General features: G+C 71.5%; 48 protein-coding genes, 2 pseudogenes and 1 riboswitch (1 of these 51 only partly in view). Of the genes and pseudogenes, 15 read left to right on the forward strand and 35 right to left on the reverse strand.

The features are described from left to right. The first annotated feature begins 166 nt into the window (after window positions 1-166). The gene (locus tag ACFYQA_RS15765) at window positions 167-2,179 is read left to right on the forward strand and encodes an anthranilate synthase family protein (RefSeq protein ID WP_388917121.1); all 2,013 of its coding nucleotides are present in this window, start codon (window positions 167-169) and stop codon (window positions 2,177-2,179) included. On the opposite strand, the gene ACFYQA_RS15770 is transcribed toward ACFYQA_RS15765, so the two are convergent. The 4 genes from ACFYQA_RS15770 to ACFYQA_RS15785 form a co-directional block, all read right to left on the reverse strand. Further along, entirely contained in the window at window positions 2,131-3,126 is a 996-nt protein-coding gene (locus ACFYQA_RS15770; RefSeq protein ID WP_388917124.1) for a 2-hydroxyacid dehydrogenase, read from the reverse strand. The two genes, ACFYQA_RS15765 and ACFYQA_RS15770, sit on opposite strands and share 49 nt — an antisense overlap. A 228-nt stretch (window positions 3,127-3,354) precedes the next feature. Continuing rightward, entirely contained in the window at window positions 3,355-4,083 is a 729-nt protein-coding gene (locus ACFYQA_RS15775; protein ID WP_388917127.1) for a response regulator, read from the reverse strand. Further along, window positions 4,080-5,336, reverse strand: coding sequence for a MacS family sensor histidine kinase (gene macS / locus ACFYQA_RS15780; RefSeq protein ID WP_388917130.1), 1,257 nt, complete (start codon window positions 5,334-5,336; stop codon window positions 4,080-4,082). Before macS ends, ACFYQA_RS15775 begins: the two co-directional genes overlap by 4 nt. A gap of 41 nt (window positions 5,337-5,377) precedes the next feature. Beyond that, window positions 5,378-6,211: a lysophospholipid acyltransferase family protein gene (locus ACFYQA_RS15785; RefSeq protein ID WP_388917255.1), complete on the reverse strand. Its 834-nt coding sequence runs from the start codon at window positions 6,209-6,211 to the stop codon at window positions 5,378-5,380. Window positions 6,212-6,416: 205 nt separating this feature from the next. Here ACFYQA_RS15785 and ACFYQA_RS15790 point away from each other — a divergent pair, with 205 nt between their 5' ends. Both ACFYQA_RS15790 and ACFYQA_RS15795 read left to right on the forward strand, forming a co-directional pair. Next, the gene (locus ACFYQA_RS15790; RefSeq protein WP_332426827.1) at window positions 6,417-7,214 is read left to right on the forward strand and encodes an alpha/beta fold hydrolase; all 798 of its coding nucleotides are present in this window, start codon (window positions 6,417-6,419) and stop codon (window positions 7,212-7,214) included. Further along, window positions 7,207-7,896: a hypothetical protein gene (locus ACFYQA_RS15795; protein WP_388917133.1), complete on the forward strand. Its 690-nt coding sequence runs from the start codon at window positions 7,207-7,209 to the stop codon at window positions 7,894-7,896. The genes ACFYQA_RS15790 and ACFYQA_RS15795 overlap by 8 nt, the downstream gene beginning before the upstream one ends. Before the next feature lie 12 nt (window positions 7,897-7,908). Here the strand turns inward: ACFYQA_RS15795 and ACFYQA_RS15800 are convergent, their stop codons facing one another. Together ACFYQA_RS15800 and ACFYQA_RS15805 are read right to left on the reverse strand one after the other, a co-directional pair. Continuing rightward, window positions 7,909-8,667, reverse strand: a complete 759-nt coding sequence (locus tag ACFYQA_RS15800; protein ID WP_388917136.1) for an endonuclease/exonuclease/phosphatase family protein — start codon at window positions 8,665-8,667, stop codon at window positions 7,909-7,911. 224 nt (window positions 8,668-8,891) lie between these two features. Then, window positions 8,892-9,119, reverse strand: a pseudogene (locus ACFYQA_RS15805) (FAD-dependent oxidoreductase); the annotation flags it as partial. Window positions 9,120-9,250: 131 nt separating this feature from the next. Between ACFYQA_RS15805 and ACFYQA_RS15810 the strand changes: the two are divergent. Then, on the forward strand, window positions 9,251-10,051 hold the full coding sequence (locus ACFYQA_RS15810; protein WP_388917139.1) for an SAM-dependent methyltransferase: 801 nt from the start codon (window positions 9,251-9,253) through the stop codon (window positions 10,049-10,051). Window positions 10,052-10,243: 192 nt separating this feature from the next. Here ACFYQA_RS15810 and ACFYQA_RS15815 read toward each other — a convergent pair whose 3' ends face one another. From ACFYQA_RS15815 to ACFYQA_RS15835, 5 genes are all read right to left on the reverse strand, one after another. Next, complete coding sequence (locus ACFYQA_RS15815; RefSeq protein ID WP_388917142.1) at window positions 10,244-11,197, reverse strand: ROK family glucokinase; 954 nt, start codon at window positions 11,195-11,197, stop codon at window positions 10,244-10,246. A gap of 147 nt (window positions 11,198-11,344) precedes the next feature. Beyond that, window positions 11,345-12,016, reverse strand: coding sequence for a DUF5304 domain-containing protein (locus tag ACFYQA_RS15820; protein WP_388917145.1), 672 nt, complete (start codon window positions 12,014-12,016; stop codon window positions 11,345-11,347). 57 nt (window positions 12,017-12,073) lie between these two features. Beyond that, window positions 12,074-13,321: an ArsA family ATPase gene (locus ACFYQA_RS15825; protein ID WP_388917148.1), complete on the reverse strand. Its 1,248-nt coding sequence runs from the start codon at window positions 13,319-13,321 to the stop codon at window positions 12,074-12,076. Window positions 13,322-13,381: 60 nt separating this feature from the next. Next, window positions 13,382-13,897: an SRPBCC family protein gene (locus ACFYQA_RS15830; protein ID WP_388917151.1), complete on the reverse strand. Its 516-nt coding sequence runs from the start codon at window positions 13,895-13,897 to the stop codon at window positions 13,382-13,384. 121 nt (window positions 13,898-14,018) lie between these two features. Then, a complete protein-coding gene (locus ACFYQA_RS15835) occupies window positions 14,019-14,816 on the reverse strand; it encodes a metallophosphoesterase (RefSeq protein ID WP_388917154.1) in 798 nt (265 codons plus the stop codon). A 311-nt stretch (window positions 14,817-15,127) separates the two neighbouring features. On the opposite strand from ACFYQA_RS15835, the gene ACFYQA_RS15840 reads away from it, so the two are divergent. After that, complete coding sequence (locus ACFYQA_RS15840; RefSeq protein WP_388917157.1) at window positions 15,128-16,924, forward strand: AMP-dependent synthetase/ligase; 1,797 nt, start codon at window positions 15,128-15,130, stop codon at window positions 16,922-16,924. A 215-nt stretch (window positions 16,925-17,139) separates the two neighbouring features. Here ACFYQA_RS15840 and ACFYQA_RS15845 read toward each other — a convergent pair whose 3' ends face one another. Further along, window positions 17,140-18,282 (reverse strand): glycosyltransferase family 4 protein, encoded by a 1,143-nt coding sequence (locus ACFYQA_RS15845; protein ID WP_388917160.1) that lies wholly within the window; start codon window positions 18,280-18,282, stop codon window positions 17,140-17,142. Window positions 18,283-18,424: 142 nt separating this feature from the next. On the opposite strand from ACFYQA_RS15845, the gene ACFYQA_RS15850 reads away from it, so the two are divergent. Further along, entirely contained in the window at window positions 18,425-19,681 is a 1,257-nt protein-coding gene (locus ACFYQA_RS15850; protein WP_388917163.1) for a glycosyltransferase 87 family protein, read from the forward strand. 39 nt (window positions 19,682-19,720) lie between these two features. Here ACFYQA_RS15850 and ACFYQA_RS15855 read toward each other — a convergent pair whose 3' ends face one another. The 5 genes from ACFYQA_RS15855 to ACFYQA_RS15875 all read right to left on the reverse strand — a co-directional run bounded on the left by ACFYQA_RS15855 (window position 19,721) and on the right by ACFYQA_RS15875 (window position 25,403). Further along, window positions 19,721-20,926 (reverse strand): hypothetical protein, encoded by a 1,206-nt coding sequence (locus ACFYQA_RS15855; RefSeq protein ID WP_388917166.1) that lies wholly within the window; start codon window positions 20,924-20,926, stop codon window positions 19,721-19,723. A gap of 122 nt (window positions 20,927-21,048) precedes the next feature. Further along, a complete protein-coding gene (locus ACFYQA_RS15860) occupies window positions 21,049-22,074 on the reverse strand; it encodes an NlpC/P60 family protein (protein ID WP_388917169.1) in 1,026 nt (341 codons plus the stop codon). A 262-nt stretch (window positions 22,075-22,336) separates the two neighbouring features. Further along, a complete protein-coding gene (locus tag ACFYQA_RS15865; RefSeq protein WP_386400831.1) occupies window positions 22,337-23,404 on the reverse strand; it encodes an NlpC/P60 family protein in 1,068 nt (355 codons plus the stop codon). A 347-nt stretch (window positions 23,405-23,751) separates the two neighbouring features. Continuing rightward, the gene (locus ACFYQA_RS15870) at window positions 23,752-25,101 is read right to left on the reverse strand and encodes an NYN domain-containing protein (RefSeq protein ID WP_388917172.1); all 1,350 of its coding nucleotides are present in this window, start codon (window positions 25,099-25,101) and stop codon (window positions 23,752-23,754) included. A 62-nt stretch (window positions 25,102-25,163) separates the two neighbouring features. After that, window positions 25,164-25,403, reverse strand: a complete 240-nt coding sequence (locus ACFYQA_RS15875; RefSeq protein ID WP_042165845.1) for a hypothetical protein — start codon at window positions 25,401-25,403, stop codon at window positions 25,164-25,166. Between the two features lie 156 nt (window positions 25,404-25,559). On the opposite strand from ACFYQA_RS15875, the gene ACFYQA_RS15880 reads away from it, so the two are divergent. After that, window positions 25,560-26,294: a rhomboid family intramembrane serine protease gene (locus tag ACFYQA_RS15880; protein ID WP_388917175.1), complete on the forward strand. Its 735-nt coding sequence runs from the start codon at window positions 25,560-25,562 to the stop codon at window positions 26,292-26,294. Then, window positions 26,291-26,572 (forward strand): Lrp/AsnC family transcriptional regulator, encoded by a 282-nt coding sequence (locus ACFYQA_RS15885; protein WP_055596069.1) that lies wholly within the window; start codon window positions 26,291-26,293, stop codon window positions 26,570-26,572. Before ACFYQA_RS15880 ends, ACFYQA_RS15885 begins: the two co-directional genes overlap by 4 nt. 251 nt (window positions 26,573-26,823) lie before the next feature. Here ACFYQA_RS15885 and ACFYQA_RS15890 read toward each other — a convergent pair whose 3' ends face one another. From ACFYQA_RS15890 to ACFYQA_RS15915, 6 genes are all read right to left on the reverse strand, one after another. After that, entirely contained in the window at window positions 26,824-28,290 is a 1,467-nt protein-coding gene (locus ACFYQA_RS15890; protein ID WP_388917178.1) for an aminotransferase class V-fold PLP-dependent enzyme, read from the reverse strand. 344 nt (window positions 28,291-28,634) lie between these two features. Further along, a riboswitch (SAM riboswitch) is annotated at window positions 28,635-28,751 on the reverse strand. A gap of 123 nt (window positions 28,752-28,874) precedes the next feature. Further along, window positions 28,875-29,939: an anthranilate phosphoribosyltransferase gene (gene trpD, locus ACFYQA_RS15895; protein ID WP_388917181.1), complete on the reverse strand. Its 1,065-nt coding sequence runs from the start codon at window positions 29,937-29,939 to the stop codon at window positions 28,875-28,877. A 174-nt stretch (window positions 29,940-30,113) separates the two neighbouring features. Then, the gene (locus tag ACFYQA_RS15900; RefSeq protein ID WP_388917184.1) at window positions 30,114-31,775 is read right to left on the reverse strand and encodes a cytochrome bc complex cytochrome b subunit; all 1,662 of its coding nucleotides are present in this window, start codon (window positions 31,773-31,775) and stop codon (window positions 30,114-30,116) included. Beyond that, window positions 31,772-32,830 (reverse strand): Rieske 2Fe-2S domain-containing protein, encoded by a 1,059-nt coding sequence (locus tag ACFYQA_RS15905; protein ID WP_388917187.1) that lies wholly within the window; start codon window positions 32,828-32,830, stop codon window positions 31,772-31,774. The genes ACFYQA_RS15900 and ACFYQA_RS15905 overlap by 4 nt, the downstream gene beginning before the upstream one ends. Further along, complete coding sequence (locus ACFYQA_RS15910) at window positions 32,827-33,639, reverse strand: c-type cytochrome (protein ID WP_388917190.1); 813 nt, start codon at window positions 33,637-33,639, stop codon at window positions 32,827-32,829. The genes ACFYQA_RS15905 and ACFYQA_RS15910 overlap by 4 nt, the downstream gene beginning before the upstream one ends. 79 nt (window positions 33,640-33,718) lie before the next feature. Beyond that, window positions 33,719-34,330 (reverse strand): heme-copper oxidase subunit III, encoded by a 612-nt coding sequence (locus ACFYQA_RS15915; protein ID WP_388917193.1) that lies wholly within the window; start codon window positions 34,328-34,330, stop codon window positions 33,719-33,721. 201 nt (window positions 34,331-34,531) lie between these two features. On the opposite strand from ACFYQA_RS15915, the gene ACFYQA_RS15920 reads away from it, so the two are divergent. Then, window positions 34,532-34,933, forward strand: a complete 402-nt coding sequence (locus ACFYQA_RS15920) for a hypothetical protein (RefSeq protein WP_388917195.1) — start codon at window positions 34,532-34,534, stop codon at window positions 34,931-34,933. Between the two features lie 15 nt (window positions 34,934-34,948). Here ACFYQA_RS15920 and ACFYQA_RS15925 read toward each other — a convergent pair whose 3' ends face one another. From ACFYQA_RS15925 to coxB, 4 genes are all read right to left on the reverse strand, one after another. Beyond that, complete coding sequence (locus tag ACFYQA_RS15925) at window positions 34,949-36,220, reverse strand: Ig-like domain-containing protein (protein ID WP_388917198.1); 1,272 nt, start codon at window positions 36,218-36,220, stop codon at window positions 34,949-34,951. A 147-nt stretch (window positions 36,221-36,367) separates the two neighbouring features. Further along, on the reverse strand, window positions 36,368-36,766 hold the full coding sequence (locus ACFYQA_RS15930) for a cytochrome c oxidase subunit 4 (protein WP_388917201.1): 399 nt from the start codon (window positions 36,764-36,766) through the stop codon (window positions 36,368-36,370). Further along, complete coding sequence (gene ctaD, locus ACFYQA_RS15935; RefSeq protein ID WP_388917204.1) at window positions 36,763-38,499, reverse strand: cytochrome c oxidase subunit I; 1,737 nt, start codon at window positions 38,497-38,499, stop codon at window positions 36,763-36,765. The genes ACFYQA_RS15930 and ctaD overlap by 4 nt, the downstream gene beginning before the upstream one ends. Further along, window positions 38,496-39,455 (reverse strand): cytochrome c oxidase subunit II, encoded by a 960-nt coding sequence (gene coxB, locus ACFYQA_RS15940; protein WP_388917207.1) that lies wholly within the window; start codon window positions 39,453-39,455, stop codon window positions 38,496-38,498. The genes ctaD and coxB overlap by 4 nt, the downstream gene beginning before the upstream one ends. Before the next feature lie 353 nt (window positions 39,456-39,808). Here coxB and ACFYQA_RS15945 point away from each other — a divergent pair, with 353 nt between their 5' ends. After that, window positions 39,809-41,284, forward strand: a complete 1,476-nt coding sequence (locus tag ACFYQA_RS15945) for a cysteine desulfurase/sulfurtransferase TusA family protein (RefSeq protein ID WP_388917210.1) — start codon at window positions 39,809-39,811, stop codon at window positions 41,282-41,284. Between the two features lie 290 nt (window positions 41,285-41,574). Here the strand turns inward: ACFYQA_RS15945 and ACFYQA_RS15950 are convergent, their stop codons facing one another. Beyond that, window positions 41,575-42,549: a carbohydrate kinase family protein gene (locus ACFYQA_RS15950; RefSeq protein WP_386400858.1), complete on the reverse strand. Its 975-nt coding sequence runs from the start codon at window positions 42,547-42,549 to the stop codon at window positions 41,575-41,577. 130 nt (window positions 42,550-42,679) lie between these two features. On the opposite strand from ACFYQA_RS15950, the gene ACFYQA_RS15955 reads away from it, so the two are divergent. Together ACFYQA_RS15955 and ACFYQA_RS15960 are read left to right on the forward strand one after the other, a co-directional pair. Next, entirely contained in the window at window positions 42,680-42,889 is a 210-nt protein-coding gene (locus ACFYQA_RS15955) for a hypothetical protein (protein ID WP_388917213.1), read from the forward strand. Window positions 42,890-43,054: 165 nt separating this feature from the next. After that, a complete protein-coding gene (locus tag ACFYQA_RS15960; RefSeq protein ID WP_388917216.1) occupies window positions 43,055-45,493 on the forward strand; it encodes a hypothetical protein in 2,439 nt (812 codons plus the stop codon). A 114-nt stretch (window positions 45,494-45,607) separates the two neighbouring features. On the opposite strand, the gene ACFYQA_RS15965 is transcribed toward ACFYQA_RS15960, so the two are convergent. Then, window positions 45,608-45,964, reverse strand: coding sequence for a HesB/IscA family protein (locus ACFYQA_RS15965; RefSeq protein ID WP_388917219.1), 357 nt, complete (start codon window positions 45,962-45,964; stop codon window positions 45,608-45,610). A gap of 381 nt (window positions 45,965-46,345) precedes the next feature. On the opposite strand from ACFYQA_RS15965, the gene nadA reads away from it, so the two are divergent. Continuing rightward, window positions 46,346-47,530, forward strand: a complete 1,185-nt coding sequence (gene nadA, locus ACFYQA_RS15970) for a quinolinate synthase NadA (protein ID WP_332426866.1) — start codon at window positions 46,346-46,348, stop codon at window positions 47,528-47,530. A gap of 323 nt (window positions 47,531-47,853) precedes the next feature. Here the strand turns inward: nadA and ACFYQA_RS15975 are convergent, their stop codons facing one another. Continuing rightward, a complete protein-coding gene (locus ACFYQA_RS15975; protein ID WP_388917222.1) occupies window positions 47,854-49,137 on the reverse strand; it encodes a M48 family metallopeptidase in 1,284 nt (427 codons plus the stop codon). A 470-nt stretch (window positions 49,138-49,607) separates the two neighbouring features. On the opposite strand from ACFYQA_RS15975, the pseudogene ACFYQA_RS15980 reads away from it, so the two are divergent. Then, window positions 49,608-49,804: pseudogene (locus tag ACFYQA_RS15980) on the forward strand (DUF397 domain-containing protein). Between the two features lie 63 nt (window positions 49,805-49,867). Here ACFYQA_RS15980 and ACFYQA_RS15985 read toward each other — a convergent pair. The 5 genes from ACFYQA_RS15985 to ACFYQA_RS16005 form a co-directional block, all read right to left on the reverse strand. Then, entirely contained in the window at window positions 49,868-52,993 is a 3,126-nt protein-coding gene (locus tag ACFYQA_RS15985; RefSeq protein WP_388917225.1) for an efflux RND transporter permease subunit, read from the reverse strand. Window positions 52,994-53,242: 249 nt separating this feature from the next. After that, window positions 53,243-53,929 carry a response regulator gene (locus ACFYQA_RS15990; RefSeq protein WP_388917228.1) on the reverse strand — a complete coding sequence of 229 codons (687 nt, stop codon included), beginning with the start codon at window positions 53,927-53,929 and terminating at the stop codon, window positions 53,243-53,245. Window positions 53,930-53,978: 49 nt separating this feature from the next. Next, complete coding sequence (locus ACFYQA_RS15995; RefSeq protein ID WP_388917231.1) at window positions 53,979-55,220, reverse strand: sensor histidine kinase; 1,242 nt, start codon at window positions 55,218-55,220, stop codon at window positions 53,979-53,981. 193 nt (window positions 55,221-55,413) lie between these two features. Beyond that, window positions 55,414-55,725 (reverse strand): hypothetical protein, encoded by a 312-nt coding sequence (locus tag ACFYQA_RS16000; protein WP_388917234.1) that lies wholly within the window; start codon window positions 55,723-55,725, stop codon window positions 55,414-55,416. A gap of 64 nt (window positions 55,726-55,789) precedes the next feature. Next, the gene (locus tag ACFYQA_RS16005; protein ID WP_332426872.1) at window positions 55,790-56,575 is read right to left on the reverse strand and encodes a PspA/IM30 family protein; all 786 of its coding nucleotides are present in this window, start codon (window positions 56,573-56,575) and stop codon (window positions 55,790-55,792) included. 272 nt (window positions 56,576-56,847) lie between these two features. On the opposite strand from ACFYQA_RS16005, the gene ACFYQA_RS16010 reads away from it, so the two are divergent. Then, window positions 56,848-57,110, forward strand: partial view of a DUF3043 domain-containing protein gene (locus tag ACFYQA_RS16010; RefSeq protein WP_388917258.1) — the 5' end (the start) only. 373 nt of this gene lie beyond the right edge of the window; only the first 263 of its 636 coding nucleotides appear in the window; it begins with the start codon at window positions 56,848-56,850; its stop codon lies off the right edge, out of view.

The following is a 57,110-nucleotide window of genomic DNA, read 5'->3' on the forward strand; positions in this document are numbered from 1 at the left end:
GGTGGCCCGCTTCTGCGGCGGCCCACTGACCTTGTAGCGCGTACACAAGACTTCGCGAAGGCCGCCCGAGGGGCGGCCTTCGGCGTTCGCGGACCGCGCGGCGCGTGTGGGTCGGCCCTCCCACACCGAGGGACCACGACCGATGAACCGACCGACGGACCGACCGATGAAGCAGCCGACGAGCCTGCTCGGCCTGCTGGACGATCCCCGCCCGTTCGCCCTGCTGCACCGCCGCACGCCCGGCCACGACGACGGCGTGGTGGAGCTGCTGCTCGGCCCCGTCACCCCCCGTGAGCGCTTGGCCGATCTTCCCGACGAGGGGCTGGCGCTCATCCCCTTCCGGCAGATCCGGGAGCGCGGTTTCGACGTGCGCGACGACGGCACCCCGCTGCTGGTGCTGACCCCCGAGGAGCGCCACGAGATCCCGCTCGCCGAGGCCCTGGAGCAGTTGCCCACGCATGACGTGCGGGTTCGGGACGGCGGCTTCGACGTCGACGACGACGAGTACGCCGGCATCGTCGGGCGGGTGCTGCGCGAGGAGATCGGGCGGGGTGAGGGCGCCAACTTCGTGATCCGGCGGACGTACGAGGGGGAGATCCCCGGATTCGGGCGGGCCGACGCGCTGGCGCTGTTCCGGCGGCTGCTGGCGGGCGAGCGGGGCGCGTACTGGACGTTCGTGGTGCACACCGGGCAGGAGGCGGGAGGGCGGACGCTGGTCGGGGCGAGCCCCGAGGTACATGTGCGGGCGTCCGGCGGGACGGTCGTGATGAACCCGATCAGCGGCACCTACCGCTACCCGGCCGGCGGGCCGACCCCCGAGGATCTGCTGGAGTTCCTCGCCGACGGCAAGGAGATCGAGGAGCTGTCGATGGTCGTCGACGAGGAACTCAAGATGATGTGCACCGTCGGTGACATGGGCGGGGTCGTGGTCGGGCCCCGGCTGAAGGAGATGGCGCACCTCGCGCACACCGAGTACGAGCTGCGCGGCCGGTCCTCGCTGGATGTGCGGGAGGTGCTGAAGGAGACCATGTTCGCCGCGACCGTCACGGGGTCGCCGGTGCAGAACGCCTGCCGGGTGATCGAGCGGTACGAGCCCCTCGGGCGGAACGGTGCCGGGCGCGGCTACTACGCGGGCGCGCTGGCGCTGCTCGGCCGGTCCGCGGGTGGAGCCCAGACCCTCGACTCCCCCATCCTCATCCGCACTGCCGACATCGACGCGGCCGGGCGGCTGCGGGTGCCGGTCGGCGCCACCCTGGTGCGGGGCTCCGACCCGGCGGGCGAGGTCGCCGAGACCCATGCGAAGGCGGCCGGGGTACTGGCCGCGCTGGGGGTGCTCCCCGGGCGGCCGCGCGAGGAGGCCGTACGGCCGCGGCTGGCGGACGACCCCCGGGTGCGGGCGGCGCTGGACGGACGGCGGGCCTCACTGGCCCCGTTCTGGCTGCGGATGCGGGAGCAGCGGCCGTCGGACGGCCCGGCAGGCCCGGCAGGCCCGGCACCGGACGATCGGGGCCCGAACAGCCACACGCTGGACGGTCACACGCTGGACGGTCATGCGCTGGACGGTCATGCGCTGGTCGTCGACGGGGAGGACACGTTCACGGCGATGCTCGCGCATGTGCTGCGCGCGTCGGGACTCGCGGTCACCGTCCGGCGGTACGACGAACCCGGGCTGCGGGAGACGGTGCTCGGGCACGACGGCCCGGTCGTGCTGGGCCCCGGCCCCGGTGACCCGTCCGACACGCAGGACCCGAGGATGCGGTTCCTGCGCGGTCTGACCGCCGAGGTGATCGGGGCGGACCGACGCCACGGCGTCCTCGGTGTCTGCCTCGGCCACGAGCTGATCGCGGCCGAGCTGGGGCTGGAGACCGTCCGCAAGGAGGTGCCGTACCAGGGGGCGCAGACGGAGATCGACCTGTTCGGGCGGCCGGAGACGGTCGGCTTCTACAACAGCTTCGTCGCGCGCTGCGACGACGAGGCGGCGGCGGAGCTGGCGGCGCACGGCATCGAGGTGAGCCGCGCGGCGGACGGCGAGGTGCATGCGCTGCGCGGGCCCGGCTTTGCGGCGCTGCAGTTCCACCCCGAGTCGGTGCTCACCCTGAACGGCGCGGCGATCGTCGCCGAACTGATCGGTCAGCTGCGCGGGACCAGGACGTTCTCCGAGCGGCGGCCCTCGGTGTAGTCGAGGACGTTGGCCACCGTGGTGTCGATGATCTGGCCGACGGCGTCCACGGTGTAGTACGCCTGGTGGGAGGTGACCAGCACGTTCGGGAAGGTGACGAGACGGGCCAGGGTGTCGTCCTCGATGGCCTCCAGGGACTTGTCGAGGAAGAACAGGCCCGCCTCCGCCTCGTACACGTCCAGCCCGACGCCGGTGAAGCGGCCCGCGCGCAGTTCGGCGACGAGGGCCGCGGTGTCGACGAGTCCGCCGCGGCTGGAGTTCACCAGGATCGCGTCGTCCCGCATCGTCCGCAGGGCGGCCCCGTCGATCAGGTGGAGGGTCTCCGGCAGCAGCGGGACGTGCAGGCTGACCAGGTCGGACTCCGTGAGCAGCTGCTCCTTGGGTACGTAGGTCATGCCGAGGTCCCGGCAGGCGGGGTTCTCGGCGACGTCCCAGCCGAGCAGCCGCATGCCGAAGCCGTGCGCGATCCGGGTGAACGCCTCGCCGATCTTGCCGGTGCCGATGACTCCGGCGGTGCGGCCGTGCATGTCGCGGCCCATCAGCCCGTCGAGACGGAAGTCGAAGTCGCGGGTGCGGTTCGACGCCCGGACGATACGGCGGTTGACGGCCATGGCGAGGGCCCAGGCGAACTCGGCGACCGAGTGGGGCGAGTAGGACGACACCCGGGCGACCGTCAGGCCGAGCCGCTCGGCCGTCTTCAGGTCGACGTTGTTGAAGCCGGTGGACCGCTGGGCGATCATCCGGGTGCCGCCGGCCGCCAGGCTCTCCAGGACTCCGGCGCCGAGGTCGCAGTTGACGCTGGTGGAGATCACCTGGTGGCCCGCCGCGATGGGGGCGGTGTCCTCGTTGAGGAAGACATGCAGGCCGCGCACCTCGTGGTGCCCCTGGAAAGCCCGCTCGATCAAGGGCTTCTCGTCGGCCTGCACACCGAACGCGAGGATCTCCACAGGGTCCCTCCCAGGGTCGTGCCGAAAACTCTTCCGTACGCGACGGCCGCATACACGGCTGCTGCCGTGCGCGACGGCTGCCGCATGCGCGAATATACGGGGCCGGGAGCGGATGCGCCTGGGCCGGACGGGGCAGGCGCGGCGCGTTTTCGGTCCCGGCCCCGGGTTCGACCGGAAGGGCCAACTCCCCCGGAGGACCGGGCTGGTTGGTCGACCGGCCGACCAGTGCTACTCGTCGTCCAGGCCGCGTTCGATGGCGTAGCGGACGAGTTCCACGCGATTGTGCAGCTGGAGCTTGCCGAGGGTGTTCTGTACGTGGTTCTGCACCGTGCGGTGGGAGATGACGAGCCGTTCGGCGATCTGCTTGTAGCTCAGGCCCTTGGCGACCAGGCGCAGTACCTCGGTCTCCCGGTCGGTCAGCCGGGGTGCCTTGGACGCTCCGCCCTCCGGGGCGGGTGCCTGGTCGGAGGCCAGCCTGCGGTACTCGCCGAGGACCAGTCCGGCCAGGCCCGGGGTGAACACCGGGTCGCCCACGGCCGTGCGGCGCACCGCGTCCTGCAGGTCCTGGGTGGAGGCGGACTTCAGCAGATAGCCGGTGGCACCGGACTTCACCGCCTCCAGGACGTCGGCGTGTTCGCCGCTCGCCGAGAGCACCAGCACCCGCAGCGCCGGGTTCGCGGCGACGACCTCCTTGCAGACCTGGACGCCGGGCTTGCCGGGCAGGTTCAGGTCGAGGACGAGGACGTCGGGGGCGGCGGCCTTGGCGCGGCGTACGGCCTGGTCGCCGTCGCCCGCGGTGGCGACCACCTCGAAGCCGGACTCGGACAGGTCCCGGGCGACCGCGTCGCGCCACATGGGGTGGTCGTCGACCACCATTACCCTGACCGGGCCCTGCCCGCTCCCGCCCGGCCCTCCCCCGGGCTCTCCGCCCGGCTCTCCGGCTGTCGTGTCGGTCATCGCTGCTCCGCCTTCCCCCGTACGTCCTGTTCGTCGCTGTGGTGCTTGGGCACCTTCAGCTCGACCTCCGTGCCCTGCCCGGGCACCGAGATCAGCTCCGCGCTGCCGCCGAGGTCGCGCAGCCGCCCCCGGATCGACAGGGCCACCCCGAGCCGCCCCTCGCCCTCTGCCTGGGCGAGCCGGCCCTCGGGGATGCCGGGCCCGTCGTCGCGGACGGTGACGATCACCTCGTCCGGTTCGTCCTCGACCAGGATCCAGGCGCGCGCGTCGGGCCCCGCGTGTGTGCGTACGTTGTCCAGGGCGGCCCCGACAGCGGCGGCGAGCTCCCGCGCGGCGGCCGGCGCGAGCGGCACCGGCGCCCCGGGTTCGGCGAGGCCGACGAGGGTGCCGGCGTATGGGGCCAGCAGGGCACGCAGGTCGACGGGGCCGTCGCCTGTGCCGTCCCCGGCCGCGTCGGCGGTCCCGGCCGCGGTGCGCAGGTCCGCCGCTCCCCCGGCCGTGTCCTCCGCCCTTCTGGGGAGGGGCACCAGGCCGCCGGAGACCAGGGTGCGCAGCGCCACCTCCTGATCGCCGGCCATCCGGCCCAGCTCGGCCGCCTCGCCGCCGATCACCGCGCCGCGCCGCTGCACCATCGCGAGCACCTGGAGCACGCCGTCGTGGATGTCCCGCGCGAGCCGCTCCCGCTCCCTGGTGGCGGCCTCGATCTCCAGGGCGCGGGCGAGGGTGCGCTCGGAGGCGCGGGCGACCTCGACGACGTATCCGATGGCGATGGAGGCGACCCAGACGAGGATCACGTTGTGCACGGTGTCGCGGGCGGGGCCTCCGCGCTCGATCAGGTTGGCGACGGCGACCAGTGTGGAGGCGAGGGCGGCCCAGCGCCAGCCGCCCTTGATCGCGAAGGCGAGCACCGCGCCCGCGGTCCATATCGACGGCATGGTCGGGCCGCCGGCCGCGACCCGCTCCGGGGCGTCGGCGACGGGGGTGAGCAGGATGCCGGTGAGCGCGATGGTCAGGTCGGCGGCGAGGAAGCGTTTGGTGCAGGCTGCGGCGTTCGCGACCCGGGGCAGGGTGGCCAGGGTCCATACGGCCAGCAGGGCGAAGTAGGCGACGGCGAGCCAGGGACGTTCGAACCTCTCGTAGGCGGCGGCGAACAGGCCGACCGCGTACACCATGGTGAGGACCCGGTAACCGGCGAGCGCGCGCCACAGCGGCTGCTCGACCGACATCCTCATGACTCTCTCGCGCCTGGGCACGTCTCCCCCCACCCTCCGCCCCCGGCCCCCGCCCGCAGGCCCTAGGGGTCGGACCGCCGCTGCTCGGCCGCTTGTTCCCTCTGGGCTTCCTTCTCCGCTTCCCTCCGGAGTTCCTTCTGAAGTTCCTTCGCCGCTTCCTTCTCCGCCTTCTCGGCGCGGGCGAGCTCGGCCTTCTCCGCCTTCTCGGCGTCCTTCTCGGCCTTCGCCGCCTCCGCGAGCTGCCGCTTCATGGCGGTCGCGTACATGTCGACGTACTCCTGGCCGGAAAGCTTCATGATCTCGTACATGACCTCGTCGGTCACCGCGCGGAGCACGAAACGGTCGTGCTCCATGCCCTGGTAGCGGCTGAACTCCAGCGGCTTGCCGATGCGGATGCCCGGCCGGATCAGCTTCGGGACGACCTTCCCCGGCGGCTGGACCTTCTCGGTGTCGATCATGGCGACCGGGAGCACGGGCGCGCCGGTGGCGAGCGCCACACGTGCGAGGCCACCCGGCTTGCCGCGGTAGAGACGGCCGTCGGGCGAGCGGGTGCCCTCGGGGTAGAGACCGAACAGCTCGCCGCGTTCGAGGACCTCTATGCCGCTCTTGATCGCCGCCTCACCGGCACCGCGCGCGCCGGAACGGTCCACCGGGAGCTGCCCGGCGCCCTTGAAGAAGGCGGCCGTCAGCCGGCCCTTCACCCCCGGTGTGGTGAAGTACTCGGCCTTGGCTATGAAGGTGACCTTGCGGTGGAGGACGGCCGGCAGGAAGAAGGAGTCGGAGAACGACAGGTGATTACTGGCCAGGATGGCGGGGCCCTCGGCGGGGACGTTCTCCAGGCCCTCCACCCAGGGCCTGAAGGCAAGCTTCAGCGACCCTCCGACGGTGACCTTCATCACGCCGTACAACAACCGAGTGCCTTCCTCTACGTGTGCCTCAGACCCTAACCCGGAGTCCCGTCAATGGCTCCGACGGCCCTGGTCGGTGTCAGTGTGGTCGCGTACGGTGAAGGTCCTGCAACCCGTGTACAGCCTGTCGACTTCCTCGACTCTTTCCACGACTTCCACGACTCCGACGACTCTTACGACCGGGAGGCCGAAAGTGCCGCTCCTGACCGGAGCCGAGCCGTATCGCCACGAGGGCGGGGAGGCCGCTGTCCTCCTCTGCCACGGCTTCACCGGTTCGCCTCAGTCGCTGCGCCCGTGGGCGGAGCATTTCGCCGAGCACGGCCTGACCGTCTCGCTGCCCCTGCTCCCGGGGCACGGCACCCGCTGGGAGGACCTGCGGACCACCGGCTGGCAGGACTGGTACGCGGAGGTGGACCGCGAGCTGCGACTCCTGCGGGACCGCTGTTCGCGCGTGTTCGTGGCCGGTCTGTCCATGGGCGGCGCGCTGGCCCTGCGCCTGGCCGCGCGGCACGGCGACGCGGTGAGCGGTGTCATGGTCGTCAACCCGGCGAACCGGGTGCACGGTGTGGCCGCACACGCCCTCCCGGTGCTCCGTCATCTCGTCCCTGCGACGAAGGGCATCGCGAGCGACATCGCCAAGCCGTCGGTCGAGGAGCTGGGCTACGACCGGGTGCCGCTGCACGCGGCACACTCCCTGCGCACCTTCCTGCGCCTGCTCGACGGCGAGCTTCCCCAGGTCACCCAGCCGCTGCTGCTTCTGCGCAGTCCGCAGGACCACGTGGTGCCGCCCGCGGACTCGGCCCGGATCCTCGGCCGCGTCTCGTCGCTCGACGTGACGGAGGTCCTGCTGGAACAGAGCTACCACGTGGCGACGTTGGACCATGACGCGGAGCGGATCTTCCAGGAGAGCACCGCGTTCATCGGGCGGCTCGCACCCGGCGCCGTCAAGGAGCCCGGTCTCGGCAAGGAAGGGACGACCACAGGTGGCTGAGCACGACTCGGACCGCGAGGACCGCGAAGGGCGTGAGGACCAGGAGGCCCGTGAAGCCCACGAGGCGCGCGAGGCACGCGCGGGCCAGGGGCGTGGCGGCAGTGGCCCGGAGCAACAGGACCAGGACGTTCCCTTCGACGAGGATGCCGCGTGGGAGGCGATCGTCGCCGGGTACGGGAACGAGCCGCCGGACCCGGCGGGTGCCAAGCCGTTCAAGTCGGTCGAGGACCTGGCGCTGCTGGAGTCCGACACCAACACCGACACCGACACGCGCACCGAGGCCGCCGACGACGAGGCACCGGCCGAGGCGCCGACGCGGGCCGGGGACAAGCCGGTCAAGCCGCTGGGCGGTTCGGTCGCCTTCGCACCGGGTGTGGGCGGCCCTCGCGACTACAGCGTGTCCGAGCCGTCGGAGGACGACTTCGAGGACGGCGACGAGGGTCACTTCGTGCCGCCGGAGCCCCCGCCGCTGCCCGAGACCGACGTCACGTCCAAGTTCGCGTGGCTGGGGGTCCTGGGCGGTCCGGTGCTGCTCCTGCTGGCGATACTGCTCGGCTGGGAGATGACCTGGTTGCTGACCACCCTGTGCATCGGCGGCTTTCTGGGCGGCTTCGCCACGCTGGTGATGCGCATGCGCACGGATGACGAGGACGACGACCCGGGCCGGGGCGCGGTGGTCTGAGGACGCCCTGGATCAGGCGGCCGGAATTCTGAGGGCGGCCAGGACCGGAAGGTGGTCCGTGGCCGCCCGCAGGTCGGTCCCGGTCACGCCGGGCTGACCGTGCGGCACCCCGCAGCCCAGGACCTCGACGCCCTTGGTGGTGAAGAGCGCGTCGATGCGCTGGTGCGGATCGGCGGGGGTCGAGGTGTACTCGCCGCCCCAGGGCGCCGCCGCCCGGCAGTCCGTCAGCCCCTCGCCCGCCAGCCGCCGGAAGGTACGGCCGGCCGGCCGCTCGTTCAGATCGCCGCCGGCGACCGCGTGCTCCACGCCCATCCCGGCGAGCCGGTCCAGGAGCATGCCGCCCTGTGCGTACCGTTCGTCCTTCTGCAACGACAGATGGCAGCTCAGCACGCCCAGCCGGGCCCCGCCGAACCGTACGACGGCGGTGGCGAAACCACGCCGGTGCAGTCCCGGGGTGAGCGGCAGCAGCACGTCCTCGGTGCGCTCGACGGTCGTCCGCAGCGAGCACAGGATCGCGGGACCGGCGGCCGTGGCGCCTCCGGAGAGGGTCACCAGCCCGGAGGCGGAGGCCAGCCGGGCCAGTTTCTTGCGCCAGCGGAAGAATCGCGGTGCTTCCTGGACCAGGACCAGATCGGGGGCGCAGGCGGTGATCACCCGGGCGAGGGCGGCGGTGTCGTCGTACATCGACCGGATGTTGTAGCTCAGGACACGGATCACGGCCGAACCGTCCGGCTCGGTGCGGGAGTCCGGCAGCAGCGGAGTCGTCGCCATGCGGATCAAGATACGCCGCCCCGCACGGCCGAAGGCGTCATGCGGGCCGATATCGGCACGAAATGAACCGGTCGGCGACCCGCGCACCGGGGAAATCGCGCCACGCGAACGAGGAGACCGCGAACCGCTGCCCGTCCTTCTCCTGGAAGTCGCGCACGTGGCCGGTGAACGGGGCCGGTGAACGGGGGCCGGGGTCGCCGGTACGGCTTCGCGAGGACGTGGACCGCGCCCTGCGCGATGTGCGGGGTGCAGGCGTGGGCCGCGTCGCCGGCCAGGGCCGCCCAGCCCATGTGCCACGGCTCGTCGACCGTCACCTGGGAGACGCGGGAGTACACCACGGCGGACGGGCCGGTGCCCGTGGTGGGGGCCTCGGCGACCGGGCCCGGGAACATCGTCAGCCGTTCGGCGAGCCGCTCATGGGCACGCGCCGGATCCGGCCGGAGGCCCGGCGCGGGGGGATGGATGCCGGAAGGGCTGCCCGGCGCACCGAGCCGACCCGGACCTGGTTATCGTGACGGCCACGATCGAAGGTCAACTCCCGGGCGCGACAAGGGGAATCACGGTGGATCAGCAGGACGCGGGCATGGACACCCCCATACGGATCGACACCAGCAGGCCGCACCCCGCGCGGATGTACGACTGGTTCCTCGGCGGCAAGGACAACTACCCGGTGGACGAGGAGCTGGGCCGGCAGCTGGTGGGGTTCGCGCCGGTCATCCCGGTCATGGCGCGGATGAACCGGGCCTTCATGCACCGCGCCACCCGTTGGGTCGCCGGCCGGGGAGTGCGCCAGTTCCTCGACGTCGGGACCGGCATCCCGACGGAGCCGAACCTGCACCAGGTGGCCCAGGAGGTCGCTCCCGACGCGCGGATCATGTACTGCGACAACGACCCGATCGTGCTGGCCCACGCCGGGGCACTGCTCCGGGGCACACCCGAAGGGGTCGTCGACTACGTGCAGGCGGACGCCCACGACACCGCCGGAATCCTGGAACACGCCCGCGGGACACTGGACTTCGACCGGCCTGTCGCGCTCTCCCTGATCGCGCTGCTGCACTTCATCGGCGACGAGGACGGGGCCTACGAGCTGGTGGAACACCTCAAGGAGGCCCTGGCGCCGGGCAGCTACCTGATCATGTCCCACCTCACCCCCGACTTCCACCCGGAGGAGGCCTCACGGAAGGTCAGCGACCTGTACAAGGCGGGTGGGCTCACCATGGACATGCGCAACCGGGAGAGGTTCGCCCGCTTCTTCGAGGGGCTGGAGCCCGTGGAGCCGGGCATCGTGGCGGCCGAGGACTGGCACCCGGAGCTGGGGGAGCCGGTCCCCGGCCAGGAGAACGTCCTCAGCGGGTCCTATGTGGCGGTGGCACGCAAGGGGTGATCCGGCACGAGGACGGCCCACGGGCGGGGGGGCGGCGTCTCGTGTGATCTCGTGTGACCTCGTGTGAAAGGTGGAAGCGCGCGGGCACCCACACATGCGCACCGCGGGGCTCGCCCTCCCCGAATACGGCGGCGCCCGCCGTCCCCGGAGGGGTCGGGCGGGCGCCGCCGTGCGCATGTGTGGGTGCGGAGGTCACATCACCGGGTCGGGTTCCCGGGCCAGGTCCGCCGCGCCCACCAGGCCGGCCTTGTTGCCGAGCTCGGCGGCCCGGACGTCGGCGACCGGGCGCCAGTTGCCGCCCACCAGCCAGCGCTTGTACGACTTGCGGATCGGGTCGAGGAGCAGTTCCCCCTCGTCGGAGAGGCCGCCGCCGACGATGAAGGCGGAGGGGTCGAAGAGGGAGGCCAGGTCGGCCAGGCCGGCGCCGACCCAGCGGGCCAGCTCGCGGTAGGAGTCGACGGCCACCGGGTCGCCCTGACGGGCGGCCACGGAGACGTGCTTGCCCTCGATGCCCTCGGGGGTGCCGTCGCCGAGGGCGAGCAGCGTCTCCGCGCTCTCCGGGGTCGCGTTGGCGCGCTGGGTGGCGTACCGGACGAGGGCGCGGCCGGAGGCGTACTGCTCCCAGCAGCCCTGCGAACCGCAGCCGCACAGCAGACCGTCCGGGACCATCCGGATGTGCCCGAACTCCGCGGCCACGCCGAAGTGGCCCCGGCGCAGCTTGTTGCCGATGATGACACCGCCGCCGAGGCCGGTGCCGAGCGTGATGCAGATGACGTTGCGGTGGCCCTTGCCGGCGCCGAACTTGTACTCGCCCCAGGCCGCCGCGTTCGCGTCGTTCTCCACGACGACCGGGAGCCCCACGCGGGCCTCGACCTTCTGCTTCAGCGGCTCCTGGCGCCAGTCGATGTTGGGGGCGAAGTACACCGTCGAGCGCTGGCGGTTGACGTATCCGGCCGCACCGATTCCCACGCCGACGATCTCGTTCCCCGCGCGTGCGCCCTCCACCGCGGAGGCGATGGCGTCCACGATGCCCTCGGGCGTGCCCGGGGTCGGCACCTTGTGGACCGAGAGGATGTTGCCGTCCTCATCGACCACGCCGGCCGCGATCTTGGTGCCGCCGATGTCGACGCCGATGGTGAGTCCCATGAATCCCTCAGTTCCGGTCGAGCCCCGCTACCGCCCACGGTACCCGAGGCCCTGGGGCCGGCTTCCCGGTACGGGACACCTGCGCAGGTCTCCGGGGCCCTTCCGGTGGATCTCCGCCGGCCGGGGTCCCCGGGCCGTCACCGCTCCTCAGTCCAGGTCGATGCGCTCCCCGCCGGAGCCGGGCTCGTCGCCCCGGTCGCGGCGGTGGTCGTCGCCCGTGGCGCCGTCGCCGTCGTGCTCCCGGCTCCCGTCCGTGGCGTCCGCGGGGTCCTTGGTGCCCTTGTCGTCCTTGGTGCCCTTGTCGTCCTTGGCCTCGTCCGGGTCCCAGGGGCGGGTGTCGCGGGTGGTCCAGCGGCGCTCCTGGTCCTGGACCGCGGAGCGGTAGGCGGCGAGGAGTTCGTTGCCGGCGGCGGCGAGGTGGTCGAAGACGTCCGGGTTGCGTTCGACGACCGGTTCCACGGCCGCCTTGGCCTGCTGGACGGCCTGGCGCACCGCCTGCTGCGCCGCCGGTCCGGCGACCGCGCCGAACAGCGGCGACCCGAGCCCGGTGAGCCGGTCGAACTTCTCCGCGACCACGTCGACGAGCTTGCGCAGTTCCTCGGCGGCCGACACGGGGGGCGGCCCGTACCGGGCGCGGCGGCGGGCCTTCTCCTCCTCGAGGTCCTCGGCGCACGCCGTCGCCCAGGCGTCCGCGTCGGCGGCCCTTACGTCGGAGTCACCGGGCCGTACCTCGTCGGCGGCGGTCGTGCTCGCGTCGGACGCGGAACCGCCCACGGGCTCGTCCCCGGTGTCGTCGGGCGGGGGGAGCTGTTCGCTCATGACGGACTCCTGACTACGGTCGGCCCTTCCGACGGTACCTGAACGGGGGTACCGGCTTCACGGGGTGCGCGGCCACAGCCGCGGATCCGGCCGGAACCGGATGCGCAGTTCGCCCTCGCGCAGGGCCGCGCCGTCGACGGTGCAGCGGCGCAGCGCGGAGGGCAGCGGGACCGTCCGCCGGAACGGTCCTGCGGTGACGGCGATTTCGTCGCCGTGCCGGATCAGGTCCAGTTCCTCGCGCCGGGCGCCGGGCAGCGGGATGTGCCAGACCAGGACGCCGTCGTCGGCGGTGGGGGTCCCCCCGCTCGAGCGGATCCGAGAGTGGGGGAGGCCGGTGACGGGCCACTCGGCCGCCGCGGGCCCCACCGTGGCGCCGGACGCGGCGGATGCGGATGCGCCGGGCGCGGCGGGCACGCCCGGTACGGCGAGCGCGGTCAGGTCGTCCGGGCCGCGCGGGTCACGGCCGAGGTGGGCGACGGGGTGGACGTCGTACGTCTGGCGCCACTCGTCCAGCGTCTTGCGCTGCTGGGCGACCGGGCCGGCGAGCCAGCCGTCCCCGACGCCCTCGGGCAGTACCCGGCCGGCGACCAGCACGTCGGTGCGCAGTCCGCGCAGGGCGAGGCCGAGTCCCGCGGTGCGTACGGCCTCGTCGCCGGCGGGGCCGGGTTCGGCGACCAGCCGTACGGTGGTGTCCCGGTCGGCGAGGACGGCTTCGACGGCGGCCAGTTCGGTGTCCCACCGGGCGGCCGTCCCGTACAGCCATTCCGCGGGCATCGGGACCCCGGCGAGGCGGCCGAGCACGGGGCGCAGGGCGCGGGCGGCCTGGCGTTCCGGCGGGAGCAGCCTGCGCAGGGCGCGGCGGAGGTCCTCGGGGAGGGCGAACAGGGCCAGGGCCCGCTCGGCGGGCGGCAGGTCGACGACGAGCAGGTCGTACGCCCGGGACAGTGCGGCGTCCCGCAGGGCACGCAGTACGGAGAGTTCCTCGGCGCCGGGCAGCGGGCCGAACTCCTCGGGGTCGAGCCGGGACGCGCCGAGCAGGCCGAGCGCCGAGGCGGCCCGGTCCTGCAGTGCGGCCAGGTCGGCGCGGAAGTCCTCACCGGCGTCGACCCGTCGCGCGGTGAGGCCCTCGGCGACCTCGACGGGCGCGGCGCCGACGGGCGTGCCCAGCACCGCGCCCAGCGTGTCCGTCCGGTCCGTGCCGAGCAGCAGGACGCGGGTGCCCGCACGAGCGGCGGCGAGCGCGGTGGCCGCCGCGACGGTGGTACGTCCGCTGCCGCCGGGGCCCGTGATCAGGAGGGTACGCATGAGGGTGAACGCTACCGGTGCACGCACCCGCGTCCGACCGGCCGGAAGAGCGACAGCGCGCTACTCGGCGTCCGGCTTCCCGCCGGACCCGGTTCCCGGTTCGGTGCCGGGCCCGGCCCCGGTGTCGGTACCCGGCTCCTCGCCGGCCTCCACCCGCTTCTTCAGTCCCGCCAGGGCCCGGTCGATGATGACCTTCTCGGCCTTGCGCTTGATCATGCCGAGCATCGGGATCTTGACGTCGACGGTGAGCCGGTAGGTGACCTCGGTGGCGCCCGCGCCGGCCGGCTTCAGGAGGTAGGAGCCGTCCAGGGAGCGCAGCATCTGGGACTTGACCAGTGTCCAGGACACCTCGTGTTCACCGGTCCAGGTGTACGCGAGGGTCTGGTCGTCCTTGATCGCGCCGGCGTCCATGACGAGGCGTACCTGCTCCGCACGGCCCCGGCCGTCGGTTGCGAGGACCTCCGCCTCCTTCACCTCGCCGGTCCAGTCCGGATAGCGGGCGAAGTCGGCGATCACCCCCATGACCTCGGCCGGTGCCGCCTCGATCGTGATGCTCGAGCTGGTGTGTTCCGCCATCGCCGTGGCTCCTCCAGATGCGGGCCGTAGTCGGATCGCCGTGCGCGGCCCACGCGCACGCCCGTGCAGCGAAAGGCTATCGCGCACCCCGCCGGCGCAAGTCACCCGACCTGGGACATCCTCACCATTCGAGAACCCAGGGCCGGCCGCGGCTCGCGAAGTGCCCCACGTTCACGCACTCGGTGGCCCCCACCCGCATACGCCGGACCAGCGGCTGGTGCACATGCCCGAACAGCGCGTACCGGGGCCGGGTGCGGTGGATGGCGTCCAGCAGGGCGCGGCTGCCGCGCTCGAAACGGCGTGCGACGGTGTCGTACACCAGTTCCGGGACCTCCGGCGGGATGTGCGTGCACAGCACGTCGACCTCGCCGACGGCCTCGATCTTCGCCGCGTACTCCTCGTCGCTGATCTCGTACGGCGTGCGCATGGGCGTGCGCAGTCCGCCGCCGACGAAGCCGAAGACCCGGCCGCCGATCTCCACCCGCTCGCCGTCGAGGACGGTGGTGCCGGGTCCGGCGTACTCCGGCCAGAGGGTCGGTATGTCGACATTGCCGTACGTGGCGTACGTGGGGGCGGGGAAGGCGGCGAACAGCTCGGCGTACTGCTTGCGCACCGCCCTCCGGATCGCCGAGGCGCGGTCCGCGCCGATGCCCGCCCACAGCCGGGCCTGGAAGTCGCGCGCCTCCTCGAAGCGGCGGGCGGTGCGCAGTTCCACGATGCGGTCGGCGTTCTCGATGCCGAACAGGTCGGGGAAGATGCCGCGCGAGTGGTCGGCGTAGTCGAGGAAGAGCACCAGGTCGCCCAGGCAGATCAGGGCGTCGGCGCCGTCACCGGCCGTGGCCAGGTCACGGGCGTTGCCATGGACGTCACTGACCACATGAACGCGCGTACGGCGGTTTCCGGCCGGTGTGGATGCCATGGCGATCAAGCGTAGCCAGAGCGCGGCCCTTGTGAACAGGGGCGGCCGAACCGGCGGCCGGTGGCTCCCTTTCAAGGGGGTGGACTACTGTGCGCGATGGCAATCAACCCGTTCACCAACGTGTGTGACACAGCGAACATCTCAACGGGCCCCCCTGTCGTTCCGGCCATACCGGCGGGTAACGTCCGGGCAGTCCACTCGTGCTCAGGGTTTCAACAGGTGAATCCTCGAGCACCCGCCCGAGCCTTGGACCGCGCTGTCGTCGCATCCCACACCGTCGTGGCGCCGGCGCCCTAAGAGGAGCAGCAGTCTTGCGCGAGTTCAGCCTTCCTGCTTTGTACGAGGTCCCTGCGGACGGAAATCTGACCGATATAATCCGCAGAAACGCCGCGCAGCATCCCGATGTCGCCGTCATGGCCCGCAAGGTCGCCGGCGTGTGGCAGGACGTGACGGCCACCGTCTTCCTCGCCGAGGTGCGCGAGGCCGCCAAGGGACTCATCGCCTCCGGCGTCCAGCCCGGCGACCGGGTCGCCCTGATGTCGCGCACCCGCTACGAGTGGACGCTGCTCGACTTCGCGATCTGGAGCGCCGGCGCGGTCACGGTGCCGGTGTACGAGACGAGCTCGGCGGAGCAGGTGGCCTGGATCCTCGGCGACTCCGGTGCCACCTCTTGTGTGGTGGAGTCGGACGGTCACTCCGTCACCGTCGAGTCGGTGCGCGACCGGCTGCCCGCTCTGAAGCACGTGTGGCAGATCGACCGCGGCGCGGTGGAGGAGCTGGGCCGCCTGGGCCAGGACGTGGCCGACGAGACGCTCGAGGAACGCAGCTCCGTCGCCGGCGCCGACGACCCGGCGACCATCATCTACACCTCCGGGACCACCGGCCGCCCCAAGGGCTGTGTGCTCACCCACCGCAGCTTCTTCGCCGAGTGCGGCAACATAGTGGAACGGCTGCGTCCGCTGTTCCGTACCGGCGAGTGCTCGGTCCTGCTCTTCCTTCCGCTCGCGCACGTCTTCGGCCGCCTGGTGCAGATCGCGCCGATGATCGCGCCGATCAAGCTGGGCTGCGTCCCCGACATCAAGCAACTCACCGACGAACTGGCCTCGTTCCGGCCGACGCTGATCCTGGGCGTGCCGCGGGTCTTCGAGAAGGTCTACAACTCGGCGCGCGCCAAGGCCCAGGCCGACGGCAAGGGCCAGATCTTCGACAAGGCCGCGGACACCGCGATCGCGTACAGCAAGGCGCTGGACACCCCGTCGGGGCCGTCCCTCGGCCTGAAGATCAAGCACAAGGTGTTCGACAGACTCGTGTACGGCAAGCTGCGCGCGGTACTCGGAGGGCGCGGCGAGGCCGCCATCTCCGGCGGCGCCCCGCTGGGCGAGCGTCTCGGCCACTTCTTCCGCGGCATCGGCTTCACGGTGCTGGAGGGCTACGGGCTCACCGAGTCGTGCGCGGCCACCACGTTCAACCCCTGGGACCGGCAGAAGATCGGCACGGTCGGGCAGCCGCTGCCCGGCTCGGTGGTCCGTATCGCCGACGACGGCGAGGTACTGCTGCACGGCGAGCACCTGTTCAAGGAGTACTGGAACAACCCGGGCGCGACCGCGGAGGCGCTCGCCGACGGCTGGTTCCACACGGGAGACATCGGCACCCTCGACGAGGACGGGTATCTGCGGATCACCGGCCGCAAGAAGGAGATCCTCGTCACGGCGGGCGGCAAGAACGTCGCCCCGGCGGTGATCGAGGACCGGATCCGCGCGCACGCGCTGGTCGCGGAGTGCATGGTCGTCGGCGACGGGCGGCCGTTCGTGGGCGCGCTGGTCACGCTCGACGAGGATTTCCTGGGCCGCTGGGTGGCGGAGCACGGGAAGCCCGAGGGGTCGACGGCGGTGTCGCTGAGCGAGGATCCCGAGCTGCTCGCCGCGATTCAGACGGCTGTCGACGACGGGAACGCGGCGGTCTCCAAGGCGGAGTCGGTGCGGAAGTTCCGGGTGCTGCCTTCGCAGTTCACGGAGGAGTCGGGCCATCTGACTCCGTCGTTGAAGCTGAAGCGGAACGTGGTGGCGAAGGACTTCGCTCACGAGATCGAGGCGATCTACTCGAAGTAGGGCTCGGGACCGGCCGGTGGCCGGCGGTTGACGGCTGGTCATGGCGCGGGCTCCCTGGTGTGCGGGGGCCCGCGTTGCGGTGGGGGAGGGCGGGTGCCGCGGGCGAGGCGGGGCCTTCCGCCCTCGCCGCCCCGTCCCTTCCTTTCCCTTCCCGGGGGCGCTGCCCCGGGCCCCGCTCCTCGAACGCCGGAGGGGCCCACTCTTCCCGAAGCCGGTTAAAGCAGGGTCTTCAGGGTTTCTGCCAGGAGGTCCCAGCGCCACTTCTGTTCGACCCAGGCTCGGCCCCGTTCCCCCATGCGGTGGCGGAGTTCGGGGTCGGCCAGGAGGGTGATGACGCGGTCGGCGGACTCGGCGGGGGTGTCGCCGCGGACGACCCAGCCGGTCCCGCCGTCGAGGACCGCGTCGGGGGCGCCGCCGGAGTCGCCGGCGACGACGGGCAGGCCGGTCGCGGAAGCCTCCAGGTAGACGATCCCCAGCCCCTCGACGTCCAGTCCCCCGCGCCGGGTCCTGCACGGCATCGCGAAGACGTCGCCGGCGCCGTAGTGGGCGGGCAGCTCGGACCAGGGCACGGCTCCGGTGAAACGGACGGAGCCGGCCACCCCGGTGTCGTGCGCGAGGCGGCGCAGGTCCTTCTCGTAGGGCCCGCCGCCGACGATCAGCAGGACGGCGTCCGGCTCGGCGGCGAGGATCGCGGGCATCGCGCGGATCAGCGTGTCCTGCCCCTTGCGCGGCACCAGCCGGGAGACGCAGACGACCACCGGACGGTCCGTCAGGCCGAGCCGGGCCCGGACCTCGTGGCCGCCGGAGCCGGGGTGGAACGTCTTCTCGTCGACCCCGGGCGGCAGTTGCACCATCCGCGAGGCAGCCTCGGGTGTGAGCGCACCGGCGATCCGTGAGCGCGTGTACTCACCGAGGTAGGTGATGGTGTCCGTGGACTCCCCGATCCGGCGCAGCAGCTGCCGGGCCGCGGGCAGCTGGGCCCAGCCCGCCTCGTGGCCGTGGGTGGTGGCCACGATCCGCTCGGCGCCCGCCCGGCGCAGCGCCGGTGCCATCAGCCCGAGCGGCGCCGCCGCCCCGAACCAGACCGAGGTGCACCCGTGTTCGCGCAGCAGCCCGACGGCCTGCCGGGTCGCCTGCGGGGTCGGCAACAGCATCGGCGTACGGGCGCGTACGACGGTGAAGGGCTGCTCGGCGTCGAAGGCGGCGGTCGCCCGGACACCCTCCCGGGAGCGCTTCCAGGTCGAGGCGTACACGACGAGCTGCGCGGGATCGAGGCGCAGCGCCATGTTGTGCAGAAACGCCTGGATACCGCCCGGCCTGGGCGGGAAGTCGTTGGTCACGATCAGGGTCTTTCGCATCGTGGCAGACCCTACCGAACCGGTGTGTCCGGGCCGTGGGCGCGGCGGGCCGTTGTGGCACTCTCTCAGGGGCGCGGGACATCATGGCCCCTCGGGACGACGCACGGACGCGTACGGACACGCATGGACGGGCAGGGATCACGTGGACACGACGGGCTCGCGCGGGTACCCGGCGCGCCGACAGGCGGTGTTCCGGCCTCTGCTGGTGTGGGGACTGACGAGAGCGCTGCTGCTGTTGTTCGTCCTGAAGGTGATCGTCTTCCCCGGCCCGGACGTCACCAGCGACGTGTCCGTGATCTACCAGGGCTGGTACGACGTCCTGCGTGCCGGAACGTTCCCGCTGGACGACGTCACCTGGCAGTACCCGCCCGCGGCGGCGCTGGCGATCCTCTCCCCCGGCCTGCTGCCGTTCCTGGAGTACGCGACGGCGTTCTTCGTCCTGGTGTTCCTCGCCGACCTGGCCACCCTGGTCCTGCTGCTGTACGCGGGCGGGCGGCCGGGCCGGACCCGGCTCGGTGCCTGGGTGTGGGTGGCGGGCGTGCCGCTCCTCGGGCCGACGGTGTACGCCCGCTACGACGTGATGGTGACCGCGGTGGCGGTGGCCGCGCTGCTGGCCGGGCCCCGGCGTCCCCGGCTGCTGGGGGCGCTGGCGGCGTTCGGCGCGCTGCTGAAGGTGTGGCCGGCGATGCTGCTGCTCGGTGTCCGCCGGCGTTCCGCGTGGGTGTCGGCCGTGGTGACCGGGGCCGGCGTGGCGGCCGTGTCCGCGGCCCTGATGCCGGGCGCGTTCGCGTTCCTGGGTTTCCAGCGCGACCGGGGCACGGAGGTGGAGTCGCTGGGCGCGCTGGTCTTCCATGTCGCCCGGCATTACGGCTGGGACGGCGAGGTGCTGCTGAACTACGGCTCGGTGGAGTTCCTCGGCCCGTACGTGGACGGGGTCAGCGCGGGCGCGATGTTCCTGAGTGGGGCGGCGCTGGCCTGGCTGGTGCTGTGGCGGCTGCTGGCCCGCCGTTTCGAGCCGCACACCTTCGCCGACGCCGCGTTCGTGGCGGTGCTGATGTTCACCACCACCAGCCGGGTGATCAGCCCGCAGTACGTGGTGTGGCTGGTCGGGCTCGCCGCGGTCTGTCTGTGCCATCGGGCGAGCCGGATGCGGGTGCCGGTGGTCCTGGTGCTGGTCGCCTCCTTCGTGACGGTGCTGGAGTTCCCGCTGTGGTTCGCACATGTCGTGGCCAGTGACGCGCTCGGCGTCACCCTGCTGTTCGTGCGCAACGGCCTGCTGGTGGCGGCCACGTTCCTCGCCGCTCGTACCCTGTGGCGCTCGACGGTCACGCACGGGCTCCCGTCCGCCCCGGTCCCCGCTCCGGCGGCCCGCACCGAGAAGGCGCCGGCCTCCCCCTGACCCCTCCCCCGACGCTGTCCCCGCGCCTGTGCCCGTGCCTCAGCCGAACTGCTCGCGCAAGTAGCCCTGCCATCGCATGGTGAACTCCTCCGGTGTGGTGCCGAGGACCCGCCGCATCGCGTCCTCCACCGCGCCGTCCCGTTGTCCGTGCGCGCCCACGGCCCGGTAGAAGGCGCCGAGCCGTTCCTCGCCCCAGTGCTCGGCGACGAGGCGGCAGGCCATCCAGCCGCTCTCGTAGGCGCGGGCGAGGCCGTCGGCGTCGTCGGTGAAGCCGAAGTCGTCGTCGGCCGGCAGCCCGGAGGGCACCTCGCCGTGGCGCACCGCGCGGGCGAGTTCCGGCGCCGCCTCGGCCGGGATGCGGTCGCCGCCCCGGTAGCCGACCCAGTCGGCGAAGCCCTCCGACAGCCACAGCGGGGTCGCGGCGGTGGTGTGGGCGCGGGTGGCGACGTGGGTGGTCTCGTGGGTGACGACGACCTGCCGGCCCGAGTCGCCGAGCAGTCCGAAGGCGTCCGGGTTGACGACGACCCGGTCCGCGGGCGCCTGTGCGTCGGCTCCGGTCTCGCCGGTGGTGACGGCCGCGATGCCCCGGTAGGAGGAGGCGGGCGAGCCCAGCAGTCCCGCCATGTCCTCCAGGGACCCCGGGACCAGGACGACGACCCGCCGCGCCCAGCCCGATCCCCAGGCGTCCGACACGGCGGGCACCGCCAGGTCGGCCAGCGCCGCGTAGTCGCGCAGTTTCACGTCGGTCTGCCCGACGCCGAGCACCAGGCTCCGTTCTCCGTGCACGGCGCGCACCGCTCCCTGGTCCCACAACTGGCGGCCGGATTTCCCGGCCGGCCGGTCGGAGACGACGGCCCACCGGCCGTCCTCGTCCCGGCTCAGGCGCAGGGTGCGGGCGGTGGTGACGGGGGCCGGGTCGTAGCCCTCGACGCGGTAGCCGAGGTCGGCGTCGACGGTGGCGGTGTCGCCGGTGCGGTGCACGGCGTTGACCCGGTAGCTCCAGTCGGCCAGCGGCACTTCGCGCAGGCTGTCGTATCCGGCCCGGGTGCCGGTACGGGCGTAGGCGGCGGCGTCCTCGCCGAGGACGGCACCGGCCCGCCGGTCGAGCAGGGCCTGCACCTCGGCGCGGGCGCTGTCGACGGCCGGCCCTTGGCCGCACGCGACCAGGGCGACGAGCAGGGAGACGAGCAGCAGGCACCGCACCACCGCCACCGGCGCCCCGGGCACCCACCTTCGTCCAGCCACCCTTGGAGGGTACGGGCGCCGGGCCGTTCGGGTCAGACCGCCTGGACCCACGGCCCCGGCAGGCCTCTCGCGACCGGCCGCCCCGGTGGCCCCGGTCGGCCCGTCGTGGCCGCCCGTTCCGGTCAGACCCTGGTGACCGACGAGACGGGCATCATCCCGACCGGGTCGTAGCGGACGGGGGCGCCGGGGTAGGGCGCGTGGATCACTTGGCCGTTGCCCATGTACATGCCGACGTGGCCGGCGTCGGCCCGGTAGACGACCAGGTCGCCGGGGCGGGCCTGGGAGAGCGGTACCTGCGTGCCGGCGTACCGCTGGGCCTGCGAGGTCCGCGGGAGGGCGACCCCGGCCTGCGCGTACGACCACTGCGTCAGACCGGAGCAGTCGAACCCGGAGGGCCCGTTGGCGCCCCAGGCGTAGGGCTTGCCGAGGGCGGAGCGGGCGGCTGCGACGGCGGCTGCCGCGCGGCCGGAGACGACGGCGCCGTCCGGGCCGGGCAGGCCGGGCAGGTCCGCGCCTCGGCCGGAGCGGGCCGCCCGCTCATGAGCGGCACGTTCGTCGTCGGGGAGGGCGTTGAGCAGCCGCCGGGCCTGGGCGAGCTTGCGCTCGACGGTCTTCTTGTGGGCGGCGACCGCCTTGCGGCTGCGGTCCAGCTCACCCAGCTTGCGGGAGGCCTCCGCACGGTCCTGGTCCAGGGTGCGCACGGCCTCCTCGAGCCCCCTCAGTTCGCCGGCCTGACGGGCGGTGAGCCGGTCGAGCACCGAGGCCCGCTCGAGGTATTCCTCGGGGTCGTCGGAGAACAGCAGCGCGAGGAACGGGTCGAGCCCGCCGGAGCGGTACTGGGCGCCGGCCAGCGAACCCAGCGACTCCCGCATGCCGTTGACGCGGTCCTGCTGCCGGGCAATCTCGTCCTGGGCCGCGTTGACCTGCCCCCGCAGGGTGTCCGCGCGCTCGTCGGCCTTGTTGTACGCCTCGGTCGCCCGCTCGGCCTCCGCGTAGAGGCGGTCCACCTCGGTCCTGGGGTCCTCGTGCGGGGTGGCCGTGGCCGGTACGGCTCCGAGGGCGGCTGCCGCCACGGACAGGAGCCCTACGGCGACGGTGGTGCCCCGGTCGGGGCCGGGGGACGGTGCAAGGCGGCGATGGGACCCCACGGGGAACCGCGCTCCTTCCGCTGACGGACGGGGAAACGCGGGAGACAGTAGCCGTGGGGCGGGCGGCCGACCAACGGCCTCGGCGGCCACACACCGTGACGCCCCGCCTCCGACGCAGGTCACAGGCGGGGCGCGGGGCCGGGCGGCGGTGGCGCGATTCCCCCGAACGGGGGCACGCGTCCGGGTCCGGAAGCGGTCGGGCAGGACCGGCGTGAACCCCGTGCCGCCCCTGGCCGGGGCCGGCACGGGCTCCGGCGGAACGTCAGACGCGGACGCCGAACATGAACGGGCCGCCGATGGTGTTCATCGACTCGTAGCGGACGACGGTGCCGCTGCGCGGGGCGTGGATGATCTGGCCGTTGCCCGCGTAGAGACCCACGTGGTGCAGGTCGTTGAAGAAGAAGACCAGGTCGCCGACCTGGAGCTGGCTGGTCGAGTAGATCTTGGTGCCTGCGCCGGTCTGCGACTCGGAGGTACGCGGGATGGAGACGCCGGCCTGGGCGTAGGCCCAGGAGGTGAGGCCCGAGCAGTCGTAGGAGGACGGGCCGGTGGCACCGTAGACGTACGGGGAGCCGAGCTTGCTCTGGGCGGCGGCGAAGGCGGCACCGGCGCGGCCGGAGCCGCTGCCGACCGGGGTGGAGCTGCCGGTGTCGGTGTTGGTGGCCTTGAGGACCTCCCGCTCGCTGGTGCGGGTGGCGCGGTCCTCCTCTTCGGCGAGCTGTGCCTTCTCCTCGGCGCTGAGGGTGTTGAGCAGCTTCTGCGCGGCACCGAGCTTGCTCTGGACTTCCGTCTTCTTCTTGCCCAGTTCGGTGCGGGTGGAGGAGAGGTCCTTGAGCTTCTCGGAGGCCTCGGAGCGCTGCTGGGCGAGCTCGCGCTGCTTCTCCTGGATCTCCTTGAGCGCGTCGACCTGCTGGGTGCTCAGCTGGTCGAGGGCGGACGCCTTGTCGAGGTAGTCGTCCGGGTCGGCGGAGAGGAAGAGCTGGAGCGAGGGGTCGATGCCGCCGCTGCGGTACTGGGCGCTGGCCATCGAACCGAGGCCGTCGCGCAGCTCGTTGAGCTCCTGCTGGCCCTTGGCGACGTTGTCCTGGATCGTGGAGATCTCCTTCTGGAGCTTCTCCTGCTTCTCCTTGGCGCCGTTGTACTTCTCGGTGGCCTGCTCCGCCTGCTGGTAGAGCTTGTCGACCTTGGCCTTCACCTCGCCCTTGCTCGGCTTCTCACTGGGGGCCGCGTTGGCGGCCTGCGAGCTCAGGACGACGGCAGCTGCGGCAGCGGTGGTGAGCACTGTGACACGTGCCCGATTCGGCTGCTTGGGACGACGGTGGGACGCCACGGAGGCGAGCTCCTTCTTCCTCCAGCCGCCTACCGACACGCCGGTGGGCGGGGGCCTCCGCCGTCGCCACCCCATGTGAACGATCAACCGAGCGGAGGTTCGAGCTCCGACCCTAGTGATTCTCTTGTGATCAGTTCAAATCCCCGGACATGAATTCTCTGTCACAGTATGTTTCTTTACCCTCAACTCACCTGCAGTGATATCACCTTGACGCTACGTTGCGTCAACATCGTGCCAATTCGGGCAATCGGCGGGTACGTTGCTGTTGGGGCTTACGTTCCGGATGGGACGTACCGCACTTTGCGGCCCCGGGGCCGGCGCGGGCCGCAGAGCCTGTCGGACAGGTCCTACGCCCGGGAGAACCGCTTCAGCAGGACCGCGGAGGCGACCGGGCGGGCTCCCGCGCGGGCGACCCCGTCGGCGACCTCACGGTCGGTGGAGACGACGATGACGGGCCGCCCCGGTGGCTCGGCGCGGACCAGCTGGCGGATCAGTTCGTCGGCGGTGACGCCCGGCTTGGAGAACAGCACACGCACTCCCCGCGGCGGCGCGAGCAGGACGGGAGCGGCCAGTTCGGCTCCGTCGAAGACGCAGGTCACCTCGGCGCCGGTCTGCGCGGCGAGCCGGGCGAGCTGGCCCAGGATCCTCAACCGCTGCTTCTCCAGGGGCATCTGGGGGTAGCCGGTCTTGGTCACGTTGTAGCCGTCGACGACGAGATGCGCCTGCGGCAGCGCCAGCAGCTGGTCGAGGATGGCCGGGTCGCCCTCGGACAGCGCACGGGCGGCGATGTCCTTGGGGGACATGCTGCCGGGCTCGACGGCGTCCACGGTCTCGGCGGGCCGGACGGACACGGGAGGCAGCGCGAGTTCGCGACGGAGCCCCTGGGCGGCCTCCAGTACGGTGTCCAGGAGCAGCCGTACCCGCATGTCCTCGACGCTGCGCCCCTCCCGGGCGGCCCGGCGGGCGGCCTCCAGAGCGGCCTCCGACTCGCCGAGGCGCGCCTTGAGCCGCCGGGACTCGCTCTCGGCGGCGGACACCTGGGCCTGCCCGTCCGCGCGGAGGGCTTCCATCTCGCCCTGCAGTTTGCGCAGCGCGGCCGCACCGCGCTTGACGTCGCTGAGCGCGGACCGCAGCTTGCGGTGCAGGGAGTCCGCTTCTTTCCTGGCGGCTTCCAGGTCGGTACGCAGCCGCTCGGTCTCGGACCTGGTGTGCTCGCGGGCATGGGCGAGTTCCCCGCGCAGCCGCTCCAGCTCGGCCCGGGTCTCGTCGTCGGCCCGCTCGGCGTCGGCCCGTTGGGCCTCCTCACCCGCGGCGGTCACCAGTTTCACCCAGTCCGGCGGCCGTATGACATAGGCCGCGGCCGCCACGTCCAGCGGGTCCGCGGCCGGAGGCGGGGAGCCTGAGTCGAGAGCGCGGGCCAGTTCCGGCTGGGCCTCTCTCAGCTGCTCCCCGATGCGCTGGCGGAACAGCGGCTCGGTCTCCAGGGCGGCGGCCATCGCGTTGCCGGCGAACTTGGCGCGGCGGGTCGGGGTGAACCGGGCGTACTGCCTGAGCTGGGCGGGCAGCTCGGAGACGGTCAGTCGGCCGAAGCCGTCGGAAACGATCTGGACGACCCGGCGGCGCACGCCGTCGGACAGTGGACGGTCGAACACCTCGGCGGCGCCGTCCTCCGACCCCCCGTCCGCGGTCTCCACCATCCGTCACACCCCATGCCTGTGTCCGACCCCGTGTGCGGGGTCCCTGGGCGGGGCCCGCTCCCTCAGGAGCCGGCGCCCGGCCTGTCGACGAGTTCCACCTGATCCACGGCGTTGCACCAGCGGCACCGCACCGACTCGATCGTCTCACCGAGGACCTCGCGCTCCTCGACCTTCGGCTCCCCGGCCAGGTCGAGGTGGACGTACTCCACGACCTTGGACGAGCGGGTCACGTCGAAACGGGTGAGGTTGCCGCAGAGGGTGCAACGCCACCGCGTCGAGGCAGTCGGCAGGGGGACCGTCATCGTGGCTGTTCGCCTTCCTTCCAGTGTCCGTGACGCGGCGGGCACCCGGCGCGTCTGGCACATAACCCTACGGCCTGGCTGGTCTTCACCGCCCGCCCGTCCACGGCGGCGAGGCGGTCTGTGCGGTTGCGTCCGCTTACGTCATGCTCTGTGTCCATGATCCGCAACTGGGGCACTGAGGCTGCCGGGGCGCTGAGGCGCCCGTCGGCACCGGTGACCCATACCCTCATCGCCGTATGCTGCCTGGTCTTCCTGATCGGGCCGGCCTCGGGACTCGATCCGGGGTATGGGACCGGGGACGAGCTGCTCGCCGCGCAGCGTGGCTACTTCCGCCGCTGGGGGGTGATTCCCGCAGACCTGTTCGAAGGGTCCCCGTGGAGTGCCCTCACTCCGGCCACAGCCCTGTTCGTCCACGGCAGCTGGGTGCATCTGCTCGGCAACATGCTCTTCCTCCACGTCTTCGGGAGGATGACCGAGGCCCGCATGGGCCGCCTGCGGTTCACCCTGTTCTACGTCGGCTGCGGGCACCTCGCCCTGCTCGGGTACGCCGTGGCCAACGCGGACTCGGAGCAGTCCCTGGTCGGCGCCTCGGGGGCGATCTCGGGGATCCTCGGCGCGTTCCTCTTCCTGTTTCCCCGGGCGCGGGTGACCAGTCTGCTGCCGTTCCTGTTCTTTCTGCCGGTGCGCTTCCCTGCGTGGGTGGTACTGCCGTTCTGGGTGGCGCTGCAGTGGCTGGCGGCGGGGCAGGCCTCCGACGGGCCGGGAGTGGCGTATCTGGCCCACCTGGTGGGCTTCGGGCTGGGCTTCTGCTGGGCGTGGGCGCGTTCCACGGGGGCGACTACAGTGAGAAGCGCACCGGCTCCGGCCCCCGAGGGAGAGAACCAGCAGTGATCACCGCGATCGTCCTCATCAAGACCAGCGTGGACCGGATCCCCGAGATCGCGGAGCGGATCGCCGCGCTGGACAGCGTCAGCGAGGTCTTCTCCGTCACCGGGACCTACGACCTGATCGCCATGGTCCGGGTCAAGGAGCACGAGGACCTGGCGGAGGTCATCCCGGGCCGGATCAACAAGATCCCGGGCGTGGAGGGGACGGACACGCACGTGGCGTTCCGCACGTACTCGCAGCACGACCTGGAGGCCGCGTTCGCGATCGGCCTCGACAACTGACCGGCCCGGACCGGGAGGGCCTGCGCGGTGGGAGTGCCGGGGCGCCCGAGGCGTCCCGGGCAGCCGTGAAGGGCCGAGGATGAAGAGTTCTTCGTCCGGGGCTCATCCATGCCGTCCGGTCCGGTCCGCAGGATCGGTCCCATGATTTTCAACCGCCGGAGGGCGGCCCCGGCCGCACCCTCTCCCGCGGCCCCCGCCGTCCGGCGGGCGGTGCCCGGCGGGGCGCGCGTACCGGGACAGGCGACCGGCACTCAGGCGGAGGTGTCCGGCACGCAGCGGCCGTCGACCGTCCGGTAGTTCCAGCGGGCGCCGCCGCGCACGAGTTCCCGGACGGCGCGGACGAAGCGCTCCACGTGTTCGTCCGGCGTGCCCGCGCCGAAGCTGACGCGGACCGCGTCGAGGGACGTCTCACCGGGCGCCGCCTCGGGTGCGCCGCACTCTCCCTGGTTCTGCGGATCGCCGCCGAGCAGGGCGCGCAGCAGCGGGTGGGCGCAGAACAGTCCGTCCCGTACGCCGATGCCGTACTCGGCGGAGAGGGCCGCGGCGAAGTGGGAGCTGTTCCAGCCGTCGACAACGAAGGAGAGCACGCCGACGCGCGGTGCGTCGTCCCCGAACAGGGACAGGAACCGCACCTCGGGCACGTCCGCGAGCCCGTCCCGTACGGTGCGGATCAGCTGCTCCTCGTGGGCGGCCAGCGTGCCGAACCCGGCCTCGGCGAGCGCCTTGCAGGCCGAGGCGACGGCGTGGGCGCCGATGACGTTGGGCGAGCCGGCCTCGTGGCGGGCGGCGCTGTCGTGCCACTGGACGTCCACTCCCCCGTCCTCGCGCCGGGCGACCTTGCGGCTGGCGCCGCCCCCCGCGAGGTAGGGCTCGGCCTCCCGCAGCCAGTCGGCGCGGCCGGCCAGGACACCGGCACCGAACGGGGCGTACAGCTTGTGCCCGGAGAAGGCGACCCAGTCGACGTCCAGGTCACGCACGCTCACCGCGTGGTGCGGGGCGAACTGGGCGGCGTCCAGGACGATCCGGGCGCCGTGCGCGTGGGCGGCGGCGGCCAGCTCGCGTACGGGCCACAGCTCGCCGGTGACGTTGGAGGCGCCGGTGACGCAGACCAGGGCGGGGTCGTGGGGGTCGCGGGCGGCGAGGGCGTGTTCCAGGGTCCGTACGGCCTGCTCCGGGCTGTCCGGGGCGTCGAGGAAGGTGACGCGGGCACCGCTCCTCCCACGCCTTGCGGCGTGGGGGGACCCCCAGGGCAGCAGGGCGGCGTGGTGCTCGGTCTCGAAGACGAAGACCTGGCAGTCGTCCGGGAGGGCGGCGGCGAGCAGGTTGAGCGAGTCGGTGGTGGACCGGGTGAAGACCACCTGGTCCCCGTCGCGGCAGTCGAGGAACTCGGCGACGGTCCGGCGGGCGTTCTCGAACAGCTCGGTGGAGAGCTGGGAGAGGTACCCGGCGCCGCGGTGGACGCTGCCGTAGTAGGGCGCGTACGCGGCCACTTCGTCCCACACCCGCTGGAGCACCGGGGCGCTGGCGGCGTGGTCGAGCGCGGCGTAGGTGACCTCCCCGCCGGTGACGAGGGGCACGGTGACGTCCCGGCCGAGCACGGGCAGCGGGGCGCAGCCGGACGGGCCGTCGGCGGCGGCGGTGGCGGTGGCGACGGTAGCGGTGGCGGTGGCGGTGGCGGTGGCGGTGGCGGTGGCGGTGGCGACGGTGGAAACGGACATGGCTGAACTCCCGTGGAAGCAGGCGGAATCACCACGCGAGCGCACACGGCTCGAGCGTGGGAGAAGGTGACGGGGAATCTGCGAAGGCGGGGTCCCCCGGCCTCGGAACGGCCGGCGGAAACGCCTCGGGACCTGTTCTGCGGATCACGTCGGAGGGGGCCGGCGGCATCCGTCCCACTGGGGCGAGCGGGGACCGGTGCGTTCAGCTGCGACGCGGAGAAGGTCGTGCCGAGCCCCGCGCCTCCGGCATGATCCGCCGGACAGGCCCTAACACATTCGCTTGCTCACGGAAGGCTCCCTCGAACGACCAGGACCCCTGGTGTGTCACTCGATCGAGTGCGAGGGGTCCGCGCTTGCCGCGAGCCCTGCTGCTCACGGCCTGGTCCTCACCCGGGGCACCCCGCCACGGACGGAGGGTTGCCGGACAGCCGGCCGGGGCCTGATGGCTGTCGCTCATGACCTGGTCCGAGATCTTGCCAACACAGCCCCGTACGCGCAAGGCGCGGTCCGGATCCTGGACGGATCCGGACCGCGCCGGTGGCCCAGGACGTATGACTCAGGACGTATGACTCAGGACGTACGGCTCACGCGTTGCTGGCCAGCACCCAGCGCTCCAGAACCCGCCGGGCGGCGCCCGAGTCGATCGATTCGGCGGCCTTGGCCATCCCTGCCCCGATCTGCTCCGCCAGCGTCCCGGTGCCCGGTTCGAGCGCCACCAGCGCCGCCGCCGAGTTCAGCAGCACCGCGTCCCGCACCGGGCCGTGTTCGCCGTCCAGCACCCGCCGGGCGACCTCCGCGTTGTACGACGCGTCGGCGCCGCGCAGGGCCTCCAGCGGCACCGGCTCGAGACCGACGTCGCGCGGGTCGAAGCGCTCCTCGGTCACCTGTCCGTCCCGGACCACCCACACCGTCGAGGGGCCGGTGGTGGTCAGCTCGTCGAGACCGTCGTCGCCGCGGAACACCAGCGAGGAGTGGCCGCGTCCGGCGAACACACCGGCCATGATCGGAGCCATCCTCGGGTCGGCGACCCCGACGGCCTGGGCCCTGACCCGGGCCGGGTTGGCCAACGGGCCGAGGAAGTTGAACACCGTCCGGACGCCCAGCTGGCCCCGCGCGGCCGCCACATGGCGCAGCGCCGGGTGGAACTTCACCGCGAAGCAGAAGGTGATCCCGGCCTCCTCGGCGACCTCGGCGACCCGCTGCGGGGTCAGCTCCAGGTTGACGCCGAGCTTCTCCAGGACGTCGGAGGCGCCGGACGCGGAGGAGGCGGCCCGGTTGCCGTGCTTGACGACCTTCGCCCCGGTGCCGGCGATGACGACGGAGGACATCGTGGAGATGTTCACCGTCCTGGCGCCGTCGCCGCCGGTACCGACGATGTCGACGGTCCGCCCGGGCACCTCGATGCCGATGGCGTGGTCGTACATCGCCCGGACGCAGCCGGTGATCTCCTCGACGGTCTCGCCCTTGGCCCGCAGGGACACGGCGAACCCGGCGATCTGCGCGTCGGTGGCCTCACCGCGCATGATCAGGTCCATCGCCCAGGCGGTGTCGTCGGCGGACAGGTCGTGGCCGTCGAGCAGGCCGTTCAGCAGGGCGGGCCAGGAGCGGTCCGCCGCGGGGTTGCCTCCAGCGGGGGTCACAGCGCTCATCAGCCGCTCCTGGGTCCTCGACGTCTTCGGCAGACGGATGGGTAGGGGTTTCGTCCCCACCCTATCGATCCGGGGGCACGACGCAGGGCCCCCGTCCGGTCCTCGGACGGGGGCCCTGCGCAGTCGTGTGGCGACTCGGTTGCCTTGGGAAGGCGGTTGAGGCGGTGCGGGGGATCAGTGGTGGCCGTGGCCGCTCGTGATCTCCTTGTACTCCTCGACGGTCGGCTTCGGAATCTGGGACTCCCCGCCGTAGTAGCCCTCGCTGAGCTTGGCGCGCAGCTTCTCGAGCGGCTTCACCTTGCGCTCGACACCGTTCTCGTCGACGAGCGGGCCGATCTCGGCCGGCTGGTACTGCTCGTGCGCCGTGAGGGTGTGCAGCTGCTCCTGGCTGAGCGGCTCGTGGACCTCGATGAACTCACCGTGCGGCAGGCGCTTGATGATGCCCGACTCGCGGCCGTGCAGCACCTTGTCCTTGTCCCGGCGCTGGAGGCCGAGGCAGATCCGCTTGGTGATGATGAACGTGGCCACCGGCACGGCGAAGAAGCCGATGCGCACGAACCAGGTGATCGCGTTGATCGACAGGTTGAAGTGCGTCGCCCACAGGTCGTTGCCGCCGCCGACGAGGAGCACGAAGTACCAGGCCATCCACGCGACACCGAAGGCGGTGCGGGTCGGCGCGTTGCGCGGGCGGTCCAGGATGTGGTGCTCGCGCTTGTCGCCGGTGATCCAGGACTCGATGAACGGGTAGACCGCGATGGACACCAGGACCATCGGGAAGATCATCAGCGGGACGAACACACCCAGGGCGAGCGTGTGACCCCAGAAGTTGATCTCCCAGCCCGGCATCACACGGACCAGGCCCTCGGAGAAGCCCATGTACCAGTCGGGCTGGGCTCCGGTGGAGACCATGTCCGGCCGGTAGGGGCCGATGTTCCAGATCGGGTTGATCGTCGCGACCGCCGAGACGACGCACAGCACGCCGAAGACCAGGAAGAAGAAGCCTCCGGCCTTCGCCATGTACACCGGCAGCAGCGGCATGCCCACGACGTTCTTGTTGGTCTTGCCGGGGCCCGCGAACTGCGTGTGCTTGTGGTAGAAGACCAGGATCAGGTGCGCCACCACGAGACCGAGCATGATGCCCGGCAGCAGCAGGATGTGGACCGAGTAGAACCGGGCGATGAAGTCGTCCCCCGGGAACTCCCCGCCGAAGATGAAGAACGCGAGATACGTGCCGACGATCGGCACGGACAGGACCGCGCCCTCCGTGAAGCGGATACCGGTGCCGGAGAGCAGGTCGTCCGGGAGCGAGTAGCCGGTGAAACCGGTGAACATGCCCAGGACGAACAGCAGGAAGCCGAACAGCCAGTTGATCTCACGCGGCTTGCGGAACGCGCCGGTGAAGAACACGCGCATCATGTGCACGAACATGCCGGCCAGGAAGATCAGCGCGGCCCAGTGGTGGAGCTGCCGGATCAGCAGACCGCCACGGACGTCGAAGCTGATGTCCAGCGTCGACTTGTACGCCTCACTCATCAGCTGTCCCTGCATGGGGACGTAGCTGCCGTGGTACACCACCTCGTTCATCGACGGGTGGAAGAACAGCGTCAGGTACACACCCGTGAGGATGATGATGATGAAGCTGTAGAGGCAGATCTCACCCAGCATGAACGACCAGTGGTCGGGGAAGATCTTGCGCATGTTGGCCTTGGCCAGGGAGTAGATCCCCAGCCGGCCGTCGGCCCAGTCCGCGACGCGTTCGCCGGCCGGGGCCTTCCCGCGGGAACGGCCCGGCCCCTCGGCGCCGGACGGATTCGTGGTGCTGGTCGTGGTACTCATCCGCGCTCCCAGAAGGACGGACCGACGGGCTCTTCGAAGTCGCCGAGCGCTTCGAGATAGCCCTCGTCGTTCACACCGATACGCAGCTGCGGCAGGGCGTGACCGGCGGGACCGAAGATGACCCGGGCCCCGTCGGAGAGGTCGAAGGTGGACTGGTGGCAGGGGCACAGCGCGTGGTGCGTCTGCTGCTCGTACAGGGAGATCGGGCAGCCCACGTGGGTGCAGATCTTCGAGTACGCGACGATACCCTCGTGCGACCACTCGAGCTCGCGCTTGTCCTTGATGTCCTCCGGCTGGATACGGACGATCATCAGGGCGGCCTTGGCGATCTCGTTCATGAACCCGTGCTCGTGCGGGTCCAGGCCCTCGGGCTGGGCGAAGGTCAGCGAGCCCACGATGATGTCGGACGGCCGCATGGGCTCGTTCGTGTTCATGTTGACGAGCAGCTTGCCCTTTTTCCACGCCGTGTGGCGGAGCTTGGTCTCGGGCAGCGGACCGAGGTCGCGCAGCAGGACCACGCCGGAGAGCGGGACCAGGGCCAGCGCGCCGAACATCGTGTTGCGAATCAGCTTGCGCCGTCCGACCACGGACTCCTTCGCGCCCTGGCGGAAGTCCTCCATGACCTTCTCGCGGACCTCCGGCGACGCGGCGACCGGGTGCCGCTCGTCGGCGAGCTCGTGGTCCGACATCAGCGTGCGGCCCCAGTGGACCGCGCCGGCTCCGATGGCGAACAGAGCGATGCCGAGGGTCATACCGAGCGCGAAGTTCAGCGCGTTGATGTGACCGATCGGGAAGATGTAGACGGACTGGTCGACCGGGATCGTCACGAACGACGCGATGAAGCCGACGGTGGCCAGCATCGACAGCGTGAACAGCAGGGCGACCGTACGCTCGGACCGCTTGGCGGCCCGCTCGTCGATGTCCTGGACCCGCGGCTCGTGGGGCGGCAGCCCCGGGTCGGCGAACGGGTTCTTCTCGTCCGCGACACGCACCGCGCCGTGCGCGGTGTCCTGCCCTGCGGGCAGCTTCTCTTCGGGAGTCTCTTGGGTACTCATGACTTCCTGGCCTTTGCGGTCCGAGCGGCGACCCAGACGGCGACCGCGATCATCCCGCCGAGTCCGAAGATCCAGGCGAACAGACCCTCGGAGACCGGGCCGAGCCCGCCCAGCGACAGGCCGCCGGGGCTCACGGTCTCATCGCCGTTCACCGTCTGCACGTAGGCGATGATGTCCTTCTTGTTCTGCTCCGACAGCGAACCGTCGGGGAAGGAAGGCATGTTCTGCGGGCCGGTCAGCATGGCCTGGTAGATCTGCTTGGCGTCCACGCCCTCGAGGTCCGGGGCGTACTTGCCGTGCGTGAGCGCACCGCCCTTGCCCGTGAAGTTGTGACACTGCGCGCAGTTGTTGCGGAACAGCTGACCACCCTGGGCGATGTCGGCGCCCTCGGGGCTGTACTGCTCAGCGGTGGGAACGGCCGGGCCGGCGCCCAGGGAGGCGATGTACGCCGCCAGCTGGTCGATCTCGGCCTGGGTGTAGACGGCCTTCTTCTTCGGAAGCTGCGCGGCCTGCGAGGTGGCGGCCGGCATACGGCCGGTGGCCACCTGGAAGTCGACGGCCGCCGCTCCCACGCCCACCAGGCTCGGACCGTCGGTGGTGCCCTGCCCACCGGTGCCGTGGCAGCTGGCACAGCCGACCGCGTAGAGCTTCTTGCCCTCCTCGATGGTGAGGGATTGGGCGGTTTCGTCGGCCTGCGCCTTGCTCGCGGGTGCGAACACGGCGTACAGCCCCCCGGTGCATGCCAGCGCGAGGAGCAGAACGACGAGCGCCGCCAACGGGTGGCGTCGTCGTGCGGAGAGCTTTTTCACGGATTACCCCGGTGTCAGGATCTTCTGCGTCGATGCTTCTGGTGAGTGCGCTTCTTCGAGCGCGCGGATTCGGATCCGCCTACTTGATCATGTAGATCGTGGCGAAGAGGCCGATCCAGACGACATCGACGAAATGCCAGTAGTAGGACACGACGATGGCTGCCGTCGCCTGGTCGTGGGTGAACCTCCGAGCCGCGTAGGTCCGGCCCAGGACGAACAGGAAGGCGAAAAGGCCTCCCAGTACGTGCAGGCCGTGGAAGCCGGTGGTCAGGTAGAAGACCGAGCCGTAGGGGTCCGAGGAGATGGACAGCCCCTCGTGCTTGACCAGCTCGGTGTACTCGATGACCTGGCCGGCGATGAAGACCGAGCCCATGATGAACGTGACGGTGAACCACGCCCGGAGCTTCTTCACGTCACCGCGCTCGGCGGCGAAGACGCCGAGCTGGCAGGTGAGGGAGGAGAGCACCAGGATCGTGGTGTTCGTCAACGCGAACGGGAAGTTCAGCGTGTCGGCCTTCTCCGACCAGAAGTCGGGTCCGGTCACCGATCGCAGGGTGAAGTACATCGCGAAGAGGGCCGCGAAGAACATCAGCTCGGAACTCAACCAGATGATGGTTCCGACGCTGGTGAGGTTCGGTCGATTGACCGATGGGTGCGCGTGCCCGGTGTCTACTGTCGTTACTGTCGCCACGCCGACATTATGTCGGTCGCTTATCCCGCCCTCACCCCGGGGGGTGCCGTTCGGTGTGTTCGCCCGTCGTGTACTGCCCGGATGGCCCATCGAAGTGGTGTCCGAACCAGTGTTGACAAGCTGTCGGAAGGGGTAGCATCCGCGCCATCGGCACCACTGGTGCCGGACGATGCCGTGCCCCCTCACGAGCGTGGAGGAACAATGCAGGCGACCGCCACGGTGCTGGTCTACAGCGACAACGCAGGCACCCGGGAGCAGGTGCGACTCGCCACCGGCCGGCGGCCGGCCCCGGACGTGCCCGTCGTGGAGTTCCTGGAGTGCGCGACCCTCCCGGCCGTCCTCAAGGAGCTGGAGCGGGGCGGGATCGACGTCTGCGTCCTGGACGGCGAGTCGTCGCCGGTGGGCGGTATGGGCGTGTGCCGCCAGATCAAGGACGAGATCTTCCAGTGCCCACCGGTACTGCTGCTCATCGGCCGGCCCCAGGACGCCTGGCTGGCCACCTGGAGCCGCGCGGAGGCCGCTGTGACGCTGCCGGTGGAGCCGGTGGAGTTCGCCTCGGCCCTGGCCTCCCTGCTGCGTCAAAAGCACGCCCTGAACGCTTAGGGCCTTTCCGGCGGATCAGGCCGGCCGGGGGCGCAGCCGTGCCTGCTCCTCGGGGGCGGGGGCGGCTCCGGTGTCTCCCGCCAGGGCGCTGCCCGCGCGCCATTGGGCCCAGGTGAGGTTCCAGTCGCCGAAGCCGTTGCCGAACGGCTCCATGGTGGTGCCGCCCGAGTTCGCGACCTCGACGAGGTCGCCCTGGTGGAACGTGTCGAAGAACCACTCGGCGTCGTCGGTGCTCATGCCGACGCAGCCGTGGCTGACGTTGTCGTAGCCCTGGGAGCCGACGGACCAGGGGGCGGCATGCACGTACTCGCCGCTCCAGGTCACCCTGGTGGCGAAGTGGACGGGCATGTCGTACGACTCGGAGGAGCCCTCGGCGATGCCGATGCTGGTGCTGAGCATACGTACGAGGCGTTCCTTGGCGAGGACGACCTTGACGCCGTTGCGGGTCTCGAAGCCGGGCTTGCCCGCGGTGACGGCGATCGTCCTGATCTCCTCGCCGCTCTTGTGGACCGTCATCTGGTGCGCGGCGACGTCCACGACGGCTATGACCCGGTCGCCGGTCCTGAGGGTCAGCGGTTCGGCCTTGCCGCCCCTCAGCCGGTCGCCGATCCTGATGTCCTCCAGGTTGCTGCGCATCCTGACCGTGGCGTTCTCGGGCCAGTACTCCTTCGGGCGGAAGTGGAGCGACTTGTCGTCCACCCAGTGCCAGGCGCCGTCCACCGCGGGTGTGGAGGACACCTTCAGGCCGCGCTCCACGACGGCGCGCTGGGCGGGGTCGTGGACCGGTGCGCTCAGCTCGGCGGTGAGCGGCTGGCCGACGCCGTAGGTGCCCGTTCCGGGGCCGAAGGTGACGCCGAGGCTCTTGGCGCCGCTGCTCTTGGTGGCGGGCTTGCCCGTGGTGAAGGTGAGGACCTCGCGGCCCCGCGCGCCGTCCTCGTCCTCGGTGCTGACCCGGACCGTGTAGGCGGCGTCGGCGGCGAGCGGGGAGGTGCTGTGCCAGCGGCTGCCGTCGGCGGCGAGTTCGCCCCCCACGTGGCGGCCCCCGGCGTCCACTGCCGTGACGTCGGTGATGCGCCCGTCGGAGTCCTCGGCCACGACCTCCAGGGGCAGGTCCGGGTCGGCCTTCTTCCCTTTGGAGGGACCGCTGAAGCTGATCCGGTCCGCGGCGTCGTAGGGCTCGGCGGACAGCCGGTCCCCGCCGGAGGAACAGCCGGTGACGCCCGCACCGAGGGCGATCACCAGCAGCGTACAGCCGACGACAGTGCGGTTTCGGGGAGCACGTCTCATGACCTCACGCTAGGGAGCCTCATCAACTGCGGCACGCTGGAGCACTCGAACGAGTGACGCCCGGTGCGGCCGGACGCGACGCAGGGCCCGGACGCTCCTGAGGGAGTGTCCGGGCCCTGCGCGGGTCGCCCGTGTTACCGGCGCGTACTACTGGGTGCGGTTCTCACCGCGGTAGTACTCGAAGACCCAGCCCCAGAGGCTGAGCACAATCAGCGGTGCCGCGAAGTACATCAGCCACCAGCCGACGGCGATGGCCAGGAAGGCGACCGCGGCACCGAGACCGAGACCGAGCGGCTGCCAGCTGTGCGGGCTGAAGAACCCGACCTCGCCGGCGTCGTCGGCGACGTCCGCCTCCTTGTCGTCCTGAGGACCCACGTCGACCCGCCGGGCGGTGAAGCCCAGGTAGAAGCCGACCATGATGCTCAGGCCGAAGGCCAGGAAGAGGGCCGTGGTGCCGGCCGGCTCCTTCGACCACACGCCGTAGACGACCGCCACGGCGAGCAGGAAGACGCTCAGCCAGATGAACATCTTGCCCTGGATCTTCACTTGCCGGCCTCCTTGCCGCCGGAGAGGACCTTCTCACCGTGACCGGTGTTCTCGAGCTGGTCGAGCGCGGCGATCTCCGGGTGGTGCAGGTCGAACGCCGGGGACTCGCTGCGGATCCGCGGCAGGCTGAGGAAGTTGTGCCGCGGCGGCGGGCAGGAGGTGGCCCACTCGAGCGAACGGCCGTAACCCCACGGGTCGTCGACCTCGATCTTCTTGCCGTACTTGGCCGTCTTCCAGATGTTGTAGAAGAACGGCAGCATCGACATGCCGAGCAGGAACGACGCGATGGTCGAGACCGTGTTCAGCGCGGTGAAGCCGTCGGCCGCCAGGTAGTCCGAGTAACGGCGCGGCATGCCCTCGGCGCCCAGCCAGTGCTGGACCAGGAACGTGCCGTGGAAGCCGGCGAACAGCGTCCAGAAGGTGATCTTCCCGAGCCGCTCGTCGAGCATCTTGCCGGTGAACTTCGGCCACCAGAAGTGGAAGCCGGCGAACATCGCGAAGACGACGGTGCCGAACACCACGTAGTGGAAGTGCGCCACCACGAAGTACGAGTCCGTGACGTGGAAGTCCAGCGGCGGCGAGGCCAGGATGACACCCGTCAGACCACCGAAGAGGAAGGTCACCAGGAAGCCCGCCGACCAGAGCATCGGTGTCTCGAAGCTCAGCGACCCCTTCCACATGGTGCCCAGCCAGTTGAAGAACTTCACCCCGGTCGGGATCGCGATCAGGAAGGTCATGAACGAGAAGAACGGCAGCAGCACACCGCCCGTGGCGTACATGTGGTGCGCCCACACGGTCACCGACAGACCCGCGATCGCGATGGTCGCGCCGATCAGGCCCATGTAGCCGAAGATCGGCTTGCGGGAGAAGACCGGGATGATCTCGGAGACGATGCCGAAGAACGGCAGCGCGATGATGTACACCTCGGGGTGACCGAAGAACCAGAACAGGTGCTGCCAGAGCAGCGACCCGCCGTTGGCCGGGTCGAAGATGTGCCCGCCGAACTTCCGGTCGTACTCGAGCGCGAAGAGCGCCGCCGCGAGCACCGGGAAGGCGAGCAGGACCAGCACACCGGTCAGCAGCACGTTCCAGGTGAAGATCGGCATGCGGAACATCGTCATGCCGGGAGCCCGCATGCAGATGATCGTGGTGATGAAGTTGACCGCACCGAGGATCGTGCCGAAGCCGGAGAGGGTCAGGCCCATGATCCACATGTCACCGCCGAGCCCCGGCGAGCGGACGACGTCCGTCAGCGGGGAGTAGGCGGTCCAGCCGAAGCTGGCGGCCCCGTCCGGGGTGAGGAAGCCGCCGAGCGCGATCAGCGAGCCGAACGTGAACAGCCAGTAGGCGAACATGTTCAGCCGCGGGAAGGCGACGTCGGGCGCACCGATCTGGAGCGGCATGATCCAGTTCGCGAAACCGGAGAACAAGGGCGTCGCGAACATCAGCAGCATGACCGTGCCGTGCATCGTGAACGCCTGGTTGAACTGCTCGTTCGACATGATCTGCAGACCCGGCCGGGCCAGCTCGGCGCGCATGACGAGCGCCATCACGCCACCGATGCAGAAGAACGCGAACGACGACGCCAGGTACATGGTGCCGATCGTCTTGTGATCGGTGCTGGTGAGCCACTTGACGATCACATTGCCGGGCTGCTTGCGCCGGACCGGCTGCTCGCCCTCGTAGGAGTCCACAGTCGCTGCGGCACCCCGGGGTTCATTGAGGATGCTCACAGGATGTTCGCCTCCCGGTTCTTCTCGTGGCTCGTCTGGTCGATGCCGGCGGGAACGTAACCGGTCTGTCCCTTCTCCGCGAGCTCCTTGAGGTGCTGCTCGTAGCGCTCGGGGGAGACGACCTTCACGTTGAACAGCATCCGGGCGTGGTCCACGCCGCAGAGCTCGGCGCACTTGCCGAGGAAGGTGCCCTCACGGTTGGGGACCACCTCGAAGGCGTTGGGGTGACCCGGGATGACGTCCTGCTTCATCAGGAACGGCACCACCCAGAAGGAGTGGATGACGTCCCGCGAGGTCAGGACGAAGCGGACCCGCTTGCCCTCGGGCAGCCACAGGGTGGGGCCCGGGTTGTTGGTCTGCGGGTTCCGCGTCGAGGGGGTACCGCAGTCGTTGACACCGCCGGCGTCGGCCGGGAAGGCCTTCTTGTAAAGGTCCGGCACCGCCTCGAGCGCCTTGTCGGTCTTGGCGTCGCCGGTGGAACCCTCGACGTTCTCGATGTAGTTGAAGCACCAGCTCCACTGGAAGCCGACGACGTTCACGGTGACGTCCGGCTTCGGATCGAGCTTCATCAGCTCGGACTCGTCCCGGGCCGTGAAGTAGAAGAAGACCGAAACGATGATGAGCGGAACCACGGTGTACAACGCCTCGATGGGCATGTTGTAGCGGGTCTGCGGAGGTACCTCGACCTTGGTGCGGCTGCGCCGGTGGAAGAAAGCACTCCACAGGATCAGGCCCCACACCAGCGCGCCGATGGCGAGCGCGGCGGCCCAGGATCCCTGCCACAGGGAGAGGACTACCTCAGCCCCCTCTGACGTGGGGGTGGGCATACCAAGGCGGGGGAAGTCCTCCCATGTGCAACCGGTGGCGGTTGCCAGGACCAGGCCCGCAGTCAGTGCCTGCAGCAGCTTCCGCCGCGTCGGGCGCCGCGGCGAGCGGTCGGAGCCGTTGGGACTCACGTAGCGCCTTCCCGAGAGTCTCGCCCGCGCTGTACGGCTGCGGCCTGGCCTTCTCGCTGGTCGGTCGCCGCCCTGCGTCGGGCAGGGGTTTGGATGTTTATGCGGACCAAACCCTAGCCGACGCCTTCCGGGGGGTCGCGGGGAGGGGGGCATACGCGCCGCCCGTCACCCCGAAGGGGTGGGAAGGCGCGTTCAATGGCCGGGAGTGCGGCTTGTGCGGTGGCAACGGCCGGGCACGGCAGGCACGAAGGGTTCCGGGGCGCTCGCGCCCCCACCTCTCCGTTCTCCTCCCCTTCCCGTTCCCCTCCGTCCCCACGCCCTCTCCCGCCGGGCCCGCGGCTTACCGTTGCCGTATGGCCTACTTCGACGCCGCGTCCGCCGCTCCGCTCCATCCCGTCGGCCGTCAGGCCCTGTTGGCCGCGCTGGACGACGGGTGGGCCGATCCGGCTCGACTGTACCGGGAGGGCAGGAGGGCCCGGCTGCTGCTGGACGCGGCGCGCGAGGCGGCGGCGGAGGCGGTGGAATGCCGCCCGGACGAGCTGGTGTTCACCCCGTCCGGCACCCGGGCGGTGCATGCCGGGATCGAGGGTGCGCTGGCCGGGCGGCGGCGCGTCGGGCGTCACCTGATCGTGTCGGCGGTCGAACATTCTTCTGTCCTCCATGCGGCTGAAGTCCACGAAGCCCTGGGCGGTTCGGTCACCGAGGTCGGGGTGGGCCGCACGGGGGCCGTGACTCCGGACGCCTTCGCCGGGTCGCTGCGGCCGGATACCGCGCTGGCCTGTCTCCAGTCGGCCAACCACGAGGTGGGGACGGTGCAGCCGGTGGCCGAGGTCGCCGAGGCGTGCCGGGCGGCGGGTGTGCCGCTGCTGGTGGACGCGGCCCAGTCGCTGGGCTGGGGGCCGGTGGCGGGCGACTGGTCGCTGCTCACGGCGAGCGCCCACAAGTGGGGCGGCCCGTCGGGCGTCGGGCTGCTCGTGGTGCGCAAGGGGGTGCGGTTCGCTCCCCGGGGGCCGCTGGACGAACGGGAGTCGGGGCGGGCTGCCGGGTTCGAGAACATCCCGGCGGTGGTGGCCGCGGCGGCCTCGCTGCGGGCGGTGCGTGCCGAGGCCGCCGAGGAGGCGGCCCGGCTGCGGGAACTGACGGAGCGGATCCGGACGCGGGTGCCCGCGCTGGTGCCGGACGTGGAGGTGACCGGCGATCCGGAGCGGCGGCTGCCGGGGATCGTCACCTTCTCCTGTCTCTACGTCGACGGGGAGACGGTGCTGCACGAACTGGACGGCGCCGGCTTCTCCGTGTCGTCCGGTTCGTCGTGCACGAGCAGCACGCTCACCCCGAGCCATGTGCTGAGGGCGATGGGGGTGCTGAGCGAGGGCAACGTCCGCGTCTCGCTGCCGCCGGGGACACCTGCCGAGGACGTCGAGCGGTTCCTGGCGGTCCTGCCGGGGGTGGTGGCGGGGGTACGGGAGAAGCTGGGGGCACCGGTACCGGCCGGGGGCGTACGGGGCGCGGAGCGGGGCGTCGAGGAGAGCGGCGCGTCGGCCGTGGATGCCCCGGCCGTGGATACACCGGCCGGGGGCACTCCGGCCGGGGCGTCAACAGCCGGGGACGCGCTGGTCGTGGACGCGCTGGGCCGGCGGTGCCCGGTCCCGGTGATCGAGCTGGCCCGGGTGATCGGCGACGTGCCCGTGGGCGGCACCGTACGGGTCCTCGCGGACGACGAGGCGGCCCGGCTGGACATCCCGGCGTGGTGCGAGATGCGCGGGCAGGAGTACGTGGGTGAGGAGCCGGCGGACCGGGGCTCGGCCTACGTGGTCCGCCGGGTCTCGTGAACGGCGGGGGTCCGGGCCCCGGGGACGCGGGGCCGGTGCCCCGGTGACCCGGGGGCCGGTGGCCCGGGAGCCGGGAGCCGGGAGCCAGTGACCCGGTAGCCGGTAGCCGAGGGCCGTTGACCCGGTAGCCGGTGGCCGGGTGCCAGTGATCCGGTAGCCCGGGGGCCAGTGACCTGGTAACCCGGGACCGGGGGCTGGGTGACCCGGTAGCCGTTGCCCCGGGAGCCCGATGCCCCGGTGACCCGGGAGCCGGGGCTCGGGGCCCTCGGGGTTCGTGGACCGCCGGTGCGTCAGACCAGGTGCTTCTTCACCTCGGCCGCGGGCTCGTCGCCGTAGGCCTGGGCGAAGCGCTCCATGAAGTGGGCGCGGCGCAGCTGGTACTCCTGGGTGCCGACGGTCTCGATGACCAGGGTGGCGAGCATGCAGCCCACCTGCGCGGCACGCTCCAGCGAGACGCCCCAGGCCAGTCCGGACAGGAACCCGGCGCGGAAGGCGTCGCCCACACCGGTCGGGTCCGCCTTGCGCTCCTCCTGGGCGCAGCCGACCTCGATGGGGTCCTCTCCGGCGCGCTCGATGCGCACGCCGCGGGAGCCGAGGGTGGTGACGCGGTGGCCGACCTTGCCGAGGATCTCGGCGTCGGTCCAGCCGGTCTTGCTCTCGATGAGCCCCTTCTCGTACTCGTTGGAGAAGAGGTAGGTCGCCCCGTCCAGCAGTATCCGGATCTCCTCCCCGTTCATCCGGGCGATCTGCTGGGAGAAGTCGGCGGCGAACGGAACGTTGCGGGCGCGGCACTCCTCGGTGTGCCGGAGCATGCCCTCCGGGTCGTCGGCGCCGATGAGGACCAGGTCGAGGCCGCCCACGCGGTCCGCGACGGTCTTCAGCTCGATCAGCCGGGCCTCGCTCATCGCGCCCGTGTAGAAGGAGCCGATCTGGTTGTGGTCGGCGTCCGTGGTGCACACGAAGCGTGCGGTGTGCAGCGTCTCGGAGATGCGGACGGAGGCGGTGTCGACGCCGTGCCGCTCCAGCCAGGCCCGGTACTCGTCGAAGTCGGAGCCGGCGGCGCCGACGAGGATCGGCCGGGTGCCGAGCTGCCCCATGCCGAAGGAGATGTTCGCGCCCACGCCGCCCCGGCGTACATCGAGCTTGTCGACCAGGAAGGACAGCGAGACCGTGTGCAACTGGTCCGCGACGAGCTGGTCGGAGAAGCGGCCGGGGAACGTCATGAGGTGGTCGGTGGCGATGGAGCCGGTGACTGCGATGCGCACGGCGTGGACTCTCCTGAGGGAGGGGGATTGAAAGTCCACGCTATCGGGTGGGGGCCGTCCGATGAAGCCCGGCAAAACTACCCGATAGTAGATCTTTCTTCGTGACCTGCGGCATGCATACGGTGCCGACATGACGAACCTCAAGGTCCACGCCCCCACTCAGGCCGACCTCGACGGCGACCTCGCGTCGCTGCGCGGCGACTGCGCCCGGATGGCTCCCCGCTGGACGGCACAGGACCGGGACGTCGCCCGCCCGGTCTCCCCGTCCCTGATCCACGGCGTGTCCGTCCCCTCGTCCTCGGCCCGTCTGCTGGACGAGATGTCGGAGTACGGCGACTGAGCCGGGTTCTTCCGCGGCCGGACCGGCGCCCGGGGAACCGTGCGCTCCTGCGTTGCGTCCCATCGCTGTCCCCCGTAAAGGGGATGCGGGATACGACCCGTCAGCAGTCCCGGTGCGACCGGGCAGGGTCTTCAGGGACAGCTGTGCAGCCGAAGGAGCGATGCGGTGAACACCGAGCGACCCGACAACGACGACGCCGGGGGACGGACCCCCGGCAGCGCGCGCGACACCGGGGGCGCTTCGGCCGACGGTGCGGACACCCCGCAGGGCGCGCAGTCCCCGGAGGGGGCCGCCTTCCCCGGCTCCTCCCCCGAGGTGCCCGCTCCGGAGACCGGCGAGTCCGGGGCGCCGGGGGCGGACACCGGGAACGCCGAGGCCGACGGCGACCGGCCGCCGGGCGGCGAACCCGAGAAGGCCCCGGGAGCCGGGAGCGAGTCCCTGGAGGCATCTGAAGCCCGCACCGACCCCCCGCAGACCGGAGACACGGCGGACGGCGGGGCGACAGACGGCGGGACGGCGGAAGGCGCCGAGGACCGTAGGCCGAAGAGTGACTCCGCGCCTGCCCCCGGTGCCCAGGGCGGGCAGCCTGCGGCCGGGGACGCCGGGACCGGGGCTCCGTCCGCCGGGGACGCGCAGGCCGGCTCCGCACCCACCGACGCCACCACTCCGTCGGTGCCGAAGCCGGTGGACGCGCGCGCACCCGGTGCGGAACCCCGGGCACCGCAGGCGGACGCACCGGAGCCCCGGGCTCAGGAGACCGGCGCCGACGGGCCGTCCGCGTCGGAGAGCACGGACGCGACCTCGCCCGGAGCGGAGCTCGAGGCACCGCGGACCACCGGTGCCAAAACCCCGGCGCCGGATGCCGCAGCCCTCGGGAGCGCTGCCGCGGAGGCGGACGGCGGCGAGGACGGCCAGGTCGCCGCGAGCGAGTCCGCGGAGGTCTCTCGGGGCCCGGACGGGACTACGGCGTCCGAGGAGCCGGAGGCCGAGTCCGCGGTCACCGGGGTTTCCGGGCCCGATGCGCCCTCGGCCGGGGCCGCCGCCGGTGACGGTGCGGTGCCGGACGAGGACGAGGGGCGTACCGGTGTGGGCCACGGTGTCGCCGCGGCCCCCGCAGACATGCACGGTGGCGGTGACGGACGCGGAGCCGCGCGGTGGCGGTCGCCGGGGCTGGTCGCGGCGGTGGCCGCGGCGGTGCTGCTGGTCGGGGGCGGTGGGGCGTATCTCGCCGCCAGTGCCGCCGGCGGGTCGGGTGGCGGTACGACTCCGGGGGTGAACGGGGACGGCACTCCCCCGCCACTCACCCTCGACGCCTACGCCGAGGGCGGGGCGCACGGCATCGCGCCGGGTGAGCCCAACCCGTACGGCGCCGCCTACCGCGCCGACGGCCCGCTCCCCGAGGGGCCCGGCTCGGCGCCGGTGTACCGCGCCCGGGGGCAGATCACCGAGGCGCAGGTGACCGGTCTCGCGGAGGCGCTCGGGGTCGACGGGAAGCCGGTGGCGGAGGGCGATGCCTGGCGGATCGGCGGCAAGGACGGCAGCGGGCCCACGCTGCGGGTGGACCGCAGCACCCCCGGCACGTGGACGTTCAACCGGTACACGCCGGGCCCCGACGCCTGCACGGGCAAGGACGGGACCTGCAAGGCCCCGTCGGCCGGTGACGTCCCCGCGGTGGGTGAGGAGGCCGCGAAGAAGGCCGCCGCGCCCGTGCTGAAGGCACTGGGCCAGGACGACGCGAAGCTCGACGCCGGCCAGACGCTGGGCGTCAAGCGGGTGGTGAACGCGGAACCCGTGGTCGGCGGGCTGCCGACGTACGGCTGGACGACCGGGGTGGTCGTCGGCGCCGGCGGTGAGGTGGTCGGCGGCAGCGGCCGGCTGTCGGTGCCGGTGAAGGCGGACACGTACCCCGTGATGGGCGCCGAGGATGCGCTGGAACTGCTGAACACGGCGCCGGGTGGCGGCGGCCGCGCGGAGATCGGCGGCTGCGCCACTCCCGTACCGCTGGAGGGCGACGACCGGCAGGGGCAGCAGGAGCCGTGCGCCACGGTGACGACCCTGCCCGCCGAGGACACGGTCACCGTGGAGAAGGCGGTGTTCGGGCTGGCCGCGCACTCGGTGGACGGGCAGCAGGCGCTCGTACCGTCCTGGCTGTTCGAGGTGCGGCCGGCGAAGTCGCAGGACGGCGGCACGGTCACGTACCCGGCGGTCGAGCCGGAGTACCTCGCCCCGCGGGCACGGTCCGGGGAGACCGGCACGCAGCCGGTGAAGCCGGGGGACGGTGACCGGCCGACCTCGGCACCGGCCGCACGCGAGGTCGCCGTCGAGGGCTACACCGCCGAGGGCGGCGAGCTGACGGTGACCTTCACCGGCGGGGTGTGCGCCGACTACGAGGCGACGGCGGACGAGAGCGGCGACCGGGTGACGGTCACCGTGACCGAGACGCCTTGGCCGGACAAGGTCTGCATCCTGATCGCCAAGCAGTACCAGCAGACGGTGCGGCTCGACGCGCCGCTGGGCGGCCGCGAGGTGGTGGACGCCGACGGCGAGCCGGTGCCGCTGCACAAGGACGGCGCGCGGCTGCCCGCGCCGCCTTCGGAGCGGTGACGGGAATCCGAAAGCACGAAGGCGGCGGCCCCGTACGAACGGGACCGCCGCCTTCGTGGTGCGCCGTGCCGCCCGGGAGGAGCCCCGGAGCGGCGGTGGAGCCTGCTCGGCGAATCAGCTGAAGGAGTCGCCGCAGGCGCAGGAGCCCGTGGCGTTCGGGTTGTCGATGGTGAAGCCCTGCTTCTCGATGGTGTCGACGAAGTCGATGGTGGCGCCGCCCAGGTACGGGGCGCTCATCCGGTCGGTGACGACCTTCACGCCGTCGAAGTCCTTCTCCACGTCGCCGTCGAGGGAACGCTCGTCGAAGAAGAGCTGGTAGCGCAGGCCGGAGCAGCCGCCGGGCTGGACGGCGACGCGCAGGGCGAGGTCGTCACGGCCTTCCTGGTCGAGCAGCGCCTTGACCTTGGCCGAGGCGGCTTCGGTCACGAGGATGCCGTCGGTGACGGTGGTGGTCTCGTCCGATACGGACATCTACATCTCTCCCGGGTTGTACGGAGACTGCTTGCCGACGGTTGCAACCGGCGGGGCCGCGGATTCATTCCGGGCCGGGAACGTGTTCTCTCGGCTCCGTCTTCATGCTCGCACACGCCCCGGCGAGCGGAAAACGGTCCATCCGGCCCCCTTCCGGACACGCACCGGAAACCGCTCCGGAACCGCCGAGGTCCGGCCGGGAATGAACGGGCCTCCACCGGGATTCACGTCACATGGACGCTATGGCCGTCGTCAAACTGACGCGAGCCGGATATGATAGATAGCGTCAATTCGACGAGAAGTCGAACCGGTGTCCCGCTTGTCCCGCCGGGTCCGCTCCATACGGACCCGGCGAGCCGCAGAACAGAAAGGGTGCGTGTCGTGACCACCGCCCAGACCCAGGAGCTCGACGTCCAGCCGTCGCCCCTCGCCCTGCTGCTCCTCGGCCGGGAGGCCGACCCGAGGAGCGAGCGCGGTGTGGAGTGTCCCGGAGACCTCCCCTCGCCGTCCGACCCGGACCTGGTGGAACGCGCCCGCGCCGCCAAGGAGAAGCTCGGGGACAAGGTCTTCGTGCTCGGCCACCACTACCAGCGCGACGAGGTCATCCAGTTCGCCGACGTCACGGGCGACTCGTTCAAGCTGGCCAAGGACGCCGCCGCGCGCCCGCAGGCCGAGTACATCGTGTTCTGCGGTGTGCACTTCATGGCCGAGTCGGCGGACATCCTCACCGGCGACGACCAGAAGGTCGTCCTGCCGGACCTCGCGGCCGGCTGCTCCATGGCCGACATGGCCACCGCCGAGCAGGTCGCGGAGTGCTGGGACGTGCTGACCGAGGCCGGGATATCCGACCGGGTCGTGCCCGTCTCGTACATGAACTCCTCCGCCGACATCAAGGCCTTCACCGGCAAGCACGGCGGCACCATCTGCACCTCCTCCAACGCGAAGCGCGCCCTCGACTGGGCCTTCGAACAGGGCGAGCAGGTCCTCTTCCTCCCCGACCAGCACCTCGGCCGCAACACCGCGGTGCGGGACCTGGGGATGTCCCTGGAGGACTGCGTCCTCTACAACCCGCACAAGCCGAACGGCGGGCTGACGGCGCAGGAGCTGCGGGACGCGAAGATGATCCTGTGGCGGGGCCACTGCTCGGTGCACGGCCGCTTCAGCCTGGACTCGGTCAACGACGTGCGCGAGCGCATCCCGGGTGTGAACGTCCTGGTCCACCCCGAGTGCCGGCACGAGGTCGTGGCCGCGGCGGACTACGTCGGGTCGACCGAGTACATCATCAAGGCGCTGGAGGCCGCCCCGGCCGGCTCCAAGTGGGCCATCGGCACGGAGCTGAACCTGGTGCGCCGGCTGGCGAACCGTTTCGCTCCCGAGGGCAAGGAGGTCGTCTTCCTCGACAAGACGGTCTGCTTCTGCTCCACCATGAACCGCATCGACCTCCCCCACCTGGTCTGGACCCTGGAGTCCCTCGCCGAGGGCAACCTGGTCAACCGCATCGAGGTGGACAAGGAGACCGAGCAGTTCGCCAAGCTGGCCCTGGAGCGCATGCTGGCCCTGCCGTAACCGGGCCGTTCCCCGACACGAGGGACTCCCCCGCGTGAAGGCCCCGGAAGATTCCTTGCAGAGCACCCGTGCCGGGTCCCTGTTCGGAACCTCCGGGGCCTTTCTGCCGATGACGTCGCGCTCGGTCCGAGGAAGACTCCCCGGACCGGACTCACACCGAAACCTCGACACGCCGCACGACACGCTCGCCCGTCTCGGCGTGCGCGCCGTCGGCGCGTTTCGGGTGCGGCGCGTTCCCTCGACCGGCACCATCCGCCGCGTCCTGGCCGCCGCGCGCCCCGCCGGGCTCGCCGGCCTGCTCGGCTGCGACCCGCCCGACGGTCCTAATCGCCGAAACCGTCCCGGATGACCTTTCGTGCCACCGTGCTGCGCGCGTCGGCGAGTTCTGCGGCGATCCGGCGTTCCCGGTCGGCGTCCGCCACCACGGCCGCAGGCGCGACCTCAGCGGCGAGCAGGCACTCCCGCCGCAGATGCGTCGGCGGATGGGTCGAGTCGACGCTGTGCCCCCTCAGGACGCCGACACGCCGCTGACGCTCGTACTCGTACTCCGGAACCGAAGCCATGCGCGCGGCGAGGTACTCCCACAGTTCGTCCCCCCGGCCCTCGATCTGCCTGGTGCCGCGCCGTGCGGCCCGGGTCTTGTTGGCCTCGATCCGCAGGGTTACGGCGGTCGAGTCCGCGATGAGGAGCCGGTCCATGAACCCCACGGCCGCCTTGGTGGAGCCGGCACGGGCGGCCACGGAGTCGGCGAGGTACTCGGCGCGCTGAGTGGCGCGCAGCGTCAGCTGATCGAGCAGCATCAGCACGCCCTGGAGCAGCGAGTACGGCACGACGTAAGCCAGGTTGACGACCATCTCGCCGGGAGTCGGGTCCGCGATGGGGGTGAAGTAGTAGCGCCACGTGGTCAGCGAACGGTACGCGGTCGCAACGACCAGCCCGTGGCGGGTGTCCCCGTTGCTGTAGTGGCCGAGCTCATGGCCCAGCAGCGCGATCCGCTGCTGCGGCGTAAGGATCTCCCACAGGGGAAGCCCCAGCATCAGCAGACGACGACCGCGCACGCCGTAGGTCGTCACGGCCGCATTGACCTCGGCGTCGACAGCGATCATGTCCACACCACGGGTGCCGGCCACGCGGGCGACCTCGTCGATCAGCGCGTACAGCTCGGGCGCCTCGGCACGGTGCAGTAGTGGCCCGTCCTCGGGCAGTCCGGGCAGCCGCGGCCTGAGCGGCCACGCAAGCGCCAGGAGGAACAGGCCCAGCACCATCCCGGCACCGCCCCATCCGCTCACGACACACCAGATCCCGACCGCCACCAAGGCCAGGGTCACGCTGTGGACGCCAAGCGCAATCGCGTAGGCGAAGAGCGCAGGGGTGTCCCGCCTCGGGCTCAGCCTTCTACCGGTGGTCACCTCGGCGAGCAGCTTCTCGCCGTGCCGACGGGCAAGGGTGCGCCGCACCCTCTCCAGCCGTTCCTGCTTCTCCTCCGGCCTTGCCGGATCGACGTTCCAGTCGCATACGGCGCACCAGGTGATGAACCGGATGTCCGCACGGATCTCGGTCCCGCACTGCGGGCACGGTCGAGTCGTTCCTTCTGTGGCGCTGCGCATCGGCGCGCTCTTCCCTTCCCCCACAGCCTTCCAAAGGCTGCCTGTCCATGACAGGCCGAAGCTGACCACGTAGGCACGATCGCGTAAAGCCTCGGGCCCCGGCGGGTACTCGGAGAGGGTGGGGCTCGTGGCCCCGTGCCGGTCGCTGGTGCGGTATCGGGATCCCGATCGTCCGCTCCACCCGCTCCACCCGCTCCCCTTCGGCCGGCGACCCACCTCAACCCCGGCCACTGCACAGCTCGGGGATGCAGACCGTGGGTGTGTTCCAGGTCGTCGCCCCAGGCTCGCCGCGAGGCCGTCCCGGTGTCGCCGGTGACGGTGTCGCCGTTCTTGATCGAGGTCGGGCCCCTCTACGAGGACCGGGACTCGGTAAAGAAGTGGCGACGGCACTACGAAGCGCTCCGCGCCAAGGCCCTCTCGCCGGCCGCCTCGGTGGAGCTGATCCGACAGGCGATGGAGGACTACAAGCCATGCGACACAGCCCCGAGCCGATCTCTGCCCGCCGGCACCGAAGCAGCTACAGCAACGCCACGGGGGCGAATGCATCGAGATCACAGGGGACTTCCCCGGCATCGTCCCCGTGCGCGACAGCAAGACCCCCCACGGCCCCGTCATAGTCGTCCCATCCGCCGCCTGGGACGTCTTCGTCAACTCGCTCAGGGCGTAAGCACGCATACAGAAGGGGCGCACCGTGAGTTCACGGGGCGCCCCTTCGTCGTACTGATGGCCGTCAGGCCTGGGCCGGCTCCGGGTCGGACTTCTCCGACGTCTCCGGCTCCTCGGCCGCCGTGCCCTTCTTCAGGGCCTTCTTCTTCGCGCGCCGCTCCTTGCGGAGCTCCAGCATCGCGTAGAGGGTCGGCACCAGGAGCAGGGTCAGCAGCGTCGACGTGATCAGACCGCCGATCACCACCACGGCCAGCGGCTGCGCGATGAAGCCGCCCTCGCCGGTGACGCCGAGCGCCATCGGGAGCAGGGCGAAGATCGTCGCCAGGGCCGTCATCAGGATCGGGCGCAGCCGGTGCCGGCCGCCCTCCATCACGGCCTCGACGACTCCGTAGCCCTGGGCGCGGTACTGGTTGATCAGGTCGATCAGCACGATCGCGTTGGTGACCACGATGCCGATCAGCATCAGCATGCCGATCATCGCCGGGACGCCCATCGGGGTGCCCGTGACGATCAGCAGTCCGATCGCGCCCGTCGCCGCGAACGGGATGGACACCAGCAGGATCAGCGGCTGGGCGAGCGAACGGAAGGTGCCGACCAGCAGCATGAAGATGATCGCGATCGCCGCGAGCATCGCCAGGCCCAGGTTGACGAACGCCTCGTCCTGGTCCGCGGACACGCCGCCGATCTCCGCCGTCGCGCCCGCCGGGAGGGAGAGCGTGTTGATCTTCGTCTGGAGCTCCGCGCTGACCGCGCCGGTGTTGTCACCGGTCGGCCGGGCGGTGACGGTGGCGGAGCGCTGGCCGTCGATCCGGGTCATGGACACCGGGCCGTCCACCAGCTCGACGGTGGCGATGTCGCCCAGCTCCACCGGGCCCAGGGGCAGCTTCTTCAGCTCGGCCAGGGTGGTGGCGGGCTCGGCCGACCGGATGACGACGTCCCGCTCGGTGTCGTCGAGGACCACCTTGGCGGCCGGGGTGCCCCGGACCGCCTGGGCGACGGCCGCGCCGAGCGTCTGGTCGTTGAACCCGGCCGCCGCGGCACGGGAGGTGGCCTCGACGGAGATCCGCGGCACGCTCTGCGACAGGTCGCTGGTGACGTCCGTGACGTCGTCCAGCGAGGCCACGGCCTTCTGGACCTGGTCGGCCGCCTTGCGCAGCACCTGCGCGTCGGCCGCCTTGACGACGACGCTCAGGTCCTGGCTGCCGAATCCGTCACCGCCCGCGATGGTGGTGGTGCCGATGCCGTCGAGTTCGCCGAGGCCCTTCTCGATGCGCTTCTGCACGTCGGCGGAGGACGCGGAGTCCTCCAGCATGACCTGGTAGGTGGCCTGGTTGCTGTCCGTACCGCCGCCGAAGGCGGCCATGAAGCCGGACGAGCCGATGGTGACCTGGTGGTCCTTGACGCCCTTGGTGTCGCCGAGCAGCTTCTCGACCTTCTCGGCCTGCGCGTCGGTCGCCGTGAGGCTGGCGCCGGGCTCCAGCTCCTGACGGACCGTGAGGACCGGCTGCTCGCCCTGGTCGAAGAAGTTGGTCTTGAGCAGCGGCGCCATGCCGAGCGTGCCGATCAGGACGACGGCGGCGATGCCGAGGCTGGCCAGCCTGCGCCGGGTGGCGAAGCCCAGGACGGAGACGTAGACGCGCTGGAGGCGGCTCTTCGCCTCCTTCTCCTCGGCCAGTCGGCGGGCTTCCTCGGCGTCCTCGGGGGTGCCCTTCGGGGGACGCAGGAACCAGTACGACAGGACGGGGACGACCGTCAGCGACACCAGCAGGGAGGCGAGCAGCGCCGCGGTGACGGTGAGGCTGAAGGAGCCGAACAGCTCCCCGACCATGCCGCCGACCAGGCCGATCGGCAGGAAGACAGCGACGGTGGTCAGCGTCGCGGAGGTCACCGCGCCGGCCACCTCGCGGACGGCGACCAGGATCGCCTCGCGGCGCTCCTCGCCGTAGCCGAGGTGCCGCTTGATGTTCTCCAGGACGACGATGGAGTCGTCGACGACCCGGCCGATCGCGATGGTCAGCGCGCCCAGGGTCAGCATGTTCAGCGACAGGTCGCGCGTCCACAGCACGATCAGCGCGAGCACGATGGAAAGCGGGATGGACACCGCGGTGACCAGGGTCGAGCGGATCGAGGCCAGGAAGACCAGGATCACCAGGACCGCGAAGACCAGGCCGAGCGCGCCCTCGACGGTCAGGCCCTCGATGGCCTTGGCGACGGCCGGGCCCTGGTCGCTGACGACGGTGAGGTCGGCGCCCGCGCCGAGTGCCTCGCGCAGCTCGGGCAGCTTCTCGTCGACGGCGTCCGAGATCGCGACGGCGCTGCCGTCGTGGTCCATGGTGACCACCACGGCGAGGCTGGGCTCGCCGTTGGTGCGGGTGAGGGAGTCGGCCTTGGCCTCCTGCTGCTCCACCTCGGCCACGGAGCCGAGCCGGACCGGCTTGCCCTTGCCGGGCTCGCCGGTGACCATCAGGTCCTCGATCTGCTCGAGCGAGGTGTAGCCGCCGCCCACCTGGACGGTGCGGTTGGCGCCGTCCTCGTCGAAGGAACCGGCCGGGACGGTCGCGCCGCCCGCCTGGAGGGCCTGCATGAGCGCCTGCGTCGTGAGGCCGGCGTCGGCGAGCTTCGCGCCGTCGGGGGTGACGGTGACCTGGAGGTCCCGTACGCCGTCCACGGTGACCTGGCCGACGCCGTCGATGGCCTCCAGCTCGGTGACCACGGTCCGGTCGAGCTGGTCGGCGAGGGCCTGCTGGTCCTTGTCGGAGGTGACGGCGAGGACCACGGTCGGGATGTCGTCGGTGGAGCCGGCGACGACCTGCGGGTCCACGCCGTCGGGCAGCATCGCGCGGGCCCGGTTGACGGCCTGCTGGACGTCGGCGACGAGCTGCTTGGTGTCGTTGCCGAAGTCGAAGGACGCCATGATCACGGCGTTGCCCTCGCTGGCCTTCGAGGTGACACCGGAGATGCCGTCGACGGCCTCCAGGTGGGCCTCGATGGGCTCGACGACCTGCTTCTCCACCACGTCCGGGGACGCGCCCTGATAGGGGGCGATCACGGAGATCATGGGCAGTTCGATGGTCGGCAGCAGCTGCTGCTTGAGCTGAGGTATCGCGATCGCCCCGAACACGAGCGCGATGATCGACATGAGTCCGATCAGGGCGCGTTGCGCGAGGCTGAATCTGGCCAGCCAGGACATGGGTTACGGATCTCTCTTCTGTGAGCGTCTGGGAACGTCTGCGAGCGGTTGGAAGTGCGGTCTGAAGTGCGGTTGGGGGTGCGGTCGCCGGCACCGTCCGACGCGCGGTCACGGTCACGGGCGGGGGGCACGACGGCTCAGCCGGGTGCCCGTTCTACACAGTGGTGCATCGGAAGGGGCCGATCCGTAGGCCGGGAGTCCCGTTCCTCGGGGCGGCGGCTACTCCCCCCGCAGTACACGCGGTCGCGTTCAGTCCGCCCTCGGGCGGACCAGGCCGGACTCGTAGGCGGTGACCACCAGCTGGGCCCGGTCGCGGGCGCCCAGCTTGGCCATGGCGCGGTTGACGTGTGTCTTCACGGTCAGCGGGCTGACCTCCAGGCGTTCGGCGATCTCGTCGTTGGAGTGGCCGCCGGCGACCTGGACCAGCACTTCTCGCTCCCGCACGGTCAGCGAGCCGAGCCGCTGCGCGCGGGCCGGGTCGAGGTCGGCGCCGTCGGACGGGCCCGCCTGAGCGAGGAAGCGGGCGATCAGGCCCTTGGTGGCGGCCGGGGACAGCAGCGCCTCACCCTCCGCGGCGATCCTGATGGCGCTGAGCAGTTCGCCGGGTTCGGAGCCCTTGCCGAGGAAGCCGGAGGCGCCGGCCCGCAGCGACTGCACCACGTAGTCGTCGACCTCGAAGGTCGTCAGGATCACCACGCGGACCCCGTCGAGTTCGGGGTCCGCGCTGATCAGGCGGGTGGCCGCGAGACCGTCGGTGCCGGGCATCCGGATGTCCATGAGGACGATGTCGGCGCGCTGTTCGCGGGCCAGCCGGACCGCCTCGGCGCCGTCGGAGGCCTCGCCCACCACCTCCATGTCCGGCTCGGAGTCGACGAGTACGCGAAAGGCGCTGCGCAGCAGGGCCTGGTCGTCGGCGAGCAGAACGCGGATGGTCATGGGTTCCCCCGGGAGCGCTGGTCACGGGCCGCACCGGGCCGCGGACGGGTCACGAACCGTCCTGGGCCGCGGACGTGCGGGTCTCGACGGGCAGGATCGCATGGACGCGGAAGCCACCGCCGTAGCGGGGGCCGGTGGTGAGGGTGCCGCGCAGGGCGGTGATGCGTTCCCGCATACCGAGCAGACCGTGGCCGCCACCGGCGCCCGCGGGGGCTTCCTGCCGGCCGGCGCCGGTGCCGTCGTCGAGGACGGTGACCTCGAGGTGCGGACCCACCCGGACGACGCTGACCTCCGCCTTCGCCTCGGAGCCGGCGTGCTTCTGGACGTTGGTGAGTGCCTCCTGGATGACCCGGTAGGCGGCCAGGTCGACGGCTGCGGGCAGCGCGGGGGCGTGCTCCGGGCGCTGGTCCTCGCGGGCGACCAGGACGTGCAGGCCGGCATTGCGGAAAGTGCCGGCGAGGTCGTCGAGGCGGTCCAGTCCGGGGGCGGGCTCGGTGGGGGCCTCGGGATCTCCGGACTGGCGCAGCAGGCCGACGGTGGCACGCAGTTCACCGAGCGCCGAGCGGCTGGCCTCGCGTACGTGGGCGAGGGCCTCCTTGGCCTGGTCGGGCCGCTTGTCCATGACATGGGCGGCGACCCCGGCCTGGACGTTGACCAGGGCGATGTGGTGGGCGACGACGTCGTGCAGATCGCGGGCGATGCGCAGGCGCTCCTCGGCGACGCGGCGGCGGGCCTCCTCCTCGCGGGTGCGTTCGGCCCTCTCGGCGCGTTCCCTGATGGCCTGGACGAAGGCACGGCGGCTACGGACGGCGTCCCCGGCGGTGGCGCCGATCCCGGTCCAGGCGAGGATCCCCAGGTTTTCCTGGGCGTACCAGGGCAGTGGGCCGGCGATCATGGCGGCGCCGGTGAGGACGGTCATGGTGAGCAGGCCGACCCGCCAGGTGGTGGGGCGATCGGTGGCGGAGGCGACGGTGTAGAGCGCGACGACCACGCACATCGAGACCGGGGCGCGGGGGTCACCGGTGACGGACTCCACCAGGGAGACCCCGCCGGTGAAGGCGAGGACCGCGAGGGGCGCCCGGCGCCTCAGGACGAGCGCGGCGGCGCCGAGCACCATGAGGACCAGGCTGAGCGCGTCGGGTGTGCGCAGCGCCCGGGTGACGCCGTCGGGACCGTGCGGCTCCACCAGGGACCCGGCCACCATGCACACCAGGACGCCCGCGGCCAGGGCCGCGTCCAGGGCGAAGGGATGCGCGCGCAGCCGACGCCGGGCGCGCTGGAAGGTGCTCACGACCGTTCACCGTACGGGGTCGCGGAACCGTACGGGGGGCGGGCCGGTGGTGGACCGGTGGTGAGGACCGCACCTGTCTTGAACGGACCGACAGTGAGCGGTACGCGGGTGAACGGTACGGGTGTGAACGGTTCAGGTGTGAGCGGTTCGACCGCGGGTGGTCCGGCCGAGGGTGGCCCGGCGGGTCAGGGGTTCATGTGCCGGGGATCGGTCCGTCGACCGGGCCCGGGATCAGTCCGTCGCCGTCGTCGCTGAGCAGCTCCCGGACCTCCTCGATGGTCGCGTCCGGGGAGGGGAGGATGAGGTCGGAGGGCTCCAGGGCGTCGTCCGGCAGCGGCTCGCCGAGCTCGTGGACCCTGTGCAGCAGGGCGGTGAGGGTGCGGTGGAAGCCGGGGCCGTCACCGTTGTCCATCTCGACGACGAGTTTCTCGTCAAGTTTGTTCAGCTCGGCAAGGTGGCTCTCGGCCAGAGCCACCTGCCCCTCCCCCATGATCCGTACGATCATGTCGGCCTCCTGAGCCGCCCTCGCGGGGGCTCGGTCGTCGTCGGCACGGTCTCCCGTGCGGCGGTCACTGCTTGTCGAACCGCGGGGTGTCCTGCGGCTGCTGCTGGGCCTGGGACTGCTCGCTGCCGCCCTCGATGGCCTGCTTCTGGCCGGAGGTGCCCCCGGCCAGTTCGGCCTTCATGCGCTGCAGTTCCAGCTCCACGTCCGTACCACCGGAGAGCCGGTCCAGCTCGGCCTGGATGTCGTCCTTGTGCATGCCGGACTGGTCGTCGAGGACGCCGGAGGCGAGCAGCTCGTCGATGGCTCCGGCCCGCGCCTGGAGCTGGGCGGTCTTGTCCTCGGCCCGCTGGATCGCCTGCCCGACGTCGCCCATCTCCTCGGAGATGCCGGAGAAGGCCTCGCCGATCCGGGTCTGTGCCTGCGCCGCCGTGTACGTGGCCTTGATGGTCTCCTTCTTCGTACGGAAGGCGTCGACCTTGGCCTGGAGGCGCTGGGCCGCGAGGGTGAGCTTCTCCTCCTCGCCCTGGAGCGTCGCGTGCTGCGTCTCCAGGTCCGTCACCTGCTGCTGGAGGGCGGCGCGGCGGGAGAGGGCCTCGCGGGCGAGGTCCTCACGGCCCAGCGCGAGCGCCTTGCGGCCCTGGTCCTCCAACTTGGAGGACTGGCCCTGCAACTGGTTGAGCTGGAGCTCCAGGCGCTTGCGGCTGGTCGCCACGTCGGCGACACCCCGGCGGACCTTCTGGAGCAGCTCCAGCTGTTTCTGGTACGAGTAATCGAGGGTCTCGCGCGGATCCTCGGCCCGGTCAAGGGCCTTGTTCGCCTTCGCGCGGAAGATCATCCCCATACGCTTCATGACACCGCTCATGGGCTTCGCGCGCCCCCTTCTGACGGACTCCGGCTCACACTTCTGCGACAGACCCCACAGTACGGGCCCTGCATCCATTACCGCACTGTCCAGGGGTGGATGCGCTCATCCCCAAGGACGACTGCGCGTCCTCCCGATCCGGCGCAGGGAGTAGGTGATCCCCGGGTGCCGGCCGGACAACCCGCCCCAAGTCGCACACAACGCCCCCGTCTGTCTGTCCTCTACAGACGCGTGGTGTTGCCGGATCGTTCCCCCCGGGGCTGGGGTCCAACCCCGGATACCCCGTACCCTTGGGTTTTGTGTTCCGTAGCCGTGCCAAGGAAGAGAAGGCCCACGCCGACAAGGCGACGGTGACCGACTCCAAGCAGACCCGCCACCCGGAGGCCCCGAAGGGCCGTCCCACGCCCAAGCGCAGCCAGGCCCAGACCCAGCGGCGCAGCGTGGCCAATACGTCGATGACGCGCAAGGAGGCCGCCAAGCGGCAGCGTGACGAGCGTCGTGCCGCGATGGAGCGCCAGCGCCA

The organism is Streptomyces sp. NPDC005774 (assembly GCF_042871645.1).
Taxonomy (GTDB): Bacteria; Actinomycetota; Actinomycetes; order Streptomycetales; family Streptomycetaceae; genus Streptomyces; species Streptomyces pratens.

Bases quoted from the DNA above. Each gene is read 5' to 3' on its own strand.
- ACFYQA_RS15965 (WP_388917219.1), bottom strand. From the start codon at position 45,964: ATGTCCGTATCGGACGAGACCACCACCGTCACCGACGGCATCCTCGTG.
- ACFYQA_RS15925 (WP_388917198.1), bottom strand. From the start codon at position 36,220: ATGAGACGTGCTCCCCGAAACCGCACTGTCGTCGGCTGTACGCTGCTG.
- ACFYQA_RS16005 (WP_332426872.1), bottom strand. From the start codon at position 56,575: ATGAAGCGTATGGGGATGATCTTCCGCGCGAAGGCGAACAAGGCCCTT.
- ACFYQA_RS15955 (WP_388917213.1), top strand. From the start codon at position 42,680: ATGACGAACCTCAAGGTCCACGCCCCCACTCAGGCCGACCTCGACGGC.
- ACFYQA_RS15830 (WP_388917151.1), bottom strand. From the start codon at position 13,897: ATGGCGGAACACACCAGCTCGAGCATCACGATCGAGGCGGCACCGGCC.
- ACFYQA_RS15835 (WP_388917154.1), bottom strand. From the start codon at position 14,816: ATGGCATCCACACCGGCCGGAAACCGCCGTACGCGCGTTCATGTGGTC.
- ACFYQA_RS16000 (WP_388917234.1), bottom strand. From the start codon at position 55,725: ATGATCGTACGGATCATGGGGGAGGGGCAGGTGGCTCTGGCCGAGAGC.
- ACFYQA_RS15810 (WP_388917139.1), top strand. From the start codon at position 9,251: ATGGACACCCCCATACGGATCGACACCAGCAGGCCGCACCCCGCGCGG.
- ACFYQA_RS15905 (WP_388917187.1), bottom strand. From the start codon at position 32,830: ATGAGTACCCAAGAGACTCCCGAAGAGAAGCTGCCCGCAGGGCAGGAC.
- ACFYQA_RS15765 (WP_388917121.1), top strand. From the start codon at position 167: ATGAAGCAGCCGACGAGCCTGCTCGGCCTGCTGGACGATCCCCGCCCG.
- ACFYQA_RS15990 (WP_388917228.1), bottom strand. From the start codon at position 53,929: ATGACCATCCGCGTTCTGCTCGCCGACGACCAGGCCCTGCTGCGCAGC.
- ACFYQA_RS15825 (WP_388917148.1), bottom strand. From the start codon at position 13,321: ATGCGTACCCTCCTGATCACGGGCCCCGGCGGCAGCGGACGTACCACC.
- ACFYQA_RS15985 (WP_388917225.1), bottom strand. From the start codon at position 52,993: ATGTCCTGGCTGGCCAGATTCAGCCTCGCGCAACGCGCCCTGATCGGA.
- ACFYQA_RS15920 (WP_388917195.1), top strand. From the start codon at position 34,532: ATGCAGGCGACCGCCACGGTGCTGGTCTACAGCGACAACGCAGGCACC.
- ACFYQA_RS15870 (WP_388917172.1), bottom strand. From the start codon at position 25,101: ATGGTGGAGACCGCGGACGGGGGGTCGGAGGACGGCGCCGCCGAGGTG.
- ACFYQA_RS15875 (WP_042165845.1), bottom strand. From the start codon at position 25,403: ATGACGGTCCCCCTGCCGACTGCCTCGACGCGGTGGCGTTGCACCCTC.
- ACFYQA_RS15845 (WP_388917160.1), bottom strand. From the start codon at position 18,282: ATGCGAAAGACCCTGATCGTGACCAACGACTTCCCGCCCAGGCCGGGC.
- ACFYQA_RS15890 (WP_388917178.1), bottom strand. From the start codon at position 28,290: ATGTCCGTTTCCACCGTCGCCACCGCCACCGCCACCGCCACCGCCACC.
- ACFYQA_RS15785 (WP_388917255.1), bottom strand. From the start codon at position 6,211: ATGAAGGTCACCGTCGGAGGGTCGCTGAAGCTTGCCTTCAGGCCCTGG.
- ACFYQA_RS15775 (WP_388917127.1), bottom strand. From the start codon at position 4,083: ATGACCGACACGACAGCCGGAGAGCCGGGCGGAGAGCCCGGGGGAGGG.
- ACFYQA_RS15800 (WP_388917136.1), bottom strand. From the start codon at position 8,667: ATGGCGACGACTCCGCTGCTGCCGGACTCCCGCACCGAGCCGGACGGT.
- ACFYQA_RS15900 (WP_388917184.1), bottom strand. From the start codon at position 31,775: ATGAGTACCACGACCAGCACCACGAATCCGTCCGGCGCCGAGGGGCCG.
- ACFYQA_RS15880 (WP_388917175.1), top strand. From the start codon at position 25,560: ATGATCCGCAACTGGGGCACTGAGGCTGCCGGGGCGCTGAGGCGCCCG.
- ACFYQA_RS15820 (WP_388917145.1), bottom strand. From the start codon at position 12,016: ATGAGCGAACAGCTCCCCCCGCCCGACGACACCGGGGACGAGCCCGTG.
- ACFYQA_RS15975 (WP_388917222.1), bottom strand. From the start codon at position 49,137: ATGCGCAGCGCCACAGAAGGAACGACTCGACCGTGCCCGCAGTGCGGG.
- trpD (WP_388917181.1), bottom strand. From the start codon at position 29,939: ATGAGCGCTGTGACCCCCGCTGGAGGCAACCCCGCGGCGGACCGCTCC.
- ACFYQA_RS15945 (WP_388917210.1), top strand. From the start codon at position 39,809: ATGGCCTACTTCGACGCCGCGTCCGCCGCTCCGCTCCATCCCGTCGGC.
- ACFYQA_RS15815 (WP_388917142.1), bottom strand. From the start codon at position 11,197: ATGGGACTCACCATCGGCGTCGACATCGGCGGCACCAAGATCGCGGCC.